Source organism: Paenibacillus taichungensis, assembly GCF_013359905.1.
In the GTDB taxonomy this organism is placed as follows: Bacteria; Bacillota; Bacilli; order Paenibacillales; family Paenibacillaceae; genus Paenibacillus; species Paenibacillus taichungensis.
Genome location: NZ_JABMCC010000083.1, coordinates 1 through 56094 on the forward strand (window position 1 = coordinate 1; position 56094 = coordinate 56094).

69 protein-coding genes, 1 rRNA gene and 1 other annotated feature (1 of these 71 only partly in view) are annotated in these 56094 nt (G+C 46.0%); of the genes, 69 read left to right on the plus strand and 1 reads right to left on the minus strand.

What is annotated here, in order from left to right:
* Window positions 1–21 precede the first annotated feature (21 nt).
* The 9 genes from rrf to pssA all read left to right on the plus strand — a co-directional run bounded on the left by rrf (window position 22) and on the right by pssA (window position 10308).
* A 5S ribosomal RNA gene (rrf, locus tag HP548_RS01315) occupies window positions 22–138 on the plus strand.
* Window positions 139–368: 230 nt separating this feature from the next.
* Window positions 369–1544: a GNAT family N-acetyltransferase gene (locus tag HP548_RS01320; RefSeq protein ID WP_175380691.1), complete on the plus strand. Its 1176-nt coding sequence runs from the start codon at window positions 369–371 to the stop codon at window positions 1542–1544.
* Between the two features lie 472 nt (window positions 1545–2016).
* Window positions 2017–2478, plus strand: coding sequence for a CtsR family transcriptional regulator (locus HP548_RS01325; protein ID WP_024633618.1), 462 nt, complete (start codon window positions 2017–2019; stop codon window positions 2476–2478).
* Between the two features lie 30 nt (window positions 2479–2508).
* The gene (locus tag HP548_RS01330) at window positions 2509–3033 is read left to right on the plus strand and encodes a UvrB/UvrC motif-containing protein (protein WP_076292148.1); all 525 of its coding nucleotides are present in this window, start codon (window positions 2509–2511) and stop codon (window positions 3031–3033) included.
* 28 nt (window positions 3034–3061) lie between these two features.
* Entirely contained in the window at window positions 3062–4132 is a 1071-nt protein-coding gene (locus HP548_RS01335; RefSeq protein ID WP_175380692.1) for a protein arginine kinase, read from the plus strand.
* A gap of 187 nt (window positions 4133–4319) precedes the next feature.
* Window positions 4320–6782 carry an ATP-dependent Clp protease ATP-binding subunit gene (locus tag HP548_RS01340; RefSeq protein ID WP_076292149.1) on the plus strand — a complete coding sequence of 821 codons (2463 nt, stop codon included), beginning with the start codon at window positions 4320–4322 and terminating at the stop codon, window positions 6780–6782.
* Between the two features lie 293 nt (window positions 6783–7075).
* Window positions 7076–8443: a DNA repair protein RadA gene (gene radA, locus HP548_RS01345; RefSeq protein ID WP_063567409.1), complete on the plus strand. Its 1368-nt coding sequence runs from the start codon at window positions 7076–7078 to the stop codon at window positions 8441–8443.
* Between the two features lie 13 nt (window positions 8444–8456).
* Window positions 8457–9533, plus strand: coding sequence for a DNA integrity scanning diadenylate cyclase DisA (disA, locus tag HP548_RS01350; RefSeq protein WP_076292150.1), 1077 nt, complete (start codon window positions 8457–8459; stop codon window positions 9531–9533).
* Between the two features lie 43 nt (window positions 9534–9576).
* The gene (pssA, locus tag HP548_RS01355) at window positions 9577–10308 is read left to right on the plus strand and encodes a CDP-diacylglycerol--serine O-phosphatidyltransferase (RefSeq protein WP_175380693.1); all 732 of its coding nucleotides are present in this window, start codon (window positions 9577–9579) and stop codon (window positions 10306–10308) included.
* A 122-nt stretch (window positions 10309–10430) separates the two neighbouring features.
* Here pssA and HP548_RS01360 read toward each other — a convergent pair whose 3' ends face one another.
* A complete protein-coding gene (locus HP548_RS01360; protein ID WP_024633611.1) occupies window positions 10431–10826 on the minus strand; it encodes a nucleoside triphosphate pyrophosphohydrolase family protein in 396 nt (131 codons plus the stop codon).
* A 174-nt stretch (window positions 10827–11000) separates the two neighbouring features.
* Here HP548_RS01360 and HP548_RS01365 point away from each other — a divergent pair, with 174 nt between their 5' ends.
* The 60 genes from HP548_RS01365 to HP548_RS01660 all read left to right on the plus strand — a co-directional run.
* Window positions 11001–12086 (plus strand): PIN/TRAM domain-containing protein, encoded by a 1086-nt coding sequence (locus HP548_RS01365; protein WP_076292152.1) that lies wholly within the window; start codon window positions 11001–11003, stop codon window positions 12084–12086.
* Window positions 12087–12179: 93 nt separating this feature from the next.
* Window positions 12180–12872, plus strand: a complete 693-nt coding sequence (gene ispD, locus HP548_RS01370) for a 2-C-methyl-D-erythritol 4-phosphate cytidylyltransferase (RefSeq protein WP_099859249.1) — start codon at window positions 12180–12182, stop codon at window positions 12870–12872.
* Entirely contained in the window at window positions 12869–13345 is a 477-nt protein-coding gene (ispF, locus tag HP548_RS01375) for a 2-C-methyl-D-erythritol 2,4-cyclodiphosphate synthase (RefSeq protein ID WP_053779226.1), read from the plus strand. Before ispD ends, ispF begins: the two co-directional genes overlap by 4 nt.
* Window positions 13346–13378: 33 nt before the next feature.
* Entirely contained in the window at window positions 13379–14842 is a 1464-nt protein-coding gene (gltX, locus tag HP548_RS01380; RefSeq protein ID WP_076292154.1) for a glutamate--tRNA ligase, read from the plus strand.
* A 594-nt stretch (window positions 14843–15436) separates the two neighbouring features.
* Window positions 15437–16102 carry a serine O-acetyltransferase gene (gene cysE, locus HP548_RS01385; protein ID WP_076292156.1) on the plus strand — a complete coding sequence of 222 codons (666 nt, stop codon included), beginning with the start codon at window positions 15437–15439 and terminating at the stop codon, window positions 16100–16102.
* Window positions 16103–16131: 29 nt separating this feature from the next.
* On the plus strand, window positions 16132–17532 hold the full coding sequence (gene cysS, locus HP548_RS01390) for a cysteine--tRNA ligase (RefSeq protein WP_099859247.1): 1401 nt from the start codon (window positions 16132–16134) through the stop codon (window positions 17530–17532).
* Window positions 17517–18053, plus strand: coding sequence for a Mini-ribonuclease 3 (locus tag HP548_RS01395; protein WP_409347641.1), 537 nt, complete (start codon window positions 17517–17519; stop codon window positions 18051–18053). Before cysS ends, HP548_RS01395 begins: the two co-directional genes overlap by 16 nt.
* Window positions 18054–18139: 86 nt before the next feature.
* Window positions 18140–18886 carry a 23S rRNA (guanosine(2251)-2'-O)-methyltransferase RlmB gene (gene rlmB / locus HP548_RS01400; protein ID WP_062329492.1) on the plus strand — a complete coding sequence of 249 codons (747 nt, stop codon included), beginning with the start codon at window positions 18140–18142 and terminating at the stop codon, window positions 18884–18886.
* Between the two features lie 5 nt (window positions 18887–18891).
* Window positions 18892–19413: an NYN domain-containing protein gene (locus HP548_RS01405; RefSeq protein WP_076292158.1), complete on the plus strand. Its 522-nt coding sequence runs from the start codon at window positions 18892–18894 to the stop codon at window positions 19411–19413.
* Between the two features lie 171 nt (window positions 19414–19584).
* Window positions 19585–20229: an RNA polymerase sporulation sigma factor SigH gene (gene sigH, locus HP548_RS01410; RefSeq protein WP_024633601.1), complete on the plus strand. Its 645-nt coding sequence runs from the start codon at window positions 19585–19587 to the stop codon at window positions 20227–20229.
* Window positions 20230–20533: 304 nt separating this feature from the next.
* The gene (gene rpmG / locus HP548_RS01415; protein WP_072735843.1) at window positions 20534–20683 is read left to right on the plus strand and encodes a 50S ribosomal protein L33; all 150 of its coding nucleotides are present in this window, start codon (window positions 20534–20536) and stop codon (window positions 20681–20683) included.
* Window positions 20684–20704: 21 nt separating this feature from the next.
* Entirely contained in the window at window positions 20705–20896 is a 192-nt protein-coding gene (secE, locus tag HP548_RS01420; protein ID WP_024633600.1) for a preprotein translocase subunit SecE, read from the plus strand.
* A gap of 22 nt (window positions 20897–20918) precedes the next feature.
* Window positions 20919–21452, plus strand: coding sequence for a transcription termination/antitermination protein NusG (nusG, locus tag HP548_RS01425; RefSeq protein ID WP_024633599.1), 534 nt, complete (start codon window positions 20919–20921; stop codon window positions 21450–21452).
* A gap of 68 nt (window positions 21453–21520) precedes the next feature.
* Window positions 21521–21946 (plus strand): 50S ribosomal protein L11, encoded by a 426-nt coding sequence (gene rplK / locus HP548_RS01430; protein WP_076292159.1) that lies wholly within the window; start codon window positions 21521–21523, stop codon window positions 21944–21946.
* Window positions 21947–22041: 95 nt separating this feature from the next.
* Window positions 22042–22734, plus strand: a complete 693-nt coding sequence (rplA, locus tag HP548_RS01435; RefSeq protein WP_024633597.1) for a 50S ribosomal protein L1 — start codon at window positions 22042–22044, stop codon at window positions 22732–22734.
* A 68-nt stretch (window positions 22735–22802) separates the two neighbouring features.
* Window positions 22803–22951: a sequence feature (ribosomal protein L10 leader region), on the plus strand.
* 23 nt (window positions 22952–22974) lie between these two features.
* Complete coding sequence (rplJ, locus tag HP548_RS01440; RefSeq protein WP_076292160.1) at window positions 22975–23478, plus strand: 50S ribosomal protein L10; 504 nt, start codon at window positions 22975–22977, stop codon at window positions 23476–23478.
* A gap of 72 nt (window positions 23479–23550) precedes the next feature.
* Window positions 23551–23913 carry a 50S ribosomal protein L7/L12 gene (rplL, locus tag HP548_RS01445; protein WP_076292161.1) on the plus strand — a complete coding sequence of 121 codons (363 nt, stop codon included), beginning with the start codon at window positions 23551–23553 and terminating at the stop codon, window positions 23911–23913.
* 96 nt (window positions 23914–24009) lie between these two features.
* On the plus strand, window positions 24010–24627 hold the full coding sequence (locus HP548_RS01450; RefSeq protein WP_175380694.1) for a class I SAM-dependent methyltransferase: 618 nt from the start codon (window positions 24010–24012) through the stop codon (window positions 24625–24627).
* A 392-nt stretch (window positions 24628–25019) separates the two neighbouring features.
* Complete coding sequence (gene rpoB / locus HP548_RS01455; protein ID WP_076292163.1) at window positions 25020–28565, plus strand: DNA-directed RNA polymerase subunit beta; 3546 nt, start codon at window positions 25020–25022, stop codon at window positions 28563–28565.
* Between the two features lie 112 nt (window positions 28566–28677).
* The gene (rpoC, locus tag HP548_RS01460) at window positions 28678–32292 is read left to right on the plus strand and encodes a DNA-directed RNA polymerase subunit beta' (protein ID WP_076292164.1); all 3615 of its coding nucleotides are present in this window, start codon (window positions 28678–28680) and stop codon (window positions 32290–32292) included.
* Window positions 32293–32508: 216 nt separating this feature from the next.
* Window positions 32509–32757, plus strand: coding sequence for a ribosomal L7Ae/L30e/S12e/Gadd45 family protein (locus HP548_RS01465; RefSeq protein WP_076292165.1), 249 nt, complete (start codon window positions 32509–32511; stop codon window positions 32755–32757).
* A gap of 153 nt (window positions 32758–32910) precedes the next feature.
* Window positions 32911–33333 carry a 30S ribosomal protein S12 gene (gene rpsL, locus HP548_RS01470; RefSeq protein WP_056697677.1) on the plus strand — a complete coding sequence of 141 codons (423 nt, stop codon included), beginning with the start codon at window positions 32911–32913 and terminating at the stop codon, window positions 33331–33333.
* 87 nt (window positions 33334–33420) lie between these two features.
* Window positions 33421–33891, plus strand: a complete 471-nt coding sequence (gene rpsG, locus HP548_RS01475) for a 30S ribosomal protein S7 (RefSeq protein WP_007432586.1) — start codon at window positions 33421–33423, stop codon at window positions 33889–33891.
* Window positions 33892–33938: 47 nt separating this feature from the next.
* Entirely contained in the window at window positions 33939–36017 is a 2079-nt protein-coding gene (fusA, locus tag HP548_RS01480; RefSeq protein ID WP_076292166.1) for an elongation factor G, read from the plus strand.
* A 98-nt stretch (window positions 36018–36115) separates the two neighbouring features.
* Complete coding sequence (gene tuf, locus HP548_RS01485; RefSeq protein WP_076292167.1) at window positions 36116–37306, plus strand: elongation factor Tu; 1191 nt, start codon at window positions 36116–36118, stop codon at window positions 37304–37306.
* Between the two features lie 434 nt (window positions 37307–37740).
* Window positions 37741–38049 carry a 30S ribosomal protein S10 gene (rpsJ, locus tag HP548_RS01490; protein WP_017692074.1) on the plus strand — a complete coding sequence of 103 codons (309 nt, stop codon included), beginning with the start codon at window positions 37741–37743 and terminating at the stop codon, window positions 38047–38049.
* Between the two features lie 46 nt (window positions 38050–38095).
* The gene (gene rplC / locus HP548_RS01495) at window positions 38096–38719 is read left to right on the plus strand and encodes a 50S ribosomal protein L3 (protein ID WP_053779208.1); all 624 of its coding nucleotides are present in this window, start codon (window positions 38096–38098) and stop codon (window positions 38717–38719) included.
* Window positions 38720–38744: 25 nt separating this feature from the next.
* Window positions 38745–39368, plus strand: a complete 624-nt coding sequence (gene rplD, locus HP548_RS01500; RefSeq protein WP_062329471.1) for a 50S ribosomal protein L4 — start codon at window positions 38745–38747, stop codon at window positions 39366–39368.
* Complete coding sequence (rplW, locus tag HP548_RS01505) at window positions 39368–39658, plus strand: 50S ribosomal protein L23 (RefSeq protein WP_024633586.1); 291 nt, start codon at window positions 39368–39370, stop codon at window positions 39656–39658. The genes rplD and rplW overlap by 1 nt, the downstream gene beginning before the upstream one ends.
* A 31-nt stretch (window positions 39659–39689) precedes the next feature.
* The gene (gene rplB / locus HP548_RS01510) at window positions 39690–40520 is read left to right on the plus strand and encodes a 50S ribosomal protein L2 (protein ID WP_076292169.1); all 831 of its coding nucleotides are present in this window, start codon (window positions 39690–39692) and stop codon (window positions 40518–40520) included.
* 71 nt (window positions 40521–40591) lie between these two features.
* Window positions 40592–40870 carry a 30S ribosomal protein S19 gene (rpsS, locus tag HP548_RS01515; protein ID WP_024633584.1) on the plus strand — a complete coding sequence of 93 codons (279 nt, stop codon included), beginning with the start codon at window positions 40592–40594 and terminating at the stop codon, window positions 40868–40870.
* Window positions 40871–40905: 35 nt separating this feature from the next.
* A complete protein-coding gene (rplV, locus tag HP548_RS01520; RefSeq protein WP_024633583.1) occupies window positions 40906–41238 on the plus strand; it encodes a 50S ribosomal protein L22 in 333 nt (110 codons plus the stop codon).
* Between the two features lie 15 nt (window positions 41239–41253).
* Window positions 41254–41919: a 30S ribosomal protein S3 gene (gene rpsC, locus HP548_RS01525; RefSeq protein ID WP_024633582.1), complete on the plus strand. Its 666-nt coding sequence runs from the start codon at window positions 41254–41256 to the stop codon at window positions 41917–41919.
* 2 nt (window positions 41920–41921) lie between these two features.
* On the plus strand, window positions 41922–42356 hold the full coding sequence (gene rplP, locus HP548_RS01530; protein WP_076292170.1) for a 50S ribosomal protein L16: 435 nt from the start codon (window positions 41922–41924) through the stop codon (window positions 42354–42356).
* Window positions 42346–42543, plus strand: coding sequence for a 50S ribosomal protein L29 (gene rpmC / locus HP548_RS01535; protein WP_017692083.1), 198 nt, complete (start codon window positions 42346–42348; stop codon window positions 42541–42543). Before rplP ends, rpmC begins: the two co-directional genes overlap by 11 nt.
* 48 nt (window positions 42544–42591) lie before the next feature.
* Window positions 42592–42858, plus strand: a complete 267-nt coding sequence (gene rpsQ / locus HP548_RS01540; RefSeq protein WP_024633580.1) for a 30S ribosomal protein S17 — start codon at window positions 42592–42594, stop codon at window positions 42856–42858.
* A gap of 35 nt (window positions 42859–42893) precedes the next feature.
* Window positions 42894–43262, plus strand: a complete 369-nt coding sequence (gene rplN, locus HP548_RS01545; protein ID WP_024633579.1) for a 50S ribosomal protein L14 — start codon at window positions 42894–42896, stop codon at window positions 43260–43262.
* Window positions 43263–43301: 39 nt separating this feature from the next.
* Window positions 43302–43655, plus strand: coding sequence for a 50S ribosomal protein L24 (gene rplX, locus HP548_RS01550; RefSeq protein WP_024633578.1), 354 nt, complete (start codon window positions 43302–43304; stop codon window positions 43653–43655).
* A gap of 32 nt (window positions 43656–43687) precedes the next feature.
* Window positions 43688–44230 (plus strand): 50S ribosomal protein L5, encoded by a 543-nt coding sequence (gene rplE / locus HP548_RS01555; RefSeq protein ID WP_062329467.1) that lies wholly within the window; start codon window positions 43688–43690, stop codon window positions 44228–44230.
* A gap of 73 nt (window positions 44231–44303) precedes the next feature.
* A complete protein-coding gene (locus tag HP548_RS01560) occupies window positions 44304–44489 on the plus strand; it encodes a type Z 30S ribosomal protein S14 (RefSeq protein WP_013312154.1) in 186 nt (61 codons plus the stop codon).
* Window positions 44490–44521: 32 nt separating this feature from the next.
* On the plus strand, window positions 44522–44920 hold the full coding sequence (rpsH, locus tag HP548_RS01565) for a 30S ribosomal protein S8 (protein WP_017692088.1): 399 nt from the start codon (window positions 44522–44524) through the stop codon (window positions 44918–44920).
* A gap of 30 nt (window positions 44921–44950) precedes the next feature.
* Window positions 44951–45493 (plus strand): 50S ribosomal protein L6, encoded by a 543-nt coding sequence (gene rplF / locus HP548_RS01570; RefSeq protein WP_024633576.1) that lies wholly within the window; start codon window positions 44951–44953, stop codon window positions 45491–45493.
* A gap of 117 nt (window positions 45494–45610) precedes the next feature.
* Window positions 45611–45979 (plus strand): 50S ribosomal protein L18, encoded by a 369-nt coding sequence (gene rplR / locus HP548_RS01575; RefSeq protein ID WP_062329465.1) that lies wholly within the window; start codon window positions 45611–45613, stop codon window positions 45977–45979.
* Window positions 45980–46006: 27 nt separating this feature from the next.
* The gene (gene rpsE / locus HP548_RS01580) at window positions 46007–46504 is read left to right on the plus strand and encodes a 30S ribosomal protein S5 (RefSeq protein ID WP_017692091.1); all 498 of its coding nucleotides are present in this window, start codon (window positions 46007–46009) and stop codon (window positions 46502–46504) included.
* A gap of 12 nt (window positions 46505–46516) precedes the next feature.
* Entirely contained in the window at window positions 46517–46702 is a 186-nt protein-coding gene (gene rpmD, locus HP548_RS01585; RefSeq protein WP_017692092.1) for a 50S ribosomal protein L30, read from the plus strand.
* Between the two features lie 43 nt (window positions 46703–46745).
* Entirely contained in the window at window positions 46746–47186 is a 441-nt protein-coding gene (gene rplO / locus HP548_RS01590) for a 50S ribosomal protein L15 (RefSeq protein ID WP_062836188.1), read from the plus strand.
* Window positions 47186–48484: a preprotein translocase subunit SecY gene (secY, locus tag HP548_RS01595; RefSeq protein ID WP_062329461.1), complete on the plus strand. Its 1299-nt coding sequence runs from the start codon at window positions 47186–47188 to the stop codon at window positions 48482–48484. Before rplO ends, secY begins: the two co-directional genes overlap by 1 nt.
* 90 nt (window positions 48485–48574) lie before the next feature.
* Window positions 48575–49219 (plus strand): adenylate kinase, encoded by a 645-nt coding sequence (locus HP548_RS01600; protein ID WP_024633570.1) that lies wholly within the window; start codon window positions 48575–48577, stop codon window positions 49217–49219.
* A gap of 4 nt (window positions 49220–49223) precedes the next feature.
* Window positions 49224–49976: a type I methionyl aminopeptidase gene (gene map / locus HP548_RS01605; protein ID WP_024633569.1), complete on the plus strand. Its 753-nt coding sequence runs from the start codon at window positions 49224–49226 to the stop codon at window positions 49974–49976.
* A 10-nt stretch (window positions 49977–49986) separates the two neighbouring features.
* Entirely contained in the window at window positions 49987–50295 is a 309-nt protein-coding gene (locus HP548_RS01610; protein WP_076292171.1) for a KOW domain-containing RNA-binding protein, read from the plus strand.
* 3 nt (window positions 50296–50298) lie between these two features.
* The gene (infA, locus tag HP548_RS01615) at window positions 50299–50514 is read left to right on the plus strand and encodes a translation initiation factor IF-1 (protein ID WP_017692098.1); all 216 of its coding nucleotides are present in this window, start codon (window positions 50299–50301) and stop codon (window positions 50512–50514) included.
* Window positions 50515–50666: 152 nt separating this feature from the next.
* Window positions 50667–50780 carry a 50S ribosomal protein L36 gene (gene rpmJ, locus HP548_RS01620; protein WP_003333770.1) on the plus strand — a complete coding sequence of 38 codons (114 nt, stop codon included), beginning with the start codon at window positions 50667–50669 and terminating at the stop codon, window positions 50778–50780.
* A gap of 20 nt (window positions 50781–50800) precedes the next feature.
* Entirely contained in the window at window positions 50801–51169 is a 369-nt protein-coding gene (rpsM, locus tag HP548_RS01625) for a 30S ribosomal protein S13 (protein ID WP_062329455.1), read from the plus strand.
* Between the two features lie 19 nt (window positions 51170–51188).
* A complete protein-coding gene (gene rpsK, locus HP548_RS01630; protein WP_017692100.1) occupies window positions 51189–51584 on the plus strand; it encodes a 30S ribosomal protein S11 in 396 nt (131 codons plus the stop codon).
* Between the two features lie 136 nt (window positions 51585–51720).
* Complete coding sequence (locus tag HP548_RS01635; protein ID WP_017692101.1) at window positions 51721–52665, plus strand: DNA-directed RNA polymerase subunit alpha; 945 nt, start codon at window positions 51721–51723, stop codon at window positions 52663–52665.
* 34 nt (window positions 52666–52699) lie between these two features.
* Window positions 52700–53065 carry a 50S ribosomal protein L17 gene (gene rplQ / locus HP548_RS01640; RefSeq protein ID WP_017692102.1) on the plus strand — a complete coding sequence of 122 codons (366 nt, stop codon included), beginning with the start codon at window positions 52700–52702 and terminating at the stop codon, window positions 53063–53065.
* 159 nt (window positions 53066–53224) lie between these two features.
* Window positions 53225–53998 carry a tRNA pseudouridine(38-40) synthase TruA gene (gene truA, locus HP548_RS01645; protein ID WP_076292172.1) on the plus strand — a complete coding sequence of 258 codons (774 nt, stop codon included), beginning with the start codon at window positions 53225–53227 and terminating at the stop codon, window positions 53996–53998.
* Between the two features lie 205 nt (window positions 53999–54203).
* Window positions 54204–54641 carry a 50S ribosomal protein L13 gene (rplM, locus tag HP548_RS01650; protein ID WP_024633564.1) on the plus strand — a complete coding sequence of 146 codons (438 nt, stop codon included), beginning with the start codon at window positions 54204–54206 and terminating at the stop codon, window positions 54639–54641.
* Between the two features lie 19 nt (window positions 54642–54660).
* Window positions 54661–55053, plus strand: a complete 393-nt coding sequence (gene rpsI, locus HP548_RS01655) for a 30S ribosomal protein S9 (RefSeq protein WP_024633563.1) — start codon at window positions 54661–54663, stop codon at window positions 55051–55053.
* 670 nt (window positions 55054–55723) lie between these two features.
* Window positions 55724–56094: the 5' portion of a phosphoadenylyl-sulfate reductase gene (locus tag HP548_RS01660; RefSeq protein WP_076292173.1), read on the plus strand. The gene runs 322 nt beyond the window's last position; 371 of the gene's 693 nt are visible here — the first part of the coding sequence; it begins with the start codon at window positions 55724–55726; its stop codon lies off the right edge, out of view.

The window sequence follows — 56094 nt, forward strand, 5'->3', positions numbered from 1 at the left end:
AGATGTAAGCTAAGCTATGCGTTTGGTGGCGATGGCGGAGGGGTTCCACACGTACCCATCCCGAACACGACCGTTAAGCCCTCTAGCGCCGATGGTACTTGGACCGCAGGGTCCTGGGAGAGTAGGACGCCGCCAAGCGAAGAACCACTGCCGATGTTATTCGGTGGTGGTTTTTATTTGCGTTTTTTACTATAGATCACAGGTGGAACAATTATAATACACGAAAAAAATATTCCCGGGAGATGCGCTGGCATCTCTTGTTTGACTTTGTCCCGTTCCTCTGACACACTCATAAATGGATACATACATCACGTATCAGGCCATGATTTGAAAGATATCATAACTTAGAGAACGGGGTGCAGGACGATATGGAAATTCAGAAATTAACCGTTGATGATTTTGAGCCAGCGATGGCACTCTCCGAGTATGCTTTTCAAGTGGTAATGAGTGAAGAACAAACGGAGAAGCGACGGAGTCAATTTGATTCTCAGGATATATGGGGTGTATTTGAGGAAGGACAATTGGGTGCCAAACTTCACATTATTCCTTTTCAAACCTATATTCATGGGAGATCGTTCGAGATGGGCGGTATTGCGGGAGTAGCGACATGGCCAGAATATAGACGTAAAGGCTGGGTAGCTGGATTGTTGAAGCATGCGCTGGAGGAAATGAACCGTAAGAAACAAAGTATATCGTTTTTGCATCCGTTCTCTTTTGCGTTTTATCGGAGATATGGATGGGAGACATATGTTGAGTTTAAACGATATAAAGTGTCTACAGCTCATCTGCCTGCGAAAAAGGCAACCTCTGGAACAATTCGACGTGGCGATCCGGGACTCAGCATATTAAAGGAAGTATACAGTGCGTATGCTGAGCGCTATAACGGAACTTTGATCCGGAATGATGCGAGATGGGAGAACTCAGTTCTCACTAATGGAGCCAGCCAGAAGGCTATATATTATGATGAAGCTGGTAAAGCACAAGGCTATCTTTTATATGAGGTTAAGGAAAGAAAGTTTACCATTAGAGAGATCATTTACTTGAATGAAGAGGCAAGACAAGGTTTATGGACCTTTATTGCGAACCATGATTCCATGATTGAGGAAGTAACTTTACAGGCACCAGCCAGTGATATGCTTGCTTTTCAATTAGACAATCCGCGGATTCAGCAGGAAGTTATACCATTCTTCATGGCACGTATTGTGAGTGTAGAACAATTTATTTCACAGTACCCTTTTGCGAGCCCAGACTCACCAGTACAGATTAATCTCCAGGTAGAGGATGCACACGCACCATGGAATGAAGGGGTATGGCAGTTGAATGTGGCGATGAACGGTACAGCTTCGATTTGGAAAACATCTGAGCCGGCTGATAAAGATCAGACTGTTAAAGTAGACATTCAGGCGCTCACCGCAATACTGATGGGCTATCGCAGGCCCGCAGAGATGGCTCAAATAGGTAGAATTGAAGGACCAAATGGAGCGATTAAGGCTCTGGAACAAGCGATTCCTAAACGGGAAACGTATTTACTTGATTTTTTCTGATCCTCATAGAGTAACGAATATTCTAGGATCAATTTTGTAGATTTAACTTGTATAGCATTACGTTGCTAGTGTGAGACAAATGGACTTCTCCAGCTATTTTGGAGAGGTTTTTTTGTGTCAGCCGAATATTTCGTGTAAAATCGTAAAAAATGAATAGTGCTCCCTCTTGGCAAAACCACAAAATATGCTATAATGTATATAAAGTCAAAGAAAGTCAAAGTCAACTAAAGGTTAAATACTTACGTAGCTTTCTTTCTGCAATCCGGTGGTGGGAGCCATTTTAAAGGTAGTGCACATCAGCGGATAAAAGCAATATTAAAGGACCTTCGAGCGTCCTTCGCTCTCCCGTTAAAGACCGTTGAAGATCAGTTTCGCTGTTTCCTTGATTGGTTAAATGGGTTGAGAAGGTGTACTCTGTAGGGGCGTGTGGGTCCTTATTGACTTAACGTTTCAGACAGTGGAGGATGAGTGGATGCGTAATATCTCTGATATTATCGAACAATATCTGAAGAGTATTTTGCATGAAAGTCCCGAAGGAATGGTCGAAATTCAACGTAATGATCTGGCTGACCAATTTTCATGTGTGCCTTCCCAGATCAATTATGTCATCAGCACCCGATTTACACTCGAAAAAGGTTACCTTGTAGAGAGTAAACGTGGCGGCGGCGGTTATGTTCGCATACAGCGGATTGAATTGCCGGCTCACTCGGCTCTGCATAACCATTTGCACCATAGTATTGGAGATGAGATCGGGCAGACAGCTGCCGAAGGTCTGATCTACCAACTGGAAGAAGCACGTTTCTTAAGCAAAAGGGAAGCCGGGTTGATGCGGGCAGCTGTATCGAGAGAGATTATATTGGTCAAACTTCCTTACCGGGATCAAATTCGTGCCAGAATGTTAAAGGCGATGTTAATATCTTTGCTCGGTAAATGAAAACTATCGGGATCAAGGGGGTACATCATTGTGCTGTGCCAAGAATGCAACAAACGTCCGGCAACACTCCATTTCACGAAAATCGTGAACGGAGAGAAAACGGAATTCCATATTTGTGAGTCATGCGCTCGTGAAAAAGGGGAAATGATTCCGGGAACATCCAACGGATTTTCCATTCATAACTTATTGTCCGGGTTGCTTGATTTTGAGCCTACAGGCAAAAATGGCAGTGCAGGAGCAACACCTGCGCAATCCCTTCGTTGTGAAGAATGCGGGATGACCTATTCACAGTTTAGCAAAATTGGCCGCTTTGGCTGTAGCTCATGTTATAAATATTTTGACAGTCGTTTGGATCCGCTATTCAAACGGGTTCATGGTAGCACTTCCCACGTGGGTAAAGTGCCTGCACGAGCTGGTGGTCGCATCAAGGTGAAACGACAGATTGCTGATCTGAAACGGGATCTTCAGGAGAGCATAACGCAAGAGGAGTTTGAAGAAGCTGCTCAAATTCGTGATCAGATCAGGGAACTTGAAAAAGAAATAGCTCAGGAGTAAAGTTTGTGATGAGTAGGAGGGATGCGTAATGCCTAATCTTCGTTTTACAGAGAAGGCGCTCAGCGACTGGATGCGCAGTGATGCGGCTGATTCCGAAATCGTCATTAGCAGCCGGGTCCGGATCGCGCGCAACCTGCAGCATTATCCGTTTCCGATGCTGGCTTCCAATGAGCAATCGGAAGAAGTGCTGAATAAGCTGAGCGAAGTACTTCAATACGATGACGTTCATGCCTTTGGAGATTTTCATACCTTGGATCTGATTGATATCGATGAACTTGACAAACGGGTGCTGGTAGAGAAACATCTGATCAGTCCTAGTCTTGCGAACGAATCCAGAAATGGTGCGGTTATTCTCAGTGAGGATGAATCTGTCAGTATTATGATTAATGAAGAGGATCATCTTCGTATCCAGTGCCTCTATCCGGGGTTCCAGGTGAAAGAAGCCTGGGAGAAAGCTTCCGCCATAGATGATGCTTTTGAAGCGCATGTGGATTATGCTTTTGATGACCGCAGAGGATATTTAACCAGCTGTCCTACGAATGTAGGTACAGGTGTAAGAGCATCTGTCATGATGCATTTGCCCGCTCTGGTTATGACACAGCAGATTGGCCGCATTTTAACGGCAGTCTCCCAAGTCGGACTGACTGTACGGGGAATTTACGGTGAAGGCAGTGAGGCGATGGGTAACCTGTTCCAGATCTCGAACCAGATCACACTGGGGCAGACGGAACAAGAAGTCATCGATAACCTGCATAGTGTTGTTTTACAGATGATTGGGCATGAGCGTACTGCTAGAGAACGGTTAATTACCGACTCTAGGCTGCGAATTACCGACAGGGTTATGCGTTCATACGGCATTCTGTCCCATGCAGCCATCGTCGATTCGAAGGAAGCTGCACAGCGTCTGTCTGATGTTCGACTTGGCGTAGATCTCGGCTTGTTGGACGGCTTGTCCATAACCGTGATGAACGAGTTGAATGTGATGACGCAGCCGGGCTTTTTGCAAAAAACTTTTGGGGAAGACATGCGGACAGATGAGCGTGACATATATCGGGCTCAGTTGATCCGTGATACGATCAGTGCAGCCAATCAATCTTAGGTTGATCAAGAGTTGTTTATAAAGGTTTCACGTCGCATTTGCGGCTTTTATATAATAGAGCATTTCTATAAATGAATGCTGAATGATTTTATTCGCAGCATGGCTGCAAACAAAAATGATATGAAGAATACGGGGGGATCCTTTTAACAGCCCCCGTTTTATCCAAAACCATGGAGGTGCAGGAGATATGATGTTTGGAAGATTTACGGAACGGGCCCAAAAGGTGCTCGCATTGGCGCAGGAAGAAGCTGTCCGTCTTGGTCATAATAACATCGGTACAGAGCACATTTTGCTCGGCCTCATTCGTGAAGGCGAAGGCATCGCAGCCAAAGCGCTGATCGGCCTGGGACTCGGATTGGAAAAAATTCAAGATGAAGTAGAAACGCTGATTGGCCGTGGCCAAGAGCAACCTACGAACATTGCATATACGCCTCGTGCGAAAAAAGTAATTGAACTGTCTATGGATGAAGCTCGCAAATTGGGCCATACCTATGTAGGCACAGAGCATATCCTGCTGGGATTGATCCGTGAAGGCGAAGGGGTTGCGGCACGTGTGCTGAACAACCTGGGTATTAGCTTGAACAAGGCACGTCAACAAGTACTGCAATTGCTTGGCAGCAGCGAAGCTGTATCCAGTCATAACGGTACACCTGCCAATGTCAGCACACCAACACTGGACAGTCTGGCACGTGACCTTACGGCGTATGCCAGAGAGAACAACCTGGACCCAGTGATTGGACGTAGTAAAGAAATCGAACGTGTTATTCAGGTTCTGAGCCGTCGTACCAAGAATAACCCGGTACTGATTGGTGAGCCAGGTGTAGGTAAAACAGCCATCGCTGAAGGACTTGCACAAAAAATTATCGCCAACGAAATTCCGGAGACTTTGCGTGACAAACGTGTCATGACCTTAGATATGGGTTCGGTTGTTGCAGGTACAAAATATCGTGGTGAATTCGAAGATCGTTTGAAAAAAATTATGGATGAAATTCGTCAAGCGGGTAACATTGTCCTGTTCATCGACGAATTGCATACCCTGATTGGTGCAGGCGGAGCGGAAGGTGCAATTGATGCTTCGAACATTTTGAAACCGGCTTTGGCCCGTGGAGAATTGCAGTGCATCGGTGCAACAACACTGGATGAATACCGCAAATATATCGAGAAAGATGCTGCCCTGGAGCGCCGTTTCCAACCGATCACGGTGGATCAGCCTTCTCCAGAAGAAGCAATTCAGATTTTACACGGCTTGCGTGATCGTTACGAAGCGCATCACCGGGTGAAAATTACGGATGAGGCGATTGTGCAGGCGGTTAAACTGTCTGATCGGTACATTACAGACCGTTTCCTACCGGATAAAGCGATTGACCTGATTGATGAGGCGGGCTCCAAAGTAAGATTGAACTCTTACACGATCCCACCAAACCTCAAACAATTGGAAAGCCGTCTCGAAGATATCCGTAAGGAAAAAGACGCAGCGGTTCAAAGCCAAGAATTCGAGAAAGCAGCAGCTCTGCGTGACACGGAACAAAAAATCCGTGAAGAGCTGGATGTAACGAAGAACCAATGGAAAGAAAAACAAGGTCGCACGGATTCTGAAGTAACGCCTGAGGATATCGCGCAAGTGGTAGCCAACTGGACTGGAATTCCGGTGAACAAGCTGAAAGAAGAAGAAACACAACGCTTGATGAACCTGGAGTCTATTCTTCATGAACGTGTCATTGGCCAAGATGAGGCTGTGAAGTCTGTCAGTCGTGCAGTTCGTCGTGCTCGGGCCGGATTGAAAGATCCGAAACGTCCGATGGGTTCATTTATCTTCCTAGGTCCTACCGGGGTAGGTAAAACCGAGCTCGCTCGTGCACTTGCAGAAGCCATGTTTGGCGATGAAAATGCAGTGATCCGGATCGATATGTCCGAGTATGGTGAGAAGCATTCGACTTCCCGACTCGTCGGAGCGCCTCCGGGATATGTGGGATATGAAGAAGGTGGACAACTGACAGAGAAAGTTCGTCGCAAACCTTACTCCGTCGTCCTGCTCGATGAGATCGAGAAAGCACATCCGGAAGTATTTAACATCTTGCTGCAAGTGCTTGAGGATGGTCGTCTGACGGATTCCAAAGGTCGCGTTGTTGACTTCCGAAATACATTGATTATTCTGACATCCAACGTGGGTGCTGAAGCGATCAAACGTAACTCTACACTCGGCTTCACAGCAGTTGTGGATGCAGGGGCGGATTATGATAACATGAAGGGTAAAGTCATGGATGAGCTGAAGAAAAGCTTCCGTCCAGAGTTCCTTAACCGGATTGATGAAATTATCGTGTTCCACTCTCTGGAACAGAAACACATTGCAGAGATTGTTACCCTCATGAGTGAGGAGCTTCGGAAACGGCTACGTGAATACGAGGTTGACTTCGAACTCACCGACAATGCCAAGGATTTCCTTGCTAAAGCCGGCTTCGATCCAGCTTATGGTGCTCGTCCGCTTCGTCGGGCGATCCAGAAGCATATCGAAGACAAATTGTCTGAAGAGTTGCTCACGGGTAATGTGACCAAAGGTGATTCGTTGCTCATCGATGAAGAGAACGGAGCATTGTCTGTAACGAAAAAAGACGTTGTTGTTCCTTCCACTGAGGAAATTGAAACGAAATAAGTGACACTTAACTAGTGACATAACTAATGAGTCTGATATATAAAACAAAAATCCTTTCTGACTTTAGTCGGGAAGGATTTTTGTTTTTTTGTGCCAGTCAGAGCCCCAAAGCTGTTGTTTATCAGAAAACAAACATTGAACTGGCTACGAACATGTGTAAAGTTTGCGATAATCCTTTACGAAAAATCTCAAACAATGGTAAACTTTTATTAACCCTGCACGTCAGGGAGTTTAGGCAAAATTCGTCGAAAAATGCAAAATGCTGTTATAAAATAAATCCTAGGAGTGCTGAAGTGGCCAAAGTTAAAACCAAGTTTCAGTGTACGGAATGCGGCTATGAAGCCCCCAAATGGTACGGCAAATGTCCTGGTTGTCAGTCTTGGAATTCAATGGTGGAAGAAACCGAAACGGTGGTCAAAACACAAGGAAGAAATTCCCCTCTTTTTGAGAGTAAAGATAAGCCACTTCCCATCATAGATATAGATAGCGGTCAGGAACCGCGTGTACAGACTGGAATTGAAGAGCTGAACCGGGTTTTGGGCGGCGGAATTGTTCCAGGATCTCTCGTTCTGGTGGGCGGAGACCCCGGAATCGGAAAATCAACGTTGATGTTGCAGACATCTCATGCATTGACTCATTCAGGTTTGCGCGTGTTATATGTCTCAGGCGAGGAATCAGTTAAGCAAACGAAATTGCGGGCTGACCGTCTAGGTGCGCTGTCTCCTGAGTTATATGTACTATGTGAGACCAATATGGAGCGGGTTGAGGAAGCGGTGGAGCAGATCCAGCCGCATTTTCTAGTCATCGACTCCATTCAGACCGTATATCTGCCAGAAGTCACCAGTGCTCCCGGCAGTGTAGCTCAGGTAAGGGAATGTACATCACGGTTCATGCGGATCGCCAAAGGGCGAGGCATTGCAACCGTACTTGTGGGGCATGTTACGAAAGAAGGTGCTATTGCAGGTCCACGTATGTTGGAGCATATGGTGGACTGTGTTCTTTATTTTGAGGGAGAGCGGCATCATACGTATCGCCTTTTACGTGCGGTGAAGAACCGTTTTGGTTCGACCAATGAAATCGGTATTTTTGAAATGGGTGAAGATGGACTTCGTGAAGTAGGTAACCCTTCTGAGCTCTTTTTGTCAGAACGTCCACTGGGTGTGGCTGGTTCTACCGTAGTTGCCAGCATGGAGGGCACACGTCCTCTGCTTGTGGAATTGCAGGCATTGATTTCAACCACACATTTCCCTTCTCCTCGACGTATGGCGACAGGGGTAGATCTCCATCGATTAAATTTGATTATTGCGGTACTGGAGAAACGGATGGGCATGTTCCTGCAAACACAGGATGCTTATCTGAACGTAGCTGGTGGCGTGAGATTAGATGAGCCGGCAGTGGATTTGGCGGTTGCTGTAAGTATCGCATCTAGCTTGAGAGATGTGCCGACCAAGCCAGATGACGTCATCTTTGGGGAAATCGGTTTGACGGGTGAAGTTCGGGCCGTTTCACGGGCTGAACAACGTGTGAAAGAAGCTCAAAAATTGGGCTTCAAGCGTGTCATTTTACCAGAAAAAAGCTTAAAGGGCTGGAAACATCCTCGCGGGATACAACTGATCGGTGTGAATACCGTGGCAGATGCACTAGCGGTTGCTTTAGATTAGGGGGCATAACAAGATGAAAGATTCGAGCCAACTGGATAATATGAACGAATTGTTAAGGCTGATCGCACCAGGTACACCTTTCCGCGAAGGTCTGGAGAACGTGCTGCGCGCCAAGACGGGTGCACTGCTGGTTGTAGGATACAGCCCTGAAGTGATGGAAGTAGTGGATGGAGGATTTTCGATTAACTGTGATTTCTCCCCGAACTATCTGTATGAACTCGCGAAGATGGACGGTGCCATTATCCTTAGTGAGGATTTAAAGCGTATCCTATACGCCAACACTCAGCTCATTCCTGACTCATCTATCTCTTCATCTGAGACGGGGATCCGTCACCGGACGGCTGAGCGAGTCGCGAAACAAACAGGCAAATTAGTTGTATCTATATCGCAGCGCCGGAATATTATCACCTTATACCAAGGAACACTACGGTATTCCCTCAAGGAAATCGGGGTTATTTTGACCAAGGCGAATCAAGCGATTCAAACCTTGGAGAAATACAAAGCTGTATTGACACAGTCCCTTACGAATCTGAGCGCCTCCGAGTTCGAGGAACTGGTGACGATTCCTGAGGTGGTCAATGTCATTCAGCGTACGGAAATGGTTATGCGTATCAAAACGGAAATTAAGCGTTACATTCATGAACTCGGCAACGAGGGACGTCTCATCTCCATGCAGATGGAGGAACTCGTCGGTACAACAGAAGAGGAAGCATGGCTACTGTATAAGGACTATGCCCGTGATGACAGTGATGACAAAATCCGTGAGATTATCGTTGGTCTGAAAAGATTGTCGGACGATGAATTGCTGGATGCACATCATATTGTACGTCTTCTGGGATACCCTTCGTCAGCTGCTACGTCCGAAGATTCGGTTGCACCTCGCGGATATCGGGTATTAAACAAGATACCCCGCCTGCCGAATGTCATCATCCATAACCTGGTGGATCAATTCGAACAATTGCCTCATGTCATTATGGCTACAATTGAAGAGCTGGACGAAGTGGACGGGATTGGAGAGGTGCGCGCCCGTACCATTAAGGAAGGTCTCAAGCGTTTGCAGGAGCAAATGTTTATTGACAGACAAATGTAAGGGTTTGCCTATAACGGCTTGAAAATAATGAGGTGAAACAACGATGTTAACCAGATTCATTCCGAATCTCTTTACCTTAGGTAATCTGTTTCTTGGAATGATGGCAATCCTGCTTGCAATTGATGGGAATTATAGTTTGGCTGCCATTTTGGTCATTATTGCGATGTTGTTGGATGGTCTGGATGGCCGTGTGGCACGTGCACTTAATGCCCAGAGTGAGTTTGGTAAAGAACTGGATTCTTTGTCTGACATGGTTTCATTTGGTGCAGCTCCAGCCCTAATTATATTTATGGTCTCGTTCCAGGACGCGACTCCGGTTCTCGCCTGGATCGCAACCGCAAGCTTTCCCATTTGTGGAGCTATCCGGCTTGCCCGGTTTAACGTTCGCCCCGGCATCCCCGGGTACTTCACAGGTTTGCCGATTCCAGCGGCCGGAGGAGTTCTGGCAACACTGTCCCTGTTTAATAAGGATATCGGTCCTGTGAGTATGATGATTGCGACTTTGCTGTTATCTTATCTGATGGTAAGTTCGCTGAAATACCCCAATTTCAAAAAGGTTGGTCTGCCGCGCAAAGCGATCTGGATTGCACCTTGGGTTATCGTCTTCGCAATCGTGGTGGCGGTCATGTTTCCAGAACAATTGTCCAAATTGATCTTTATTCCACTGGTGTTATACGCTCTATATGGGATGAAGCATAATATGCGGACAGTAGCCTCACGCAACCGGGCCAAAAAGCGTAAAGAAGAGAAGTCTTCCCGTCCTTCCGATCGCTAGGTATTCCATCATTTTGGAAAATACAAAGAAAGCACGTACGCTCCTGACAGGAGAATGCGTGCTTATTTTTGTTTTTCAAATCTATAAGGTAACTTAACCATTTGCAACGAAAAACGTATTGTTTACGACAAATTGAACATCCCTAACGTCGAACATTTCTGTGACTCGTGATTTACGACCTCTTCCATGTTGATGTCCAGCAGATTGCAGAGAGCCGACATATAAAACAGGTTCCGCCCCAGTTCAGAGCTGATAACCTCTTTGCAATTCTCGCACAATTCACCTTCCACATGCGTTTCCAGCAGGCCTTTAGATTGAGCAATATCGCTCTCTGGGGCATATTTCTGCTTGGTGGCGTGCAGCTCAATGCAGCCGCATTCGGTAATGGCCTTTGACACGGCACGGTTGACAGAGGCGCCGGCTTGTCCTGTTTTGGACAGTACATCAATCAGGCTGCGATGACGCAGCAACAGCTCGGAAACTTGATCCTGAAAAGCCTGTAAACTTAGCGTACTCATTTTGCTACTCACCTCGGGATATGAATTGAATTCATTATATGCCAATAATTTACCTTCTTTCAACTGACGATTGCAACATTTCCAAAAAGTTCTTCAAAATCGGGATTAGCAATCAGGGAATTGGATCATACTGGATATAAAGATGAAGATATATTGAAGGAGGTGCAGGGACTTATGTGGAAAAAAGGCATTTTAACTTTTACAGGATTGTGCGGTGCATGGTTCGGCTACACGGCATATCATCTGGCAGGAAAATCCGTCCCTTGGATGGCAGAATGGATTCAATCAGCAGGATTGTTGGGGGCTGGGGTATCAACCCTACTAGGTGCTGTATTGTTTATGTCCGTGTGTAACATCGGTGGGACATTAATGGCAACCAGACTGCATAATAGTATTGATTCTTTGGCCAAAGTACCGATGAATGAATTGGCTGCAGGTGCAGCGGGTACAGTTGCAGGACTGTTGGTGGCCTTGCTGTTATATCCTTGTGTGGCATGGCTCGGGACGGCCGGAGAGGTGCTTCAGGTGGCGCTGACGGTCGTAAGTAGCTATACAGGCTATATGCTTGCCATGGCGAAGAAAGATGATCTGGCGGCCTTCTGGATGTCAGGACGTTGGGGGCATCCCGAGGTGGATGAAGACAGACGACTGGAAGAGCACAAAATTTTGGATACCAGTGTAATTATCGATGGTCGCATCGCAGATATATGCAAAACTGGATTTATCGAGGGCACGATTGTAATCCCGGAATTTGTTCTGGAGGAATTGCAGCACATTGCCGATTCATCGGACTTGCTCAAGCGGAACAGAGGACGGCGCGGGCTTGATATCCTGAATAAAATTCAGAAGGAATTGGACGTCAAAGTTCTCATTTACGAAGGTGATTTCGAGGAAATTTCCGAAGTGGACAGCAAGCTGGTCAAGCTCGCCAAGGTTCTTCAGGGCAAAGTTGTCACCAACGACTTCAACTTGAACAAGGTCTGTGAATTGCAAGGTGTATCCGTGCTAAATATCAATGATCTCGCCAATGCGGTTAAGCCCGTGGTATTGCCAGGTGAGGAGATTATGGTGCAGATTATCAAAGATGGTAAGGAACACGGTCAAGGTGTTGCCTATCTGGATGATGGCACGATGATTGTTGTGGAAGGCGGACGCGAGTATATCGGCATGATGATGGAAGTGCTGGTGACCAGTGTGCTGCAGACGTCAGCAGGACGAATGATTTTTGCCAAGCCGAAACTGTTGGAAAAAGCCCAATAAAGCGGTATGATGGGTAGTGTATCGTTAGAGTTTATAATATAACTGTATTATATCTCCGAACGGTAAACTGACAGACAAGGCAGGGATTGCGGCATGGATAAAGGGTGGGGTGTTGTCATTGTGGCGGCAGGTCGGGGGACCCGGATGGGAACAACCGAGAGTAAGCAGTTTCTGCTGCTGCAGGACAAGCCCGTTTTCATACATACGCTTGAAGTGTTTGCGGCTATGGACGAGGTCAGCGAAATGGTGCTGGTCACGGGAGCTACCGATGTTGAACGCTGCCAGGAATGGGTAAAAGAATACCGACTGGAATCACATGTCCGTGTCATCCCCGGAGGGAAAGAGAGACAGCATTCGGTCCACGAAGGCCTTAAGGCACTAGGGACAGACTGGGTCCTCGTTCACGACGGGGTACGTCCTTTTATAAACCGTGAGCAGATTATGGGATGTATGAAGGCCGCCATGTCGGGTGGAGCAGCTGTATTGGCCGTTCCAGTGAAGGACACGATCAAACAAGTAAATGCGGATGGAATCGTTACGGCGACGCCGGACCGCAGCAGTCTGTGGAGCATTCAAACCCCGCAGGCTTTTCGTCTTTCTTCCCTGATACTTGCTTACGAATCGGCGGACCGGGACGGATTTCTAGGAACAGATGACGCAATGCTGGCTGAACGCCAGGGAATGTCGGTCAAGGTTGTGGAAGGCAGTTATACGAATATCAAATTAACGACGCCGGAAGATTTGGAATACGCCGCGTTTTTGCTCAAGGGAGAGAAGAAGCGATGATACGAGTAGGACAGGGATTCGATGTACATCAACTGGTAGAGGGACGTCCATGCATTATTGGCGGGGTCACGATCCCTTATGAAAAAGGACTGCTGGGTCACTCGGACGCAGACGTGCTGCTGCATGCCATCAGTGATGCCATTCTTGGTGCGCTTGCACTTGGGGATATTGGCAAACACTTCCCGGATACCGATCCGGAGTTCAAGGATGCGGATAGCCTGAAACTGCTGGAGCATGTGTGGCAGTTGGTGAAGGATCGTGGATACCGTCTGGGGAACATCGATTCAACCATTATTGCACAGAAACCGAAGATGGCACCTTACGTTCCGCAGATGGCCGAGGTTATTGCCAAGGCACTTGAAGCGGATGTAACTCAGGTGAATGTCAAAGCGACAACAACAGAGCAACTCGGATTCCCCGGACGGGGAGAGGGAATAGCTGCCCAATCGGTTGTTTGCCTTGTTCGCGTGTGATATCATCAACCAATTAGAGACGGAGGGGATATTATGAGCACCGAAGTTCGCGTGCGCTACGCGCCGAGTCCAACGGGACACCTGCATATCGGGAACGCCCGTACGGCGCTGTTTAACTATTTGTATGCCAAACATAATAACGGCAAATTCATTATTCGTATTGAGGATACGGACGTGAAACGCAACATTGCCGGTGGTGAGGAAAGTCAGCTGAAATACTTGAAATGGCTCGGAATCGAGTGGGACGAAAGTATTGATGTCGGCGGCGAGTACGGACCATACCGTCAGACGGAACGTTTGGATATCTATCGTAAGTATACCCAGGAGCTGTTGGATAAAGGTCTGGCTTACCGCTGTTACTGCACGGAAGAAGAGCTGGAACAGGAACGTGAGGAACAGACAGCACGTGGAGAAACTCCGCGTTATTCGGGTAAACACCGTGATCTGACACCGGAGCAACAGAGCGCATTTGAAGCAGAAGGTCGTGTGGCGAGTATTCGTTTCCGTGTACCGGAAGAACGCATCTATACGTTTGATGACATGGTCAAAGGAACAATCTCATTCAACAGCAAGGAATCCGGCGACTTCGTTATTGTGAAAAAAGACGGCATTCCCACGTACAACTATGCAGTTGCTGTGGATGATTACCTGATGAAGATCTCTCACGTCCTGCGTGGCGAAGATCACATCTCTAACACACCGCGTCAACTGATGATTTATGAAGCGCTTGGCTGGGAGCCGCCGCAATTCGGTCATATGACGTTGATCGTGAATGAAAACCACAAAAAGCTGAGCAAACGTGACGAGTCCGTTATTCAGTTTATTGAACAATATGATCAGCTTGGCTATCTGCCTGAAGCGATGTTTAACTTCATCTCCCTGCTTGGCTGGTCCCCTGAAGGCGAAGAAGAGATCTTCTCGCAGGAGCAGTTAATCTCCATTTTTGATACGAAGCGTCTGTCCAAGAGTCCGGCGGTATTTGATACCCACAAGCTGGCTCACTTGAACAACCATTACATCAAAAATGCGGACCCGGATCGCATTGCCGAAATGGCAATTCCACATCTGCAAAAGGCGGGACGTATTGCTGCTGAGCTCTCACCTGAACAGAAAGAATGGGCATATACGCTTGTTCATCTCTACCAGGAGCAAATGAATTCTGCCTCCGATATCGTGGAATTGTCGGAAGTGTTCTTCCGTTCCCACCTGGAGCTGGAAAGTGAAGGAGCTGCTGTACTGGCTGAGGAGCAGGTACCAACCGTTCTGAAGGCATTTGCTGATAAAGTACAGGCTAGCGACGAATTTACACCAAGCAAAATGGCTGCGCTGATCAAAGAAGTTCAGAAAGAGACCGGATTTAAGGGTAAACAGTTGTTTATGCCGATTCGTGTAGCTCTGACAGGACAGACTCATGGCCGTGATCTGAACCAAACGATTGTACTGCTTGGTCGTGATACGGTGATTGATCGATTGCATGCTCAGGTAAAAGGTGCATAAGAAACGCCCCTTTTAGAGTCTACTTTGGACTTATGGATAGAACTTCGTTTATACCGATATGAAGGAAGATTGTTGTCAGTCCATAACCTTTTCGCTATAATAGCAACACAAAGGTTAAATGGTATGATTTTATCATTCATCATAAAAACAGCAAAGACCGGGAGAAGTAGGCTGAACCGGACAGATTCAGAGAGGATGGCCCCGCAGTAAAGAACAGGATTCTTTGCTGCGGTGGCTGTGAGCCATCCGCTGTCCGTCAGTCGAAATGCACCCGTGAGCTGCATAGCCGAATCCGGCCCCGCCTCTCGTTATGTAGGAGAGAGGAAAACGTCAGGATAGGTTGTGACGGTTGGTTCCCGTTACGGAACTGTTGAGGGTTCATTCTTATGCAAGGATATGAGGAGGCTATAACAAACTTCCCAGTTCTTGTATGTTAAGGCATGAACCGAGCAGAGTGGGACCGCGATAAACGCCTCTGCAGCTTAATAGCTGCAGGGGCGTTTTCTATTTAGGTCGAGTCGGAAGTACACTACCATGAGGGCCGCGCCGTCCGGTAAGCCGGAGGACGAAGACCTGAACAAGAGGGGAACGAGCATGTTCAAGAAGATCAGATCAGATATCCAGGCGGTGTTTGAAAACGATCCGGCGGCCCGGGGATGGTTTGAAGTTGTATTTACCTACTCGGGGCTGCATGCGATATGGGCGCACCGTGTGGCACACTTTTTATACAAGCGGAAATGGTTTTCTTTCGCCCGGTTCATTTCACAGGTCAGCCGTTTTATGACAGGCATCGAAATCCATCCCGGCGCTACAATTGGCAATCGGTTGTTTATTGACCATGGCATGGGCGTCGTGATTGGGGAAACATGTGAAATTGGCGATGATGTTGTCATCTATCAGGGGGTCACACTTGGTGGAACGGGTAAAGAAAAAGGGAAGAGACATCCGACAATTGGCAATAATGTGGTTATCTCATCCGGGGCGAAGGTGCTAGGTTCCTTCAGCGTGGGGGATCAATGTAATATTGGTGCGAACTCTGTTGTACTGAAGGAAGTTCCTTCGAACAGCACCGTTGTAGGCATACCGGGCAGAATTGTGAAGCAGGATGGCCGCCGGGTGGACCGTCTGAATCAGCAGCTTCCCGATCCGGTCATCGATTCCCTGCGCACGATGCAGCAAGAAATCGAACGATTGCGTGAAGAAGTGCGTACTCTGCAGAGTACACGTGAAAGTGAGTATTCCCGTGGTACAATAGAATAATGATGGAAACGGATGAAAGGAAAGTGACTATGACGCTTCAAATTTACAATACGATGAGTCGTACCAAAGAGAATTTTGTTCCTCAAGAGCCGGGGAAAGTGAAAATGTATGTGTGCGGGCCGACAGTATATGATTACATTCATATCGGGAATGCACGTCCAGTTATCTTTTTCGACACGGTTCGCGGATACCTGGAACAGACAGGTCATGAAGTGAACTATGTCGTGAACTTCACGGATGTGGATGACAAACTCATTCGCAAGGCCGAGCAGCTTGGTACGGATGTTCCTCATGTCGCAGAAAAGTTTATTGCAGCTTACTACGAGGATCTCGAAGGGCTGGGTATTCCGAAGGCAAGCAGTAATCCAAGAGTGACGGAAAACATGCCGCTCATTATTGATTTTATCCGTGAATTGGTTGAAAAGGACTTCGCCTATGAAAATGGCGGTGACGTATATTATCGTACAGGCAAATTCGCGGAGTACGGCAAATTATCTAAGCAAAACCTTCAGGAATTACAGTTTGGAATCCGCATTGGTGTAGATGAGCGCAAAGAGCATCCGGAAGACTTCGTACTCTGGAAAGCTGCGAAGCCAGGTGAGATATTCTGGTCCAGTCCATGGGGGGATGGTCGTCCGGGCTGGCATATCGAGTGCTCTGCCATGGCACGGGAATACTTGGGGGATACGTTGGATATTCACGGCGGAGGACAGGATTTGCAGTTCCCTCACCATGAGTGCGAATGCGCTCAATCCGAGGTGTTGACTGGCAAACCACTGGCAAACTACTGGATGCATAACGGATTTATTCGTATTGATAACGAAAAAATGTCGAAATCACTCGGTAACGGAGTGCTTGTTAAAGACCTTCGCAATCAATATAAACGGGAAGCCATTCGTTATTTCATGTTGTCTACTCACTATCGCAATCCGTTGAACTTCACTGAAGATACGATGGAACAGGCACAGAATAGTGTGGACCGGATTGCCAATGCTGTAGGTAACCTTAATCATCGCTTGCAAGCTGTGAGCGTGGATCAGGCTGTGTCAGCAGAGTTTGCAACGAGACTGGAGCAGATTCGTCAGCAGTATCATGAGAAAATGCAGGACGACTTCAATACGCCTGATGCGATTACGGCACTGTTTGAATGGGCTGGGGAAGCTAACCAACTGTTGCAGCAAGATGTGGTAAACGCTGCGGACATTCGCGCCCTGCTGGAATTATTCAGTGAGCTGAATGCGGTGCTTCGCATCTATACCGAGGCTGAACCGGAGCTTTTGGACGAAGAAATCGAACGTCTAATTGAAGAACGTAACGAAGCGCGCAAGTCCAAAAACTGGGCGCGGGCTGATGAAATTCGGGATGAACTGTCTGCGCAGGGCATCTTGCTTGAGGATACAGCTCAAGGAATGAGATGGCGCCGCAAATGAGCGAAGAACAACTGAAAAAGTTGTCTGAAACCGTCGAACATGCCGAGCAACGGGAGGAACAACAGACAGATGAACAATCTCTGAGCGTTGACCAGGGAGGGTGGTTTCCTTATCCACCCTCTCGGCCTGCACGGTTAATTCCTCCCATCGCTCTCGCTTACATTGGTGATGCGGTATATGAGGTAGCCGTACGCCAGTATCTGTTGTCCAAAGCCAATATGCGTCCCAACCATCTACATCGTAGTGCGACGGGTTTGGTATCGGCGAAGGCACAGAGCCGTATTCTCACAGGTATTGAGGCTGAGCTGACCGAGGAAGAACGTGACATTGTCAGACAAGGTCGTAATGCCAAGTCTGGCAGTATTCCCAAAAACGCAGATGTTTTGGAATATAGACATGCCACAGCTTTGGAGTGTCTGATCGGTTACCTGTATAGCAGTGGTCGGCATGATCGCATGATTGAATTAATTCGCAAGGGCATCCAGCATGCGGAAGAACATTCGCATTCACCGACAAAATAATATAAATTACAACAAAGCCGCTTCTGTAAGATGTGCCGAATAGGGTGCAGTATATCACAGGGCGTTATAGAGAGGATCGAACAAAGATGGAAGAAGAATGGATCGCCGGTAAACACTCCGTGACGGAGGCGTTGCGTTCAGGCCGGACCATTAATAAAATATGGATTGCAGATACAGCGCAAAAACATTTGACGCAGCCCATTATTGCGGAAGCAAAAAAACTAGGGATTGTCATTCAACACGTGGACAAGCGTAAACTGGATCAAACGGTTCCGGGCATTCAACACCAGGGCGTGGTAGCACAAGCGGCTCCTTACGCTTATGTGGAGGTTGAGGACATTCTTGCTGCAGCGGCTGCAAAAAATGAACATCCATTTTTGATTTTGTTGGATGAAATTGAAGATCCACATAATCTTGGATCCATTTTGCGGACGGCTGACTGCACAGGTGCACATGGTGTCATTGTACCTAAACGGCGTTCAGCTGCAGTTACAGTGACCGTATCCAAAACATCAGCAGGTGCGGTGGAGTATGTGCCAGTGGCTCGTGTAAGCAATCTGGGTCAAACCATTGACCGTCTCAAGGAAGAGGGCGTGTGGGTCGTAGGTACCGATGTGGCTGCTCAGGAGAGCGTGTTTGGTAACGGAGTCTTTACAGGCCCGGTAGCCCTCGTGATCGGAAACGAAAACAAGGGAATGGGACGACTCATTCGTGAGAAATGCGATGTGCTGATCAAATTGCCGATGCAAGGTCAGATTAATTCCCTGAATGCTTCCGTGGCAGCGGGTGTTGTCATGTATGAAGTGCTCCGCTCGCGCCAAGCGCAGGACTAGAAGATATGGCTGATTCCCGTGATGTGCTTCTTGTAGACGGGTACAACATGATTGGTGACTGGCCGGAGCTATCCAGATTGGCGGAGAGTGGATTGGAGGAGGCCCGCAACAGGCTTCTCTCTCGACTAGCCGACTATCAGGCATTCTCTGGCCGGAGAGTCATTGTTGTTTTTGACGCCTACCTCGTGCCTGGACTCGGTAAATCCTTTACACAGAGCAAAGTGCAGATCTTTTTTACAAAGGAAAAAGAGACGGCAGACGAATGCATTGAGAGACTCGTTCGGGAACTAAGCACGCGAAGACGCCAAATCTATGTGGCTACAAGCGATATGGTAGAGCAGCATGTCATTTTTGGACAAGGAGCTCTGCGTGTATCCGCAAGGGAATTGCTGATCGAAGTAGAGCAGAACGAAAAAGAGTTACAGAAACGACTGGAAGAAGATCAAGCTAAAGCAACGCGAAATACACTCGGCGGCAAGTTAAGTCCGGATGTTTTGAAGCAATTTGAGCGATGGCGCCGGGAATAACAGCAGGCTTTTACAAAAATTAGAATTTTGAAACTCTTGACAATTATGTTATTGATGTTCTTTTTTAGGCAGAGCGTGGTTGACGGTGTGAGGTACCATCATATATACTGATCCTATATTTCATAGAGTAGAGTAACGGGGTACCTTGCGTTGCAGCCGGAGGGATTGTCTGTGAGTGTCGACCTCAAAGATATCATGTTATCCAAGTATGATTACCAAAGTGACGAAGACATTGTCGAAGCGGTCCGTGAAGGTGAAAGCGAAGCGCTGGAGTTTTTGATTAACAAATATCGTAACTTTGTACGCGCCAAGGCAAGATCTTATTTTCTGATTGGGGCTGACCGGGAAGATATCATTCAAGAAGGAATGATTGGACTCTATAAATCTATTAGAGATTTTAAAGGGGACAAGCTCGCTTCTTTCAAAGCCTTCGCCGAGTTGTGTATTACACGACAGATTATTACGGCAATCAAGACAGCAACACGTCAGAAGCATATTCCGCTTAATTCTTATGTATCACTGGACAAACCTATTTATGACGAAGAGTCCGATCGTACGTTACTCGATGTGATTTGTGGAACACAGGTCAGCGATCCGGAAGAACTTATCATCAATCAGGAAGAGTTTGTGGGCCTGGAAGATAAGATGTCTGAGATTCTGAGTGATCTGGAACGTAAAGTATTGATGTTGTATCTGGACGGGAGATCTTATCAAGAGATTGCAGTAGATTTGGACAGGCATGTAAAGTCCATTGATAATGCACTTCAGCGCGTCAAGCGTAAACTTGAAAAGTACCTGGAAGTTCGAGATAATTGAACACATGTTGTCGTTGAAGGAAAAGGCTCGGGGTTTGAGTCTTTTTTTGCTGCCTCAAGTTTATAAAGTTAAAGAATGATTATACTAGTAATCGCTTGGTCCATGCAGGAGAAGAGAAAAACAGAGAAGAGAAACTGAATGTGTTTGATAGGAACTTTTTACCCATTGATGAAAGGCTATTCTTTCATTGACATGGTTATACCCTTATGATAAAGTGTTTTAGGTAGGCCTAAATTCGCGGCTTTTTTTTAGGATCAATTTAGAGACTCCGCTTGAATGTGGAAGTCTTCGGGAGGTGTACATCATGCGGGTAATTATTACTTTGGCTTGTACAAACTGCAAACAAAGAAATTACACTACGACAAAAAACAAGCGTAATCACCCCGACCGCATGGAGATGAAGAAATTTTGCAAGTTTTGTAACGAGCAGACTTCTCATCGCGAAACCAGATAGTTTTTTGGAGGTGTAGTCGGCGTGAAACGTAGTTTCAAATCTCTGATTTCCTTTTTCTCTGAAAGCTGGGCTGAACTTAAAAAAGTTCGCTGGCCTAATCGTAAAGAGCTGACCAACTACACATTGATCGTTCTTGGTACTGTTGTGGTTATGACGCTGTTTTTTTGGGTCGTTGATATCGGCATCTCCGCTGTGATCGAAGCGATTATTTAAGAAGGGTCCCAGGTGGCTTGATATGGAAAAAAGATGGTACGTCGTTCATACCTATTCAGGGTATGAGAATAAGGTCAAAGCCAATTTGGAAAAACGCGTAGAGTCCATGGGCATGGAAGACAAGATTTTCCGCGTTCTTGTTCCTATGGAAGAAGAAGTGGTAAACAAAGACGGTAAGAAAAAAACCGTTATGCGTAAAGTTTACCCCGGATATGTCTTGGTGGAAATGGTCCAGACGGATGACTCTTGGTATGTTGTTCGCAACACGCCAGGTGTTACGGGATTTGTCGGTTCGACAGGTTCCGGGTCCAAACCAACAGCCTTGCTGCCTGAAGAAGTGGAACAAATTCTGAAGCACATGGGCATGGTTGAGCCGAAGCCTAAAATTGAATTCGATATTAAGGAATCCGTACGTATTAAAGTTGGTCCTTTTGCGAATTTTGTGGGCTCCGTGGAAGAAATCTTGGTAGACAAAAGCAAGTTGAAAGTGCACGTGAACATGTTTGGACGGGAAACACCGCTTGAGTTGGAATACACGCAAGTGGAGAAGATATAGTCTCTTCAAGTTTCTTGTGGGAGGGCTGTGAGGCCCGTTAACCACTATTTTGCAAGGAGGTGTCAATCATGGCAAAAAAGGTAATCAAAATGGTAAAACTGCAAATTCCAGCAGGTAAAGCGAATCCAGCGCCTCCGGTAGGTCCAGCTTTGGGTCAAGCAGGTGTCAACATCATGGCATTCTGTAAAGAGTTCAACGCTCGTACAGCCGATCAAGCGGGATTGATTATTCCTGTTGAAATCACAGTATTTGAAGACCGTTCCTTTACTTTCATTACTAAAACTCCACCAGCAGCAGTTCTGTTGAAAGTGGCAGCTAAAGTAGAAAAAGGATCCGGCGAACCGAACAAGAAAAAAGTCGCTACCGTTAAACGTGATGCGGTACGTCAAATCGCGGAAACAAAAATGCCTGACCTGAATGCTGCTGACGTTGAGTCTGCAATGCGTATGGTCGAAGGTACTGCCCGCAGCATGGGTATCACCATCGAAGACTAATTTTTCATCTGAAACATGGCTTCGTAAAGCCGGCCGATTCGCGGCCGGTTGATGTGGGAGGTATATCCGCTAACACCACAAAGGAGGAATATAACATGGCTAAACACGGTAAAAAATACCTGGAAGCTGCTAAGCTGATTGACAGCGAAGCAACTTACGAGCCTTCAGAAGCTGTAGAGCTTGTGAAAAAGGCAGCCACTGCAAAATTCGATGAAACTATCGAAGCGGCAGTACGCTTGGGCGTTGACCCACGTAAACAAGACCAGGCAGTACGTGGTGTTGTTGTCTTGCCACACGGCACAGGTAAAACACAACGCGTATTGGTATTTGCAAAAGGTGACAAAGCGAAAGAAGCGGAAGCGGCTGGCGCGGACTATGTTGGTGATGCAGACATGATCAACAAAATCCAACAAGGCTGGTTCGAATTCGACGTCTGCGTAGCGACACCGGACATGATGAGTGAAGTAGGTAAATTGGGCCGACTGCTCGGCGGTAAAGGTCTGATGCCTAACCCTAAAGCCGGAACGGTAACTTTCGATGTATCCAAGGCTGTTCAAGAAATTAAAGCCGGTAAAATCGAATATCGTCTGGATCGTGCAGGTCAAATTCATGCACCGATCGGTAAAGCTTCTTTCTCAGCAGAGCAATTGAATGAGAACCTTAAAGCTCTCATGGATGCTTTGACTCGTGCTAAACCGGCGGCAGCAAAAGGTGTTTATCTGAAGAATGTAAGTCTTTCTTCAACGATGGGCCCTGGAGCACGCGTGAACGCAGCATCTTTTAGATAAATATCACTTGACAGGCTTGTCCTGTTCTGATAATCTATAAAAGTTGTGAGTCCGAGTGACTGACCGTTGACATTTGAATATGCTTACCGTAGACAGTAGGTGCCTTTATGGCTTAATTTCCTGCCGAGGTGTGATTATAGAACTTAGAACGATGAAAATCGGTTATGAGTATATATCAAGCCTTCGTGATTCTACGGAGGCTTTTCTTAATGGGATAAATTTGATCAGGAGGTGTACAGTTTGGCAAACGCAAAAGTGATTCAAGCAAAACAAGAGTCCGTTGATGCAGTAACAGCAAAATTGCGCGAGAGCGCTACTAGCGTTGTTGTTGACTATCGCGGTTTGAACGTTGCCCAAGTAACTGAGCTGCGTAAGCAGCTTCGTGAAGCCGGAATCGAATTCCAAGTGCTGAAAAACTCGTTGCTTCGCCGCGCAGCAGCTGCAGCAGAACTGACAGAACTTAACGAAGTACTGACAGGTCCTAGTGCAATTGCATTCAGCGTAGACGACGTAGTGGCTCCAGCCAAAATTCTGAACGACTTCGCGAAAAAGAACGATGCACTGGAATTGAAAGGTGCAGTTGTAGAAGGTCGCGTAATTGGAGTACAAGAAGTCAAAGCGTTGGCAGAATTGCCATCCCGCGAAGGTCTCCTTTCCATGCTCCTCAGCGTGCTTCAAGCGCCAGTGCGCAACTTCGCGCTTGCGGTTAAAGCTGTTGCTGAAAAAGAAGAACAAGGCGCGTAAGCAACTTGATCTGAATGCTGCTTAAGCAGTGATGAAATACAAAAAAATAATATTATATATGGAGGTTCAATCATGAGTAAAGAGCAAATCTTGGAAGCAATTAAAGGCATGACTGTACTGGAATTGAATGATCTCGTTAAAGCAATCGAAGAAGAATTCGGCGTAACTGCTGCAGCTCCAGTAGCTGTTGCAGGTGGCGGAGCTGCTGCAGCTGAAGCTGAGCAATCCGAGTTCGACGTAATCTTGACTAGCGCTGGTGCTTCCAAAATCAACGTTATCAAAGCAGTTCGTGAAATCACAGGTCTTGGCCTGAAAGAAGCAAAAGAAGTGGTTGACAACGCTCCAAAACCACTGAAAGAAAAAGTAAGCAAAGAAGAAGCAGAAGCGGTTAAAGCTAAGCTTGAAGAAGCAGGCGCTTCAATCGAAGTTAAATAATTTAGCTTTCATTAGCTAGATGAACAAAACAACAAACCCCTTGACTTATATCAAGGGGTTTGTTGCTGTAATTGTATAAGGAAAGTGAGTGAGGACATGTCCAATCATTATTATTCGGACAAACCGCAAGTGGCACATGACAGACGGGCTACAGAAGCGGAGCTACGCGGATGGAAATTACGACTCGTTACGGATGCAGGGGTATTTTCCAAAAACGGAATCGATTACGGCAGCAGAGTTTTGATTGATGCTATAGAGTTGCCTGCTGGAGCTCATGTACTGGATGTGGGCTGCGGATATGGACCCATTGGTCTTACAGCAGCTAAACTTGTACCGGATGGACATGTCACCATGATCGATATCAATGAGAGAGCGGTTGAGCTTTCCAAGGAAAATGCAAAAGCGAACGACATAACGAATGTAACAGTTATGCAAAGCAATCTTCTGGCTGAAGTTAAAAAGGAAGACTTTGACGCGATTCTAACCAATCCTCCGATCCGTGCGGGTAAGGATACCGTACACACGATCTTTGAACAGGCTTATGGTCATTTGAAGATGGGCGGAGCGTTATGGATTGTCATTCAGAAAAAGCAGGGGGCACCTTCGGCAAAAGCGAAGCTGGAATCTCTCTTTGGACGAGTGGAGGAAGTAACGAAGGATAAAGGCTACCGAATTTTCAAAGCGGTAAAATTGGAAGAGGCGCCTTTAGGCTAAATCCTAATTTGTAAAGTAAGCAGGGCAGCATTTTTTTTGCAATAGGACTATTGACTTGAAATTCAGGCCGTGGTATTATTGTAAAATGTCAGTATTAAGATGCCCTATTTGGCTTTAGCTAACTAAAAATGTCAACCTTTTTTACGCCGAACGGGCTTATTATGCCTACGTTTGGCGTATAATATGTACATTTTGGGCAAACTGGGGATAAGTATGATTTGGAAAGACATCCGCCGATCAAAGTTGCTCTTTTTTCGAACGACATTCGAGTAAGGGCTTTTCTTTATTTGTGGATGCATTGCTTTGCTCTGTATGTGTACCATTATAAGGTTACAAACAGAGGTTCGCAACGAAATTTTTAAAGTGAGTAGACATTGAGGGGTGAGTTTAAGTTGGCAGGACATCTTGTTCAATATGGTCGACGCACTCGGCGCAGTTATGCACGAATTAACGAGATACTCGAAGTTCCGAACCTGATTGAGATCCAACAAAAATCTTACGATTGGTTTTTGGAGGAAGGGTTGCGCGAAATGTTCCAGGATATCTCGCCGATCCAGGATTTTACAGGTAACTTGATTTTGGAATTTATCGATTACAGTCTCGGTGAACCGAAGTATACAGTAGACGACGCGAAAGAGCGTGACGTTACTTATGCAGCACCGCTTCGGGTCAAAGTCCGGCTCATTAATAAGGAAACCGGCGAAGTCAAAGAGCAGGAAGTATTCATGGGAGATTTCCCGCTGATGACCGACACCGGCACATTTATTATTAATGGTGCGGAACGGGTTATTGTCAGCCAGTTGGTTCGCTCTCCTAGCGTTTACTTCAGTACTAAAGTAGATAAAAACGCCAAAAAAACGTATACCGCTACAGTTATTCCTAACCGCGGCGCTTGGCTCGAACTGGAGATGGACGCGAAGGATGTTGTTTACGTCCGGATCGACCGTACACGTAAAATACCGGTGACGGTTCTCCTGCGTGCACTTGGTTTTGGCACAGACGCTGAGATTCTGGATCTGCTCGGTAATGACGAATATATCCGCAATACACTGGACAAAGACAATACGGATTCAACGGAGAAAGCGCTGATTGAGATTTATGAGCGTCTTCGTCCGGGCGAGCCACCAACGCTTGATAATGCGAAAAGCTTGCTTGTAGCTCGTTTCTTTGATCCAAAACGTTATGACCTGGCTAATGTAGGTCGTTACAAAATTAACAAAAAGCTGCACATCAAGAACCGTTTGTTCAACCAACGTTTGGCTGAGTCTCTTGTAGATACCGAAACTGGCGAAATTATCGCTGAAGCAGGTCAAATGATAGACCGTCGTCTGTTGGATGAAATCATGCCGCAACTAGAGAAGAGTGTTGGTTTCCGCACATATCACGTTGCTAACGGCGTTTTGGATGCCAATGATATCCCGATGCAAACAATTGATGTGTTTTCACCAATTGAGGATGGTAAGGTCGTTAAACTGATTGCCAATGCTAACATTGATAAATCAGTGAAGAACGTTACACCGGCTGATATCATTTCCTCAATCAGTTACTTCATTAACCTTCTGCATGGCATCGGAAGCACAGATGATATCGATCACCTGGGTAACCGTCGTCTCCGCTCGGTTGGTGAACTCTTGCAAAACCAATTCCGTATCGGTTTATCCCGTATGGAACGTGTAGTTCGTGAGAGAATGTCCATCCAGGATGCTAACGTAATCACGCCTCAGGCTTTGATTAACATACGTCCTGTTATCGCATCCATTAAAGAGTTCTTCGGTAGCTCGCAATTGTCACAGTTTATGGATCAAACGAACCCACTGGGTGAGTTGACGCATAAACGCCGTCTGTCCGCACTCGGACCGGGTGGTTTGACACGTGAGCGTGCCGGCATGGAAGTCCGTGACGTGCATCCATCCCACTATGGCCGGATGTGTCCAATCGAGACACCAGAGGGACCAAACATTGGTTTGATCAACTCCTTGTCGACATTTGCCCGTGTGAACGAATATGGATTCATCGAAGCTCCTTATCGCTGGGTCGATCCGAAGACTGGTGTCGTAACCGAGCAAATCGATTATCTGACAGCAGACGAAGAGGACAACTATGTAATTGCTCAAGCGAATGCGAAGCTGAATGAAGACAGTACTTTTGCTGAAGAAGCGATCATTGTACGTTACAACAAGCAGTCGGATAACATCCTTACGATGCCGAGTGAACGTGTTGACTACATGGACGTATCTCCTAAGCAAGTTGTATCTGTCGCTACAGCGCTCATTCCGTTCCTTGAGAACGATGACTCCAACCGTGCGCTCATGGGATCGAACATGCAGCGGCAAGCCGTTCCACTCTTGATTCCTAAAGCTCCGCTGGTCGGAACAGGTATGGAACATAAAGCCGCGAAAGATTCCGGTGTATGTATTGTCTCCAAATATGACGGGATTATTGAACGTTCTTCTGCGAATGAGATTTGGTTGCGTCGTGTTGAAGAAGTTGACGGTCAAGAAGTCAAAGGCGATATCGTTAAATATAAATTACACAAATTTATGCGTTCGAACCAAGGAACATGCATTAACCAACGTCCGATTGTCAAAAGAGGTGCTGTTGTCAAAGCTGGCGACATCCTTGCAGACGGTCCTTCGACGGAAATGGGTGAATTGGCACTTGGACGTAACGTAGTTGTTGCTTTCATGACTTGGGAAGGTTACAACTACGAGGATGCGATCTTGCTCAGCGAAAAACTCGTTAAAGAAGATGTGTATACATCCATTCATATCGAGGAATATGAGTCAGAAGCACGTGATACTAAGCTCGGACCTGAAGAGATCACGCGTGATATCCCGAACGTAGGGGAAGAAGCGCTTCGTAATCTGGATGAGCGCGGTATTATCCGTATCGGTGCTGAAATCAGTGCTGGCGACATTCTGGTTGGTAAAGTAACACCAAAAGGTGTAACGGAACTGACTGCAGAAGAACGTCTCCTGCATGCGATCTTCGGTGAGAAAGCACGTGAAGTACGTGATACTTCCCTGCGTGTACCTCACGGTACTGACGGTATCGTAGTTGATGTAAAAGTCTTTACCCGTGAAAACGGTGATGAACTGCCTCCAGGTGTTAACCAACTCGTTCGTGTCTATATCGCTCAAAAACGGAAAATTTCCGAGGGTGATAAAATGGCCGGACGTCACGGTAACAAAGGGGTCGTGGCCCGTATCCTGCCGGAAGAAGATATGCCTTTCCTGCCGGACGGTACACCAGTTCAAATCGTTCTTAACCCGCTGGGCGTACCTTCCCGGATGAACATTGGTCAAGTACTTGAAGTTCACTTGGGTATGGCAGCCATGCAGCTCGGTATTCACGTAGCTACTCCTGTATTCGACGGAGCGAAGGAGTATGACGTCTTCGATACGATGGAAGAAGCAGGTATGCAGCGAAATGGTAAAACCGTTCTGTACGACGGTCGTACGGGAGAAGAGTTCGAACGTGAAGTTACTGTCGGCGTCATGCATATGATCAAGCTGGCGCACATGGTTGACGATAAAATCCATGCTCGTTCCACAGGTCCTTACTCACTCGTTACGCAACAGCCTCTGGGTGGTAAAGCCCAGTTCGGTGGACAACGTTTCGGGGAGATGGAAGTATGGGCGCTTGAGGCTTATGGTGCGGCCTATACACTGCAAGAAATCTTGACTGTTAAGTCCGATGATGTTGTAGGTCGGGTGAAAACGTATGAGTCCATCGTCAAAGGTGAGAATGTTCCTGAACCAGGTGTTCCTGAATCATTCAAAGTATTGATCAAAGAGCTGCAAAGCTTGGGTATGGACGTTAAGATTTTGAGCGAAGATGAGCAAGAGATTGAAATGAAAGAAATGGACGATGAAGATGACGCTGCGAGCGATAAGCTCAGCCTCAACCTTGAGGGTACAGAGGTCGGAGCGGAATAACCGCTTCGGGCGCATGATGACCGGCGTTTTTCATCAGGCTCGCGTCTTGCTCCGGCTTCGGCCGGAGGGGGCGTAACCTAGAATACAGGACTTGGTTAAGGAGGGTTGCTCCTTGTTGGACGTCAACAATTTCGAATACATGAAGATCGGGCTTGCTTCCCCAGAAAAAATTCGTTCTTGGTCCCGCGGAGAAGTGAAAAAACCGGAAACGATCAACTATCGTACGTTGAAACCGGAAAAAGAAGGGCTGTTCTGCGAAAAGATTTTTGGCCCTACAAAAGACTGGGAATGTCATTGCGGTAAATACAAACGCGTCCGTTATAAAGGCGTTGTCTGTGATCGTTGTGGCGTTGAAGTGACACGTGCGAAAGTACGCCGCGAACGGATGGGCCATATTGAGCTCGCTGCTCCGGTATCGCATATCTGGTACTTCAAAGGTATTCCGAGCCGCATGGGTCTCGCTTTGGATATGTCTCCAAGATCTCTCGAGGAGATTATTTATTTTGCATCATATGTAGTAACTGATCCAGGAGAAACTCCACTGGAGAAAAAACAGCTGTTGTCCGAGAAAGAATACCGCAGCTACCGTGAGAAATACGGATATGGATTCCAAGCTGGCATGGGTGCAGAAGCGGTTAAAAAACTGCTTCAAGACCTTGATGTGGATAAAGAGCTTGAATTCCTGAAGGAAGAGCTCCGCACTGCACAAGGACAACGTCGTAACCGTGCGATTAAACGTTTGGAAGTTATCGAAGCATTCCGCAACTCGGGTAATAAACCTGAGTGGATGATCATGGATGTACTTCCTGTTATCCCACCGGAACTTCGTCCGATGGTACAGCTGGACGGTGGCCGTTTTGCAACGTCTGACCTGAATGACCTGTATCGCCGTGTAATCAACCGGAACAATCGTCTGAAACGTTTGCTTGACCTGGGCGCGCCAGACATTATCGTACAAAATGAAAAACGGATGCTGCAGGAAGCTGTTGACGCATTGATCGACAACGGCCGTCGTGGACGCCCTGTAACGGGTCCTGGTAACCGTCCATTGAAATCCCTCAGCCACATGCTGAAAGGTAAACAAGGACGTTTCCGTCAGAACTTGCTCGGTAAACGGGTTGACTATTCGGGTCGTTCCGTTATCGTAGTTGGACCTTACCTGAAAATGTATCAGTGTGGTCTGCCTAAGGATATGGCACTTGAACTGTTCAAGCCTTTCGTTATGAAAGAGCTTGTAAATAAAGGGCTTGCCCACAACATCAAGAGCGCTAAACGTAAAGTTGAGCGTGTAAGTCCTGAAGTATGGGATGTTCTTGAAGAAGTAATTAAGGAGCACCCGGTTCTGTTGAACCGTGCCCCTACGCTTCACAGACTCGGTATTCAAGCATTTGAACCGATTCTCGTTGAAGGTAAAGCCATCCGTCTTCACCCGCTCGTATGTACGGCATACAATGCCGACTTTGACGGTGACCAAATGGCCGTGCACGTTCCATTGTCTGCTGAAGCTCAAGCAGAAGCACGTATCCTGATGCTTGCATCAGGTAACATTTTGAACCCGAAAGACGGTAAACCGGTTGTTACCCCTTCCCAGGATATGGTGCTTGGTTCTTACTACCTGACCATGGACAACAAGGAAGAAAAAGGAACAGGTATGATTTTGCGCACGGTAAACGAAGCTGTATCCGCGTACCAACGTGGAACTGCTGGTTTGCATGCACGTGTAGCGATCCCGGTTAGAGCGCTTGGCAAAACAAGCTTTACCGATGAACAACAAGATGCAATGTTGCTGACTACTGTCGGTAAAATCATCTTCAATGAAATCTTCCCGGCAAGCTTTCCTTACATCAATGATGCAACTCGTGCGAACCTTTACCAGGGTACAGCTGAGCATTCATTTGTTTATGAGAAGGGCGCTGACCTTAGAGAAGCGATTATGAACGCTCCTTTGGCTGGTGGTGTCGGTAAAGAATATCTCGGTTCGATCATCGCACGTTGTTTTGAAATTTATCATACAACGGAAACAGCCGTTATTTTGGATAAAATCAAACAACTCGGATTCACATACTCCACTCGCGCTGGTATTACGGTTGCGGTATCGGATGTTATCGTTCCGGAAGAGAAAACCGAAATTCTTAGACAGTCGGAAGAAAAAGCACAAATCGTTACGAACCAGTACCGTCGTGGTCTGATTACGAACGAAGAGCGCTATGACCGCATCATTGATATCTGGTCGAAATCGAAAGATGATATCACCGAGATTCTGATGAAATCGATGGATCGTTATAACTCCATCATGATGATGGTTGACTCCAAAGCACGGGGTAACAAATCGCAAATCACCCAACTGGGCGGTATGCGTGGTCTGATGGCCAACCCATCCGGTCGAATCATTGAACTCCCAATCAAATCGAACTTCCGTGAAGGTCTGACGGTACTCGAGTACTTCATCTCGACTCACGGTGCCCGTAAAGGTTTGGCCGATACGGCCTTGCGTACAGCGGATTCAGGTTACCTGACTCGTCGTCTCGTAGACGTGGCACAAGACGTGATTGTGCGTGAAGATGATTGTGGTACAGATAAAGGCTTTACGGTAAGTCGTATCCAGGATGGTAAAGAGGTTATCGAGGATCTCTACGACCGTATTGAAGGCAGATACTGCTTCGAAACTGTTCGTCATCCGGAAACAAAAGAAGTTATTGCACATCGCAATGAGCTGATTGATTCTGATAAAGCAGAGGCGATCATCAAAGCTGGCGTAACCAAATTGCAAATCCGTTCCGTACTCAGCTGCCGTGCTCGTCACGGTGTCTGCAAGAAGTGTTATGGTCGTAACTTGGCGACTGGTAAACACGTGGAAATCGGTGAAGCAGTTGGTATTATCGCAGCACAATCCATTGGTGAGCCAGGAACACAGTTGACAATGCGTACGTTCCACACCGGTGGTGTAGCTGGAGACGATATTACGCAAGGTTTGCCGCGTATCCAGGAGTTGTTTGAGGCTCGTAATCCTAAGGGTCAAGCAACAATCAGTGAGATTGATGGTGTTGTCAAAGAGATTCGCGAGGCGAAAGATCGTCGTGAAATCGAAATTCAAGGTGAAGCAGAATCCAAAGTTTACTCTGTTACCTATGGTTCCCGTGTACGCGTAAGCGAAGGCATGGAAATTGAAGCTGGTGACGAGTTGACAGACGGTTCTATCGATCCAAAAGAAATGCTGCGCATTAAAGGCGTACGTGGCGTACAGAACTACATTTTGCAGGAAGTACAGCGCGTATATCGTAACCAAGGCGTAGAAATCAATGACAAACACGTTGAAGTTATGATCCGTCAAATGTTGCGTAAAATCCGTATCGTCGATGCAGGGGACACTACGTTGTTGCCAGGATCGTTCGTGGATACGCATGAGTACGAAAGAGCTAACAAAACAGCGATTCTGAGTGATAAAGAGCCAGCGGTTGCGAAACCAATCCTGCTCGGTATTACGAAAGCATCCCTGGAAACTGACTCCTTCCTCTCAGCGGCATCGTTCCAAGAAACTACACGTGTCCTGACAGATGCAGCGATCAAAGGTAAAGTCGATCAGTTGCTCGGTCTGAAAGAAAATGTAATCATCGGTAAATTGATTCCTGCAGGTACGGGCATGAACCGTTACCGTAGCATCAAATTTGCTGAGCCAGAAGATGGCCAATCTTCAGTAGAAGAACTTGAGCCAGTTTCGGTTGATTAAATAGATTTGCTAACTTTATTCTGATGAATAGGATAAGTTAAGGTTTTGTATGCCAGGGGGCGGACGACTGTTTTATGCAGACGGACGTTTCCCGGTATAGCAAAACTTGCAAATAAATGTTTTAGGATTAGCATTGACATTGCTTGCGCTAGATGCTAATATATCAAAGGTGCGTGGGCAGCTGATTGTATATGGTCTTATTCGGAGGAATGAACAATGTCTAATGAAAAAGGTCTGCAAGATGCTCATGTCAAAATTGGTACCAAACAGACCATGCGGATGGTCCAGTCAGGAATGGCTGCTGAAGTCTATGTGGCTGAAGATAGTGATCCGCAGCTCACTTCCAAAATCATTGCCTTGTGTGAACAACACAATGTGAAGTACACGAAAGTGGACACAATGAAAAATCTCGGCAAAGCTTGCGGGATTGGAGTGGGAGCAGCAATGGCTGCTGTCGCAAAATGATAGAGTAAGGAACGTTTTTGTCCGAGAACTTTTAGGGATTCTCCAAGGCAAAAACTTTTCATTTGTCTTTTTATGAACCGCCTGGGTCTGTGGACTTAGCGTAAAGAGGTTTATAAAGAAACATGAACAATTGAGGAAGGGGGTGGCAATCACATGCCAACTATTAACCAACTGGTTCGTAAAGGACGTCAAGCTAAAGTTGATAAGTCCAAATCGCCAGCTTTGCAAAAAGGGTTCAACGCTTTGAAACGTGAATCTACTAACATCAGTGCCCCACAAAAACGTGGTGTCTGCACTCGTGTAGGTACAATGACTCCACGTAAACCAAACTCTGCACTTCGTAAGTATGCCCGTGTTCGTTTGACGAACCGTCTCGAGGTAACTGCTTATATCCCGGGAATCGGACATAACCTTCAAGAGCACAGCGTTGTGTTGATCCGCGGAGGTAAAGTTAAAGACCTTGCAGGGGTTCGTTATCACATCGTTCGTGGAGCTCTTGATACTGCAGGCGTAAACAACCGTATGCAAGCTCGTTCGAAATACGGTGCTAAACGTCCAAAAGCTAAAAAAGCCTAAAACATTATAAGTAGCCATCCTATATACCTTTTGGATTAATATCTGAAAGTGTTGGATCGGCTCAACAAGAAAGAAAGGGGGATATCCATGCCACGCAAAGGTCCAGTTACGAAAAGAGACGTGTTGCCAGATCCGGTATACAACTCCAAGTTGGTTACTCGTTTGATCAACCGCATCATGCTCGACGGAAAACGCGGTGTTGCTCAAAGCATTCTGTATAATGCGTTCAAGTTGATTCAAGAACGTACGGGTAATGACCCGATGGAAGTATTTGAAGCAGCAATCAAGAATATCATGCCAGTCCTGGAAGTTAAAGCTCGCCGTGTCGGCGGTGCCAACTACCAAGTACCAATCGAGGTAAAACCAGAGAGACGTACTTCTTTGGGATTACGTTGGCTCGTGAACTACTCCCGCAACCGCGGTGAGAAAACAATGGAAGAGCGTTTGGCTGCTGAGATCATCGACGCTTCCAACAACACAGGCGCTTCCGTTAAGAAACGCGAAGACACGCACAAAATGGCTGAAGCGAACAAAGCGTTTGCTCACTACCGTTGGTAGGATTCAGTTCACAATAATAACTTCAATTTTGAAGGGAGACCCAATTCATGGCAAGAGAGTTCTCCTTGAAAAATACACGTAATATCGGGATCATGGCTCATATTGACGCGGGTAAAACCACTACAACTGAGCGGATCTTGTTCTACACAGGCCGTACGCACAAAATCGGTGAAGTTCACGAAGGCGCTGCGACAATGGACTGGATGGAACAGGAACAGGAGCGGGGAATTACGATTACTTCTGCTGCTACTACCGCTGCTTGGAAGGGCCACCGCGTTAATATCATTGATACCCCGGGACACGTTGACTTCACTGTTGAAGTTGAACGTTCCCTTCGTGTATTGGACGGAGCAGTTGGTGTATTCAGTGCGAAAGAAGGCGTTGAGCCTCAGTCCGAAACCGTATGGAGACAGGCTGACAAGTACGGCGTACCTCGTATCGCTTACGTAAACAAAATGGATATCATCGGTGCTGACTTCCTGAACGTTGTATCTGACATGCGTGATCGCCTTCAAGCGAACGCTGTTGCGATTCAACTTCCAATCGGCGCTGAAAATGATTTCATCGGTATTATCGATATCGTTGAACAAAAGGCTCATATGTACAAAGATGACCTTGGTCAAAATATCGAAGAAACAGAAATTCCTGCGGAATTCAAAGAGCAAGTTGAGGAACTCCGTAACGAATTGATCGAGCGTGTCGCAGAACTGGACGAAGATTTGACAATGAAATACCTGGAAGGCGAAGAAATCTCTATTGAAGAGATCAAAGGCGCTCTCCGTAAAGGTGTTGTAGATGTTAAGATCTTCCCTGTTATCTGTGGTTCCTCATATCGTAACAAAGGTGTTCAACTGATGTTGGATGCTGTAATCGACTACTTGCCAGCTCCAATCGATGTACCAGCTATCACTGGTCACCTCGAAGATGGAACTGAAGCTATTCGCAAGTCTTCCGATGAAGAGCCATTCTCTGCATTGGCCTTCAAAATTATGACTGACCCTTACGTTGGTAAATTGACATTCTTCCGCGTATACTCCGGTGTTCTTCAATCCGGTTCTTATGTATTGAATGCCACTAAAGGCAAACGTGAGCGTATCGGTCGTATCCTTCAAATGCATGCGAACAGCCGTCAAGAGATCACTGAAGTTTACTCCGGTGACATTGCAGCTGCCGTAGGTTTGAAAGATACTGGTACAGGTGATACACTGTGTGATGAGAAAAATCCGGTTATCCTGGAGTCAATGAACTTCCCTGATCCGGTTATCGAAATCGCCGTTGAACCTAAAACCAAAGCTGACCAAGATAAAATGGGTGTTGCTCTCGGTAAGTTGACTGAAGAGGATCCTACTCTTCGTGCTCATACTGACGAAGAAACAGGCCAAACAATCTTGGCAGGTATGGGTGAGCTTCACCTTGATATCATCATTGACCGTATGCGTCGTGAGTTCAAGGTTGAAACTACTGTGGGTAAACCACAAGTAGCTTACCGTGAAACATTCCGTGCACCAGCGCGCGTTGAAGGTAAATTCGTTCGTCAATCCGGTGGTCGTGGTCAATACGGTCACGTATGGGTTGAGTTCGAACCTCTCGAGCCGGGTACAGGCAGCCAGTTCGAAAGTAAGGTTGTCGGTGGTTCCGTTCCAAGAGAATACATTCAACCAGCTCTTGCAGGTATCGAAGAGCAAATGAAAAACGGCGTTATCGCAGGCTTCCCGCTTGTTGACGTTAAGGCTACAATCGTAGACGGATCTTACCATGATGTCGATTCCAACGAGATGGCATTTAAAATTGCCGGATCAATGGCGCTGAAAGCTGCGAAAGACAAATGTAGTCCAGTTCTGCTTGAGCCAATCATGAAAGTAGAAGTAACCGTTCCAGAAGAGTACATGGGTGACGTTATGGGTATGCTTAACTCCCGTCGTGGCCGCATCGAAGGTATGGATTCCCGTAGTGGAGCTCAAATCATCCGTGCTAAAGTACCTTTGTCTGAAATGTTCGGATACTCTACAACTCTTCGTTCCGGTACTCAAGGACGCGGCGTATTCTCCATGGAGCTTTCTCACTATGAAGAAGTTCCTAAGAGCATCGCTGAAGAGATTGTTGCCAAAACAAAAGGAACCGAGTAGTTTTCTCTCATTGAATGAATGTGCATAAGAGTCATGAATTCTTTGCACTTCATTTAGTGAAAAACATAAAATTATAATTTTAAGGAGGCCACGTTCAAATGGCAAAGGCTAAATACGAACGTAATAAACCCCACGTTAACATTGGTACTATCGGTCACGTCGACCATGGTAAAACAACTCTGACTGCTGCAATCACAACTGTATTGTCTAAAACTTACGGTGGTGCTGCTGTAGCATTCGACCAAATCGACAAAGCTCCAGAAGAGCGCGAGCGCGGTATCACAATCTCCACAGCTCACGTTGAGTACGAAACTGACACTCGTCACTACGCTCACGTAGACTGCCCAGGTCACGCCGACTATGTTAAAAACATGATCACTGGCGCGGCACAAATGGACGGAGCTATCTTGGTAGTATCCGCAGCTGACGGCCCAATGCCACAAACTCGTGAGCACATCTTGCTCTCCCGTCAAGTAGGCGTACCTTACATTGTTGTATTCTTGAACAAATGTGACATGGTTGAAGACGAAGAGTTGTTGGAATTGGTTGAGATGGAAGTTCGCGACCTTCTTAACGAATATGAGTTCCCAGGTGATGATACTCCAATCACTCGTGGATCCGCTCGTGAAGCTCTGCAAAACCCTGATGGTGAGTGGGCTCAAAAAATCGTTGAGATGTTCAAAGAAATCGATACTTACATCCCACTGCCTGAGCGTCAAACTGACAAACCTTTCTTGATGCCTGTCGAGGACGTATTCTCCATCACTGGTCGTGGTACTGTTGCTACAGGTCGTGTAGAGCGTGGTACTGTTAAAGTCGGCGAAGAGATCGAAATCGTTGGTATCACTGAAGAAACTAAAAAATCCGTAGTTACGGGCGTTGAAATGTTCCGTAAATTGCTGGATTCCGCTCAAGCGGGTGACAACATCGGCGCATTGCTGCGTGGTGTTGACCGTACTCAAATCGAGCGTGGACAAGTTTTGGCAAAACCGGGTTCTGTTAAGCCACACACAGAATTCTCTGCACAAATCTATGTTTTGACTAAAGAAGAGGGTGGCCGTCATAAGCCTTTCTTCACTGGATACCGTCCACAGTTCTACTTCCGTACAACTGACGTAACTGGTATCATCAACTTGCCAGAAGGTACTGAAATGGTAATGCCTGGTGACAACATCACGGTTACTGTTCAACTGATCTCCCCAATCGCGATTGAAGAAGGAACTAAGTTCTCCATTCGTGAAGGTGGCCGTACAGTAGGTGCAGGTTCCGTAGCAACTATCCAAAAATAATTCAGCTTATTGCTGAATAAGTATATGCAACAGTGTGCTGGAACGAGTAACATTGTACTGTAACGAAGCTTCGGAAGAGTTCTTTATCCGACATCGGATAAAGAACTCTTTTATTATGTAATAGTTTCGGAACCTGCGTCATACGAAATGAACATCATTTACGAATGTAGAAGGATTGGTAAGGCAACATGGATATTGGAGATAACACTGCATTAAGCGAAGTCATTTCATGAGAAAAGATTAGTTTAAATGTTTTTCTTAAATATGCTTGCAATATGCCCATCTTTTCTATATAATAATGAATGTTGTTCTGTGACGTTGCGATGATGTGAGAGGTTACTGGCACACCCGGCCCCTTTGCCATGGGACAGTGGCCAGAAAATTTTCACGGAGTATGTCCGATAAAAAATTGGGCGATAGAAGGAGGGACTAAAATGGCAAAGCAAAAAATTCGTATTCGTTTGAAAGCTTACGACCACAGAATTCTTGATCAATCCGCGGAGAAAATTGTTGAAACAGCAAAACGTTCGGGTGCAGGTGTATCCGGTCCGATTCCGCTTCCTACTGAAAAACAAATCATTACTATTCTTCGTGCGGTGCACAAGTACAAGGATTCTCGGGAACAATTCGAACAACGCACACATAAGCGTTTGATCGACATCGTTAACCCGACTCCACAAACTGTGGATGCCTTGATGCGCTTGGATCTGCCGTCCGGTGTAGATATCGAAATTAAATTGTAATACAAGCTGCAACAAAGACCATGTATAAAGGAAAAGAGGTGTCAACATGAAAGCAATCTTAGGAAAAAAACTCGGAATGACTCAAGTATTTACACCTGAGGGTAACGTTGTACCAGTAACGGTTATCGAAGCAGGCCCTTGTGTTGTTTTGCAAAAGAAAGACATTGAGAATGATGGCTACGAAGCAATTCAAATCGGTTACTCCGATAAGAAAGAGAAAAATGCTAACAAGCCAGAAGCAGGTCACGCTAAAAAAGCGAACACTGCCCCTAAGCGCTACGTTCGTGAAGTTCGCGGTATCAACATCGCAGAATATGAAGTTGGCCAAGAACTGAAAGCTGACATTTTCGCTGAAGGCGAATTCGTTGACGTAACGGGTGTTTCTAAAGGTAAAGGTTTTGCCGGCGTTATCAAACGTTGGGGACAAAGCACTGGACCTATGTCTCACGGTTCGCGTTACCACCGTGGCCCTGGTTCAATGGGTTCGATCCAAGCTAACCGCGTTCCTAAAGGCAAACGCCTGCCAGGACACATGGGACATGATACTGTTACAATCCAACGTCTTGAAGTAGTTAAAGTAGACGCTGAGCGTAACGTGTTGCTCGTGAAAGGTTCCATTCCTGGACCGAAAAACAGTCTCATTAAAGTTAAAGAAACGGTGAAAAAATAACCACTGAAGAAAGGAGGAACACAAAATGCCAAAAGTATCAGTTTACAATGTAGATGGTAGCCAAGTAGGCGAAGTTGAATTGAACGATGCGGTTTTCGGAATTGAGCCGAACCAACACGTTCTATACGATGCAGTTCTTATGCAACGCGCTTCCCTTCGTCAAGGTACCCACAAAGTAAAAGGACGTTCTGAAGTACGTGGCGGTGGACGTAAACCTTGGAAACAAAAAGGTACAGGTCGCGCTCGTCAAGGTTCGATTCGTTCTCCACAATGGAAAGGCGGCGGTATCGTATTTGGTCCGACACCACGGAGCTATGCATACAAACTGCCTAAGAAAGTTCGCCGTTTGGCGATTAAATCAGCTCTTTCATCCAAAGTGATCGACAATGACATTATCGTTCTGGATGCTCTCACGCTGAGCACACCTAAAACAAAAGAATTTGCTGCCATCTTGAACAACTTGAAAGTTGGACGCAAAGCTTTGATCGTAGCTCCTAGCTATGATGATAATGTGGCTCTTTCCGCACGGAATATTCCTGGCGTGAAATTCGTAGCTGCTGACGGCATTAATGTTCTTGACGTGCTTTCGCACGACAAATTGATCATTACGAAAGAAGCAGTTCAGAAGGTAGAGGAGGTGCTCGCGTAATGAAGGATCCTCGTGATATTGTAAAACGTCCGATTATTACGGAACGTACTGCTGACATGATGAATGACTTGAAATATGTATTTGAAGTCGATATCCGTGCAAACAAAACCGAGATCAAAAAAGCCGTAGAAGCTATTTTCAACGTAAAAGTGAAAAACGTGAACACTCTGCGTGTTCCAGCTAAGCCTAAACGGTACGGACGTTATTCCGGATATACAAGCGAATGGAAAAAAGCGTTTGTAACGCTGACACAAGACAGCAAAACGCTTGAGTTCTTTGAAACTGTATAATTGAAATTTTTGAAGTAAGGAGGGAAACCTAGTGCCAATCAAAAAGTATAAACCAACATCCCCGGCAAGAAGGAACATGTCCGTTTCTACATTTGAGGAAATCACCACAGATAAGCCGGAGAAATCGTTGTTGGCCCCGTTGAGCAAACAAGCAGGCCGCAACAACCAAGGTAAAATTACAGTTCGTCACCACGGTGGTGGACACAAACGTAAATACCGTATCATTGACTTCAAACGTACTAAAGATGGAATACCGGGCCGCGTTGCTACGATTGAGTATGACCCGAACCGTACATCCAACATCGCTTTGATTCACTACGCTGATGGTGAGAAACGTTACATCATCGCTCCTAAAGGTCTGAAAGTTGGCGATCAAGTATTCTCCGGTCCTGACGCAGACATCAAAATCGGTAACGCACTGCCACTTGAAAACATTCCAGTAGGTACCGTTATCCACAACATCGAGTTGAAACCAGGTAAAGGCGGACAATTGGTTCGTGCTGCTGGTACAGAAGCTCAATTGCTTGGTAAAGAAGAAAAATACGTATCCGTTCGTCTCTCTTCCGGAGAAGTTCGTCGTATTCTGAAAGTTTGCCGTGCAACAATCGGATCTGTTGGTAACCAAGACCACGAGCTCATCAAAATCGGTAAAGCCGGTCGTAGCCGTTGGTTGGGACAACGTCCTGAAGTTCGTGGTGTAGTAATGAACCCTAACGATCACCCACACGGTGGTGGTGAAGGTCGTGCTCCAATCGGACGTAAATCGCCAATGTCACCATGGGGTAAACCTACTCTTGGTTACAAAACGCGTAAGAAAAATAAAGCTTCTGATAAATACATCATTCGCCGCCGCACGAAGTAATACACACTGTGCATAACTTCGTGAGGCATCTGCGGATGCATAATAGCTACGTTTGAAGGGAGGATCTCCACATGGGTCGCAGTTTGAAAAAAGGGCCATTCATTGATGGCTACATGCTGAAAAAGGTAGAAGAGATGGAAGCATCCGGTAAAAAGCTTGTTATTAAAACCTGGTCCCGTCGTTCTACAATTTTCCCGCAATTCATCGGACACACATTTGGCGTATATGACGGTCGTAAACACGTACCAGTATACGTAACTGAGGACATGGTCGGACACAAACTGGGTGAGTTCGCTCCAACCCGTACGTACAAAGGCCATACTGATGATGATAAGAAAACAAGAAGATAAATGAACATCTTTAATGTTTGAGAGGAGGTTACACAATGGAAGCAAAAGCACATGCTAAGTTTATCCGGATTGCTCCTCGTAAAGTTCAACTCGTTGTTGACTTGATTCGCGGCAAGCAAGTTGGTGAGGCGGTTGCCATTCTCCGTCACACTCCGAAATCCGCTTCTCCGATTGTTGAGAAGTTGCTTAACTCCGCGATTGCAAATGCGGAACATAACTATTCTTTGGATGTTAATAACTTGGTCATTTCGCAAGCTTACGTGAACCAAGGACCGACAATGAAACGTTTCCGCCCTCGTGCAATGGGACGTGCAAGTCGTATTAACAAACGTACTAGCCACATCACTTTGGTGGTATCTGAAAAGTAGAAGGAGGGGAAATGTGTGGGCCAAAAGGTAAATCCAGTCGGACTCCGTGTCGGAATTATCCGTGACTGGGAATCTAAGTGGTATGCAGGTAAAGACTTCGGCGATCTTTTGATGGAAGACGTGAAAATTCGTGAATTCCTGAAAAATAAATTGAAAGACTCCGCTATGTCTCGTGTTGAAATCGAGAGAGCGGCTAACCGCGTAAACGTAACGATTCACACTGCGAAACCAGGTATGGTTATCGGTAAGGGTGGTTCTGAAGTTGAAAATCTGCGTAATCAAATTACGAAAATCGCAGGCGGTAAAAAAGTACACATCAACATCTCTGAAATTAAGAACCAAGACCTGGACGCAATCCTGGTAGCTGAAAGCATTGCACAACAATTGGAACGTCGCGTTTCTTTCCGTCGTGCTCTGAAACAAGCTATTCAAAGAACTATGCGTTCTGGTGCAAAAGGTATTAAAACTCAAGTGGGCGGACGTCTTGGCGGTGCTGAGATTGCTCGTTCGGAAGGCTACAGCGAAGGAACTGTTCCACTGCACACGCTTCGTGCCGACATCGACTACGGTACAGCAGAGGCTCATACAACTTACGGCCGTATCGGCGTAAAAGTATGGATCTATCGTGGAGAGGTTCTTCCTACGGCTAAGAAACAAGCTGCTAAGGAAGGAGGCAACTAATCATGTTGGTACCAAAACGTGTAAAACACCGTAAGCAACAACGTGGACATATGAAGGGCCAAGCTAAAGGCGGAACTACGCTGAACTTCGGCGAATACGGTCTGCAAGCTACGGAACCGGCTTGGATTACGAACCGTCAAATCGAAGCGGCTCGTATTGCGATGACTCGTTACATCAAACGTGGTGGTAAAGTTTGGATCAAAATCTTCCCAGACAAACCAATCACTCAAAAGCCTCTCGAGGTTCGGATGGGTAGCGGTAAAGGTAACGTAGAAAAATGGGTTGCAGTTGTGAAACCAGGTAAGATCATGTTTGAACTTGCTGGTGTACCGGAGGATATTGCACGCGAAGCAATGCGTCTTGCCGCTCACAAACTGCCAATCAAAACGAAGTTTGTGAAACGTGAAGAATTGGGTGGTGAAGCAAATGAAAGCTAGTGAATTTCGCAACCTAACCTCTGCTGAAATCGAGCAAAAGATTGCCGGATTTAAAGAAGAACTCTTTAACCTCCGCTTTCAACTCGCTACCGGTCAGCTGGATAACCCGACTCGAATCCGTGATGTGCGGAAAGAAATAGCTCGTGCTAAAACCATTATCCGTGAAAGAGAATTGGGAATCGGTTAATTAGGGATCGGATGTCTAATCCGTCCGTAATCAGGAAGGAGGCCAACAATGAGCGAAGAACGTAACGCACGTAAAGTGCAAACAGGTAAAGTAGTCAGTGATAAAATGGATAAAACGATCGTTGTTGCTGTAGAAACTTACAAAAAACACGACTTGTACCATAAACGTATCAAGGTTACTAAAAAATTCAAAGCGCATGACGAAGAAAACACTGCGAAAATCGGTGACACGGTGAAAATCATGGAGACTCGTCCGCTTTCGAAAGATAAACGCTGGAGACTTACTGAAGTCGTAGAAAAAGCGATTATCATCTAATGCATCAGCAGCATAGCTGAAAGGAGGAATACTAAATGATTCAACCATTTACACGTTTGACTGTGGCCGACAACTCCGGTGCGAAGGAACTGATGTGTATCCGCGTACTCGGCGGTACGGGACGTCGTACAGCTCAAATCGGTGATCTGATCGTTTGTTCGGTAAAACAAGCAACACCAGGCGGCGTTGTCAAAAAAGGTGATGTAGTTAGAGCGGTTGTCGTTCGTACTAAACGTTCTGTACGTCGTAAAGACGGTTCCTACATCGGTTTTGATGAAAATGCAGCGGTTGTTGTAAAAGACGACAGAAGCCCACGTGGAACACGTATTTTCGGACCTGTTGCTCGTGAACTCCGCGAGAAAGACTTCATGAAAATCGTTTCCTTGGCCCCAGAAGTTATCTAAAGCTTAATCTCGTGATGTTAGAAACAGGAGGTGTACGAAATGCCAAGAGTGAAAAAAGTTCTGGAATCCCATAACAATAAACTTCATGTTAAAAAAGAAGATACAGTTATGGTGATCAGCGGTAAAGACAAAGGTAAAAAAGGCCGTGTCATCGCTGCTTATCCTCGTGAGAACCGCGTCCTTGTGGAAGGTGTTAACATGATTAAAAAACACCAGAAGCCTAACCAGCAAAATCCGCAAGGCGGCATTATCGAGAAGGAAGCTCCGATTCACGTTTCCAACGTAATGCACATCGATCCGAAGAGCGGAAAAGTAACCCGTGTAGGTTACAAAGTGTTGGATAACGGAAAGAAAGTGCGCGTTGCAAAACGTTCCGGAGAAATTATCGACTAATTGAACCGAATGAGAAAGGAGGTCTATGATTCATGGCAGCAAGAATGAAAGAACGTTACCTGAACGAAATTGCTCCTGCTTTGATGCAGAAGTTTAACTATACAACGGTAATGCAAGTGCCGAAAATCGAGAAAATCGTTATCAACATGGGTGTGGGCGACGCAGTTCAAAACTCCAAAGTGTTGGATTCCGCAGTAAACGATTTGCAACTGATCGCAGGTCAAAAACCTGTAATCACTCGTGCTAAAAAATCTATCGCAGGTTTCAAACTGCGTGAGAACATGCCTATCGGTGTGAAAGTAACATTGCGCGGCGAGCGTATGTACTTCTTCCTCGATAAACTGTTCAACGTTACGCTTCCTCGTGTCCGCGACTTCCGCGGTGTATCGAGCAAAGCTTTCGACGGACGTGGTAACTACACACTGGGTCTGAAAGAACAATTGATCTTCCCAGAGATCGAGTATGATAAAGTAGACAAAGTCCGCGGTATGGATATTGTCATCGTAACAACGGCGAAAACAGACGAAGAATCCCGTGAATTGCTCACGCAACTCGGAATGCCTTTCGTAAAATAATGTTGCTATAACGTTTCCGGGTGTCTGGAAAGACTCCCTTTTCTCCGAAATTATTTAGGAGGTGTCAGGCTAAGTGGCAAAAACTTCGATGAAAGTTAAACAACAACGTACACCAAAGTTTAAAGTACGTGCTTATACACGCTGTGAGCGTTGCGGACGTCCACATTCGGTACTGCAGAAGTTCAAAATTTGCAGAATTTGCTTCCGTGAATTAGCTTATAAAGGCCAGATCCCTGGCGTGAAAAAAGCAAGCTGGTAAAAAGTCCTGAACGGGAAGGAGGTTAACTCACAATGACTATGTCTGATCCAATTGCAGATATGCTTACTCGTATTCGTAACGCGAACACAGTTCGTCACGAAACGGTAGAAATGCCTGCTTCGACAATGAAAAAACAAATCGCCGACATCTTGAAGCGTGAAGGTTTTATCCGTGACGCTGAAGTTATCGATGATAACAAACAAGGGATTATCCGTGTTTTCCTGAAATACGGTCAAAATAACGAGCGTGTTATTACTGGTCTGAAAAGAATCAGTAAACCTGGTCTTCGTGTTTACACGAAAAGCAACGAAGTACCTCGTGTACTTGGTGGTCTGGGTATCGCTATTATCTCGACATCCAAAGGTATCATGACGGACAAAGAAGCTCGTCAATCAAAATCCGGCGGAGAAGTCGTCTGCTACGTTTGGTAATATAACGTCACAAGATAGGAGGTGCAACATATGTCTCGTATTGGTCGCAAACCAATTACAGTACCAAGTGGTGTGGACATCACACTGGACAACACCGTTATTACGGTAAAAGGACCAAAAGGATCTTTGACTCGTGAACTTCATAAAGACATGAAGGTTACAGTTGAAAACAACGAAATTACAGTTGTGCGTCCTTCCGATAACAAAACTCACCGTTCTTTGCACGGCACAACGCGTAGCGTTGTAAACAACATGGTGAGTGGTGTTACTGAAGGATTCGCAAAATCTCTGGAGCTGGTTGGGGTCGGATATCGTGCAAGCAAATCCGGAGATAAAATCGTTCTGAACGTTGGCTACTCTCACCCGGTTGAAATTACACCGGAAGCGGGAATCGAATTCGAAGTTCCTTCGAACACGAAAATCATCGTTCGCGGAATCGATAAAGAGCGTGTAGGTGCTTACGCTGCTAAAATCCGTTCCGTTCGTGAACCTGAGCCGTACAAAGGTAAAGGTATTAAATATGAAGGCGAGCGTATCATCCGTAAGGAAGGTAAAGCCGGTAAGAAGAAATAAGATTTTTCTTACCGCCTTTGCGCGGTTTTCGGCTTGCTTGCTTCTTGTGTTTCTAATATACCCCGTGGCTTCCGGTTTGAAGCCAGCGAGGTAACCTGAAAGGAGTGAATCCCTGAGATGATTACGAAACAAGATAAAAACAAGGCTCGTCTGAAAAGACACCTGCGTGTTCGTAAGAAAATCCAAGGAACGGCAGCACGTCCTCGTTTGAACGTATTCCGTTCTGGTAAACATATGTATGCTCAAATCATCGATGACGTAGCTGGTGTTACGATCGCTTCCGCGTCTACTGTAGACAAAGAATTGAGCGGCGACATCAAAAACGGCGCATCTGTTGAATCTGCTCGTAAAGTTGGCGAACTCGTTGCTAAACGTGCAAAAGACAAAGGCGTTTCTAACATCGTATTTGACCGTAGCGGTTATCTGTACCATGGTCGTATCGCAGCATTGGCTGCAGCGGCTCGTGAAGCAGGACTTGAGTTTTAAGATATTTTTCAAAAGGAGGTTAACGACTTGCGTGTAGATCCGAATACTTTGGAACTGACTGAAAGAGTTGTAAATATTAATCGCGTAGCTAAAGTAGTAAAAGGCGGACGCCGTTTCAGCTTTAGCGCACTGGTTGTAGTCGGCGACGGCAACGGCTGGGTTGGAGCTGGTATCGGTAAAGCGGGCGAAGTACCTGATGCAATTCGCAAAGGTATTGAAGACGCTAAGAAAAACCTTGTACACGTTCCACTCGTAGGAACTTCGATTCCTCACTTGGTAACAGGTAAGTTCGGCGCAGGACGCGTGCTGTTGAAACCAGCATCTGAAGGTACTGGTGTTATCGCTGGTGGTCCTGTACGTGCGGTTCTCGAACTTGCTGGTGTGGGTGACATTTTGACAAAATCTCTGGGTTCTTCGAATTCCATGAACATGGTCAATGCGACTTTGGAAGGTTTGTCCCGTTTGAAGCGTGCTGAAGACGTGGCAAAACTGCGCGGCAAATCCGTCGAAGAGCTTCTGGGTTAAGGAGGGAATCTCATGGCTAAATTAGAAATTACCCTCGTCCGCAGCTTGATCGGACGTCCGGAGACGCAAAGAACAACTGTGAAAACATTGGGCTTGCGCAAAATCAACAGTAAAGTGGTTCAAAACGACAATCCTGCCATTCGTGGTATGATTAACAAAGTAAGCCACTTGGTCGCTGTTAAAGAAGTAGAAGCTTAAAAAAGGGTTAATCCCACAAATCTTTAAGGAGGTGCAACGAACGATGAAGTTACATGAGCTTTCACCATCTCCTGGATCCCGCAAAGAACGTAAACGTCTTGGTCGCGGTCCAAGTAGTGGTACAGGTAAAACATCAGGTCGCGGTCACAAAGGACAAAACGCTCGTTCTGGCGGTGGAGTACGTCCAGGCTTCGAAGGTGGACAAAATCCATTGTATCGTCGCTTGCCAAAACGTGGTTTTGTAAACCCAACTCGCAAAGAATATGCAGTTGTGAATACTGAAGACCTGAACAGTTTTGCTGCGGGTACTGAAGTAACTCCAGAATTCTTGATGACGAACGGCGTAGTTAAAAACGCTAAATCCGGAATCAAAATCCTGGGTAACGGTGATGTCACTGTGAAGCTGACTGTTAAAGCTAACAAGTTTTCTCAATCTGCTATTGAGAAAATTGAAGCTGCCGGCGGTACAACTGAGGTGATTTAATGTTCAAGACCCTAAAGAATATCTGGCGGGTTGAAGATCTGCGCAAAAGGGTATTATTTACCCTTTTTGTACTGATCATTTACCGCATCGGCTCCTTTGTCCCCGTACCGGGAGTTAACAAAGATGTGTTCGAAGCGACAAATTCTGCGGGTAAAGAAGTTTTTGGACTTCTCAATACGTTCTCGGGCGGAGCGCTCTTTCAGTTCTCGATATTTGCGCTCGGGATCGTGCCTTACATCACTGCGTCTATCATAGTACAGTTGCTTTCCATGGACGTTATTCCTAAATTAGCGGAGTGGGCTAAGCAGGGTGAACAAGGTAAGAAAAAATCTGCACAACTGACCCGTTATTTAACGGTAGGTCTGGCATTGATTCAAGCGTTTGGTACGTCGATCGGATTCAACCGCTTGTACAATACAGAAATGGTGCCTAATGCAACATTTGCAGATTATATCTTGATCGCCATTGTACTTACGGCCGGTACTTCATTCCTAATGTGGCTTGGTGAGCAGATCACCGAGAAGGGCATAGGAAACGGGATTTCGATTTTGATCTTTGCGGGTATCCTATCAACGGTGCCTAACATTATCAAACAAACGATCGAGTCCGACTTCATCCAAGCTGACCAATTGTTCATGAACATTCTTAAAGGGGTAATCGTTGCAATTGTTATTGTACTGATTATCATAGGTGTCATTTACATCCAGCAGGCGATTCGGAAAATTCCGGTACAGTACGCTAAACGCGTCGTAGGTAACAAAATGTACGGTGGACAGAACACACATATCCCGCTGAAGATTAATGCAGCAGGTGTTATCCCTGTCATCTTTGCTTCATCTCTGTTGATGTTCCCATCGATCATCGCAAACTTCTGGGCTGATCGTGCATGGGCACAGTGGATCGGAGCCAATCTCACTACACATAAACCTTTGGGTATGTTACTGTATGTAGTGATGATTTTCGGATTCACATTCTTCTATACTTTTGTACAGATGAATCCACAGCAGATGGCTGACAATATGAAAAAGAACGGCGGTTACATCCCAGGCATTCGTCCGGGTAAAGCAACCGAGAAATATCTGACCCGTGTCATGACTCGTTTGACAACGGCAGGTGCCATCTTCTTGGCAGTAATTTCCGTTCTGCCTGTAATCTTGGGGGCACTTTCTGGTTTGCCTCAATCTGCGCAAATTGGAGGAACATCTCTCCTGATCGTTATCGGTGTTGCGCTGGATACGATGAAGCAAATCGAAAGCCAATTGATCAAACGCCACTACAAAGGTTTTATCAATAAATAGGCAATAGGTACCGGTCAAGCTAAGATTTACTTGCCGGCACCTATTGTGCTGTTTGTTGATGTAGGGTAGTCTTGGAGGGAGTGACATAACGTGAACATCCTATTCATGGGCCCTCCGGGGGCAGGAAAAGGAACGCAAGCAGACGTCATTGTGAAAGAGTTCGGTATTCCCCACATTTCAACAGGCGATGCATTTCGTCTTGCGATTAAGCAGGGAACTCCCATTGGCCTGAAAGCCAAGGAATATATGGATCAAGGATTGCTCGTACCAGATGATGTAACTATCGGCATCGTTGAAGAACGTTTGCAGCAGCCTGATTGCAGAGAAGGTTTCCTCTTGGATGGTTTTCCAAGAACCCTGTCTCAAGCAGAAGCGCTCGATGGTATTCTGGATCGACTGAACTCAGGTCTCGATCATGTAATCAACCTGAAAGTGGACCGCAACAAATTGCTCGCCCGTTTGACGGGTCGTCGTATTTGTAAGAACTGTGGCGCCACCTATCATGTCGTGTTCAATCCGCCCAAGCAGGAAGGTATTTGTGATAAATGCGGCGGTGACTTGTACCAGCGCTCTGATGATAATGAAGAGAGCGTAGGCACACGTCTCGACGAATATATCAACAAAACAGCACCACTCCTCACATTTTATGAGAACAAAGGCCTTCTTCGTCAAATGGACGGAGAGCAGGATATCGATCAAGTTTCTCATGAAATTGTGTCCCTGCTGCGAGGTTAATTGAATGATCATTGGTAAGTCCGAAACGGAACTGGGCTTGATGAGGGAAGCGGGGAGAATTGTTGCGGAAACGCATCGTCTCTTGGCAGAGCATATCGCTCCCGGTATTACGACTGGAGAACTTGACCATATGGCCGATCAATACATCCGCAGTCAAGGAGCTGTGCCGTCTTTCAAAGGTTATAACGGTTTCCCTGCCAGTGTGTGCGCTTCAGTGAATGAAGAGTTGGTGCATGGATTTCCCGGCAAACGAAAGTTGAACGAGGGCGATATCGTTACGTTTGACATTGGCGCGCAGTACCAGGGTTATCACGGAGACTCCGCCTGGACTTATCCAGTCGGCCGTATTTCCGAAGAAGCCCGTCGTCTTCTGGACGTTACCGAGGCTTCGTTATACGCAGGTCTGGCGCTGGTTAAACCGGACGTTCGCTTGTTTACAATATCTCATGCGATTCAGAAATATATTGAAGATGAAGGGTTCTCAGTAGTACGTGAATATGTCGGTCACGGCATAGGAGCGGATCTGCACGAGGAACCACAGATTCCGAACTATGGTCTTCCTGATCGGGGACCACGGCTTAAAGCGGGCATGGTGCTGGCCATAGAGCCGATGGTTAACGCAGGCAGACGGTATGTGAAAACGTTGGAAGATAACTGGACTGTCGTCACTGTTGATGGATCGTTATGCGCCCACTTTGAACACACCGTAGCAGTTACACCAGAAGGCATGGAAATTTTCACAAAACTGAATGCGTAGGTGATAAGGCATGAACAATCAGTCTAATCCGCAGCTCGGTCAACTTGTGAAGATCCGTAAAGGCCGCAATGCGGACCAAGCCGCAGTAATTGTTGCTATAGCGGACAGCAGGTTCGTATATATTGCGGATGGAGACAAACGTAAGTTTGATCAACCCAAGAAGAAGAATATTCTTCATCTTGAACTCCAGCCGATGATTAGCAGCGAGGTCGTAAACAGTTTAAACGAGAGTGGTCGGGTGACAAACGGAAAGCTCCGCTTCGCGGTTCATTCGTTTCTGGAATCCACCAACATTCAAGCTGAAGAGAAAGGAGACTGACTAATGGCCAAGGAAGATGTCATTGAAGTGGAAGGTACGGTTCTCGAACCGCTACCGAATGCAACGTTCAAGGTTGAGCTTGAGAACGGTCATCAAATTCTCGCTCACGTTTCCGGCAAGTTGCGGATGCACTTTATCCGTATCCTGACTGGAGACAAAGTGGTTGTTCAGTTATCGCCTTATGATTTGACAAAAGGTCGTATAACTTACCGTAAATAGTAGTAGACAGTTGCAATGAACTGTGAAGCTTATGAAGCGGGTTTTGCCCGGCAAAACTTGCGAAAGCTTCGAAGCCGGTTTTACAATAGTAGAACAAGGTCAATGCTTACGAAGAGAGTTTTGCTAAGCAAAACTTTGAGGAGGTAATTCACATGAAGGTAAGACCTTCGGTCAAGCCGATTTGCGAAAAATGCAAAGTCATTCGCCGCAAAGGGAATGTTATGGTTATCTGTGAAAATCCGAAACACAAACAAAAACAAGGTTAAAGAAGGGGGTGTAGCGTAAAATGGCACGTATAGCTGGTGTGGATTTGCCACGTGATAAGCGCGTTGAGATCGCCTTGACTTATATTTTCGGAATCGGTAAAACGACTTCCCAGAAAATTCTGAGCACAACAGGCATCAATCCGGACACTCGTGTTCGTGATTTGACGGAAGATGAAGTCAGCAAATTGCGTGAAAGTATCGACAAAGAGGTCAAAGTAGAAGGTGACCTGCGTCGTGAAATCTCTTTGAATATTAAGCGTTTGACGGAGATCGGTTGTTACCGTGGAGTTCGTCATCGTCGTGGTCTGCCTGTTCGTGGACAACGTACGAAAACGAATGCTCGTACTCGTAAAGGTCCTCGTCGTACTGTAGCGAACAAGAAGAAATAATAAGGGGGGATAAGAGAAAATGGCTAAACCGAAAAAAGTCGTACGTACTAAACGTCGTGACCGTAAGAATATTGAATCTGGCGTGGCGCATATCCGTTCCACTTTCAATAACACTATCGTTACTATTACGGATCCTCACGGAAATGCAATTTCGTGGGCAAGCTCCGGCGGCCTCGGATTCAGAGGTTCCCGTAAATCGACTCCGTTTGCTGCACAAATGGCTGCTGAGACTGCTGCCAAAGCTGCAATGGAACATGGGATGAAAGCCGTTGAGGTTATGGTTAAAGGACCAGGCGCAGGCCGTGAAGCAGCGATCCGCTCTTTGCAAGCTGCAGGTCTTGAAGTTAACCTGATCAAAGACGTAACTCCAGTCCCGCATAACGGATGCCGTCCTCCAAAACGTCGTCGTGTCTAATGAGATTTGCCCCTGCGTGTGGTATATTTCCGGCACAATCTGCTAATAATGGTTGTTTAGGCATACTACTACATGTTTTCGCAAGAGAAGGTAAATGTTTCATAGAGGACCGACGTTTTGAAGGAGGGGTATTGCAGTGATTGAAATCGAAAAGCCGAAAATTGAGACGGTAGACGTCAACGATGATGGCACCTATGGGAAATTCGTAGTAGAACCGCTTGAGCGCGGATACGGTACGACGCTTGGAAACTCGCTTCGCCGAATCTTGCTCTCGTCACTGCCGGGTGCGGCAGTGTCTTCGGTTCAAATCGATGGCGTTCTGCATGAATTTGCTACAGTTCCTGGCGTAATGGAAGATGTTACGGAGGTCATTCTTAACCTGAAAGCTTTATCGCTTAAAATTCATTCTGATGAGGAGAAAGTGCTCGAGATTGATGCTGAAGGCGAAGGAGCAATTACGGCTGGAGATATCCGTGCTGACTCTGATGTGGAAATCCTTAACCCGGATCTGCACATCGCTACGCTCGGACCAGGTTCGAGACTTCACATGCGTATTTTTGCCAATCGCGGTCGCGGCTACGTCCAGGCAGATCGGAATAAACGCGATGACCAGCCGATCGGCGTCATCCCAGTCGATTCCATCTTCACCCCGATCAGCCGCGTTAACTACGCTGTGGAAAATACGCGTGTTGGCCAAGTAACCAACTATGACAAGCTCACGTTGGAAGTTTGGACTGACGGAAGTATTCGTCCTGAAGAGGCTGTAAGCCTTGGCGCTAAAATTTTGACCGAGCATCTGATGCTCTTCGTGGGTCTTACAGACGAAGCGAAAGATGCAGAGATTATGGTCGAAAAAGAAGAAGACAAAAAAGAAAAAGTACTCGAAATGACGATCGAAGAGCTGGATCTCTCTGTTCGTTCCTATAACTGCCTCAAACGTGCTGGTATTAATACCGTACAAGAGCTGACTACGAAAACAGAAGAAGACATGATGAAAGTCCGTAACCTCGGACGTAAGTCTTTGGAAGAAGTTCAAGAGAAGCTTGAGGAACTTGGTTTGGGACTCCGTACAGAAGAATAGACAGCCGAGTGCTTGAAGTGAAGGAGGGAAAACAATGGCATACCAAAAGTTGGGCCGTAATTCCAGCGCACGTAAAGCTTTGTTCCGTGACCTGGTAACCGACCTGTTCTTATACGAACGCATTCAGACAACTGAAGCGAAAGCAAAAGAGGTTCGCTCTATTGCTGAAAAACTGATCACTAAAGCGAAAAAGGGAGATCTTCATGCCCGTCGCCAAGTGGCAGCTTATGTTCGCCGCGAAACAATCGATGGTGAGCAAGATGCAATCCAAAAACTGTTTAGCGAATTGTCCGGTCGTTACGCTGAGCGTCCAGGTGGATACACTCGTATCCTGAAACTGGGACCTCGTCGTGGTGACGCTGCGCCTATGGTTTACTTGGAACTGGTTGACCGCGCGTAGAACAGATGAGATGAGGAAAGGGGACAGAATCGTTGATTCTGGTTTAACCCTTTTTTTCTCTTCATTTCGGATTTCGTGCTGTAATAGAAGCTCCGAAAGGGGCTTCTTTTGCTGTTCGGGATAGGCACATGTATAGTATGGAACAAAGGTGTGGTATTGATGCGCAACTTGTGTATGACGTTAACTTATGATGGCACTGCCTATTACGGCTTTCAGGTTCAGCCAGGAGGGAATACCATTCAGGACCATCTTGAAGATGCCATTCGTGCTTTAACCGGTGAGAAGGTTAAAATCACGGGTTCAGGCAGAACGGATGCAGGCGTTCACGCACGCAGACAGATCTTCAATTTCCCTACGGAATCCCAGATCCCGATTGAACGATGGTGTATGGCGCTCAACTCCAGATTACCATCCGATATTATCGTTATTGATGCGGTTGAAGTACCAAACGATTTTCATTCTCGCTATGCTGCGAAAAAGAAAACGTACCGGTATACCGTCAATGCGAATCAATTCCCGGATGTATTTAACCGGAGACTGCAGTATCATCACCATGCCAAGCTGGACATTGCGGCAATGCAGGAGGGGTTGCGTCATTTTATTGGTACGTATGATTTCACCTCCTTTGCTTCACGCAAGTCTCAGAAAGAAAATCATGTACGTTCGGTATACGAAGCATGGATAGAAGTGGACCGTTCAATGTGTAGGGACCATCCGCGCGATCAGGGTGTCATTCACATCTATGTGAGTGGTAACGGCTTTTTGCAGCATATGGTTCGTATTATTGTAGGTACACTACTGGAGGTCGGAGAGGGCAAACGGAAAGCCTCTGACGTACCGAATATGATTGCTGCTTGTAATCGTTCTGCTGCAGGACCTACTGCAGTTAGCTGCGGTTTAATGCTCTGGGACCTTGAATACAAAAAAGATTAAATTTGCAAAGTGAAATGCTTAATTAACACTTGCGATTTAAGCTCCTATCATGTAATATAAAAGTTGTGTTTTCTTAATGGCTTTCCCACAGCCCCAATTAAGAGGGTCACAACGAAAGAACTATCCATCAACACCTAAAGTTATCACTTAATGAATGAAGATAAATGAATATAATGATGTTGAACATTTTAAGGAGGAACTTTTCATGCGTACCACGTACATGGCGAAGCCTAACGAAGTTGAGCGCCAATGGCACATCATTGATGCCGAAGGCAAAACGCTCGGACGTTTGGCGAGCGAAGCAGCTGCTTTGATCCGCGGCAAACATAAGCCACAATTCACTCCACATGTGGACACTGGCGATTTCGTTGTTATCATCAATGCAGAGAAAATTGTATTGACTGGTAAAAAAATGCAAGGTAAAAAATACTACCGTCACTCGATGCACCCAGGTGGTTTGAAAGTAACTACTGCTGAAGAGATGGTTAAAAACAAACCGGAACGTATGTTGGAATTGGCTGTTCGCGGTATGCTTCCAAAAACTCGCATGGGCGAGAAAATGAAGTTGAGACTTAAAGCGTACAGAGGCACTGAGCATCCACATGCAGCACAAAAACCAGAAGTTTATGAACTTCGCGGTTAATTAAAAGGAGGACAGTTTCATGGCACAAGTACAATACTATGGGACAGGTCGTCGTAAACATTCGGTAGCTCGTGTTCGCCTTGTACCGGGTGAAGGACGCATTGTCATCAATAAACGTGATATTAATGAATACTTCGGTTTGGAAACACTCAAACTGATTGTAAAACAACCACTGAACCTGACAGAAACACTCAGCAACTATGATGTTCTTGTTATCGCTCATGGTGGCGGAATCTCCGGTCAAGCCGGCGCAATCCGTCATGGTATCTCCCGCGCTCTGTTGAAAGCAGATCCGGAATACCGTGCTTCCCTGAAAAAAGCAGGATTCCTGACTCGTGACCCACGGATGAAAGAGCGTAAAAAATACGGTCTCAAAGCCGCACGTCGCGCACCTCAGTTCTCCAAACGTTAATATGCATTACAAGCCTTTGGCCTCGGTCAAAGGCTTTTTTGTATTCTACAGACCAATAGATATATTAAATGCTCTTTACTTCAGAAGATGCACTAAAGTAGCTTCAGTTTCCTCTGTAACGGTTAAAGTTTTTTCCTCCATCGAATACTCCAGTAAATGCGACCCACCTATAACCATTAATCAAATTTGCAGTTTTAGAACTTTATAATGGTTAATCATTCATTTTTCATTCTCAATTTTCATCAGTTTTTCTTATGGTTTTGATAAAGGTCACTTACTATTGAAGAATAGGATTCACGCATTTATCTCATTATTAAATCCTTCTCGTTCTTCTATATTCGTTTGAATTTATAGAGTTATTCTATACTTCGTTTTATCAAATGTGCACCATAAACCCAGTAGGGGCAAAGGTTTTCATTGATTAGGAGATAAGGATAAGGTTGAAATGGATGATGCTAAACATGGATGATTTCATCCATAATTCTATTAATTGCATAATGAACACCAAATTATATTCGAAATGAACAACAAAAAAAATGGGCCAAAACAGATGTATTTTACCATATGGCAGGCATTGACATCCCTCATGAAAGATTTATACTATACATAATTCATATTAGATTAGTCGGCTTTAGTGATTGTTGAAATGCAGAATGGGGGAAATGCAGACATGAACTTGTTGGAGAAAGAAGAACTTGCACGGACGAAGGCTGAAGAATTGGAAAACGCAAGTCCAGAGGATATTATTCGTTATGCTATTGAGACGTTTCCAAATATCACTTTTGCATGCAGCTTCGGTGCAGAGGATGTTGTACTTGTAGATATGCTTCAGAAGATCAGCCCATCCACGGATATATTTTATTTAGATACTGATTTTCATTTTAAGGAGACTTACGAAACTCGCGACAAAATGAAGGAGAAATACAATCTAGATTTTGTACGTGTTGCTCCGAAAATTACACCTGAGGAACAGGCAGCTCAACATGGGGAACAATTGTGGAAGTCGGATCCTAATGCATGCTGTAATATTCGGAAGGTTGA

Excerpts from the sequence above, each read along its gene's own strand:
- HP548_RS01320 (WP_175380691.1), top strand. The coding sequence starts at position 369 with ATGGAAATTCAGAAATTAACCGTTGATGATTTTGAGCCAGCGATGGCA.
- HP548_RS01325 (WP_024633618.1), top strand. The coding sequence starts at position 2,017 with ATGCGTAATATCTCTGATATTATCGAACAATATCTGAAGAGTATTTTG.
- HP548_RS01335 (WP_175380692.1), top strand. The coding sequence starts at position 3,062 with ATGCCTAATCTTCGTTTTACAGAGAAGGCGCTCAGCGACTGGATGCGC.
- HP548_RS01340 (WP_076292149.1), top strand. The coding sequence starts at position 4,320 with ATGATGTTTGGAAGATTTACGGAACGGGCCCAAAAGGTGCTCGCATTG.
- disA (WP_076292150.1), top strand. The coding sequence starts at position 8,457 with ATGAAAGATTCGAGCCAACTGGATAATATGAACGAATTGTTAAGGCTG.
- pssA (WP_175380693.1), top strand. The coding sequence starts at position 9,577 with ATGTTAACCAGATTCATTCCGAATCTCTTTACCTTAGGTAATCTGTTT.
- HP548_RS01360 (WP_024633611.1), bottom strand. The coding sequence starts at position 10,826 with ATGAGTACGCTAAGTTTACAGGCTTTTCAGGATCAAGTTTCCGAGCTG.
- HP548_RS01365 (WP_076292152.1), top strand. The coding sequence starts at position 11,001 with ATGTGGAAAAAAGGCATTTTAACTTTTACAGGATTGTGCGGTGCATGG.
- ispD (WP_099859249.1), top strand. The coding sequence starts at position 12,180 with ATGGATAAAGGGTGGGGTGTTGTCATTGTGGCGGCAGGTCGGGGGACC.
- ispF (WP_053779226.1), top strand. The coding sequence starts at position 12,869 with ATGATACGAGTAGGACAGGGATTCGATGTACATCAACTGGTAGAGGGA.
- gltX (WP_076292154.1), top strand. The coding sequence starts at position 13,379 with ATGAGCACCGAAGTTCGCGTGCGCTACGCGCCGAGTCCAACGGGACAC.
- cysE (WP_076292156.1), top strand. The coding sequence starts at position 15,437 with ATGTTCAAGAAGATCAGATCAGATATCCAGGCGGTGTTTGAAAACGAT.
- cysS (WP_099859247.1), top strand. The coding sequence starts at position 16,132 with ATGACGCTTCAAATTTACAATACGATGAGTCGTACCAAAGAGAATTTT.
- HP548_RS01395 (WP_409347641.1), top strand. The coding sequence starts at position 17,517 with ATGGCGCCGCAAATGAGCGAAGAACAACTGAAAAAGTTGTCTGAAACC.
- rlmB (WP_062329492.1), top strand. The coding sequence starts at position 18,140 with ATGGAAGAAGAATGGATCGCCGGTAAACACTCCGTGACGGAGGCGTTG.
- HP548_RS01405 (WP_076292158.1), top strand. The coding sequence starts at position 18,892 with ATGGCTGATTCCCGTGATGTGCTTCTTGTAGACGGGTACAACATGATT.
- rpmG (WP_072735843.1), top strand. The coding sequence starts at position 20,534 with ATGCGGGTAATTATTACTTTGGCTTGTACAAACTGCAAACAAAGAAAT.
- nusG (WP_024633599.1), top strand. The coding sequence starts at position 20,919 with ATGGAAAAAAGATGGTACGTCGTTCATACCTATTCAGGGTATGAGAAT.
- rplK (WP_076292159.1), top strand. The coding sequence starts at position 21,521 with ATGGCAAAAAAGGTAATCAAAATGGTAAAACTGCAAATTCCAGCAGGT.
- rplA (WP_024633597.1), top strand. The coding sequence starts at position 22,042 with ATGGCTAAACACGGTAAAAAATACCTGGAAGCTGCTAAGCTGATTGAC.
- rplL (WP_076292161.1), top strand. The coding sequence starts at position 23,551 with ATGAGTAAAGAGCAAATCTTGGAAGCAATTAAAGGCATGACTGTACTG.
- HP548_RS01450 (WP_175380694.1), top strand. The coding sequence starts at position 24,010 with ATGTCCAATCATTATTATTCGGACAAACCGCAAGTGGCACATGACAGA.
- HP548_RS01465 (WP_076292165.1), top strand. The coding sequence starts at position 32,509 with ATGTCTAATGAAAAAGGTCTGCAAGATGCTCATGTCAAAATTGGTACC.
- rpsL (WP_056697677.1), top strand. The coding sequence starts at position 32,911 with ATGCCAACTATTAACCAACTGGTTCGTAAAGGACGTCAAGCTAAAGTT.
- rpsG (WP_007432586.1), top strand. The coding sequence starts at position 33,421 with ATGCCACGCAAAGGTCCAGTTACGAAAAGAGACGTGTTGCCAGATCCG.
- fusA (WP_076292166.1), top strand. The coding sequence starts at position 33,939 with ATGGCAAGAGAGTTCTCCTTGAAAAATACACGTAATATCGGGATCATG.
- tuf (WP_076292167.1), top strand. The coding sequence starts at position 36,116 with ATGGCAAAGGCTAAATACGAACGTAATAAACCCCACGTTAACATTGGT.
- rpsJ (WP_017692074.1), top strand. The coding sequence starts at position 37,741 with ATGGCAAAGCAAAAAATTCGTATTCGTTTGAAAGCTTACGACCACAGA.
- rplC (WP_053779208.1), top strand. The coding sequence starts at position 38,096 with ATGAAAGCAATCTTAGGAAAAAAACTCGGAATGACTCAAGTATTTACA.
- rplD (WP_062329471.1), top strand. The coding sequence starts at position 38,745 with ATGCCAAAAGTATCAGTTTACAATGTAGATGGTAGCCAAGTAGGCGAA.
- rplW (WP_024633586.1), top strand. The coding sequence starts at position 39,368 with ATGAAGGATCCTCGTGATATTGTAAAACGTCCGATTATTACGGAACGT.
- rpsS (WP_024633584.1), top strand. The coding sequence starts at position 40,592 with ATGGGTCGCAGTTTGAAAAAAGGGCCATTCATTGATGGCTACATGCTG.
- rplV (WP_024633583.1), top strand. The coding sequence starts at position 40,906 with ATGGAAGCAAAAGCACATGCTAAGTTTATCCGGATTGCTCCTCGTAAA.
- rplP (WP_076292170.1), top strand. The coding sequence starts at position 41,922 with ATGTTGGTACCAAAACGTGTAAAACACCGTAAGCAACAACGTGGACAT.
- rpmC (WP_017692083.1), top strand. The coding sequence starts at position 42,346 with ATGAAAGCTAGTGAATTTCGCAACCTAACCTCTGCTGAAATCGAGCAA.
- rpsQ (WP_024633580.1), top strand. The coding sequence starts at position 42,592 with ATGAGCGAAGAACGTAACGCACGTAAAGTGCAAACAGGTAAAGTAGTC.
- rplN (WP_024633579.1), top strand. The coding sequence starts at position 42,894 with ATGATTCAACCATTTACACGTTTGACTGTGGCCGACAACTCCGGTGCG.
- rplX (WP_024633578.1), top strand. The coding sequence starts at position 43,302 with ATGCCAAGAGTGAAAAAAGTTCTGGAATCCCATAACAATAAACTTCAT.
- rplE (WP_062329467.1), top strand. The coding sequence starts at position 43,688 with ATGGCAGCAAGAATGAAAGAACGTTACCTGAACGAAATTGCTCCTGCT.
- rpsH (WP_017692088.1), top strand. The coding sequence starts at position 44,522 with ATGACTATGTCTGATCCAATTGCAGATATGCTTACTCGTATTCGTAAC.
- rplF (WP_024633576.1), top strand. The coding sequence starts at position 44,951 with ATGTCTCGTATTGGTCGCAAACCAATTACAGTACCAAGTGGTGTGGAC.
- rplR (WP_062329465.1), top strand. The coding sequence starts at position 45,611 with ATGATTACGAAACAAGATAAAAACAAGGCTCGTCTGAAAAGACACCTG.
- rpmD (WP_017692092.1), top strand. The coding sequence starts at position 46,517 with ATGGCTAAATTAGAAATTACCCTCGTCCGCAGCTTGATCGGACGTCCG.
- rplO (WP_062836188.1), top strand. The coding sequence starts at position 46,746 with ATGAAGTTACATGAGCTTTCACCATCTCCTGGATCCCGCAAAGAACGT.
- secY (WP_062329461.1), top strand. The coding sequence starts at position 47,186 with ATGTTCAAGACCCTAAAGAATATCTGGCGGGTTGAAGATCTGCGCAAA.
- map (WP_024633569.1), top strand. The coding sequence starts at position 49,224 with ATGATCATTGGTAAGTCCGAAACGGAACTGGGCTTGATGAGGGAAGCG.
- HP548_RS01610 (WP_076292171.1), top strand. The coding sequence starts at position 49,987 with ATGAACAATCAGTCTAATCCGCAGCTCGGTCAACTTGTGAAGATCCGT.
- infA (WP_017692098.1), top strand. The coding sequence starts at position 50,299 with ATGGCCAAGGAAGATGTCATTGAAGTGGAAGGTACGGTTCTCGAACCG.
- rpmJ (WP_003333770.1), top strand. The coding sequence starts at position 50,667 with ATGAAGGTAAGACCTTCGGTCAAGCCGATTTGCGAAAAATGCAAAGTC.
- rpsM (WP_062329455.1), top strand. The coding sequence starts at position 50,801 with ATGGCACGTATAGCTGGTGTGGATTTGCCACGTGATAAGCGCGTTGAG.
- rpsK (WP_017692100.1), top strand. The coding sequence starts at position 51,189 with ATGGCTAAACCGAAAAAAGTCGTACGTACTAAACGTCGTGACCGTAAG.
- rplQ (WP_017692102.1), top strand. The coding sequence starts at position 52,700 with ATGGCATACCAAAAGTTGGGCCGTAATTCCAGCGCACGTAAAGCTTTG.
- truA (WP_076292172.1), top strand. The coding sequence starts at position 53,225 with ATGCGCAACTTGTGTATGACGTTAACTTATGATGGCACTGCCTATTAC.
- rplM (WP_024633564.1), top strand. The coding sequence starts at position 54,204 with ATGCGTACCACGTACATGGCGAAGCCTAACGAAGTTGAGCGCCAATGG.
- rpsI (WP_024633563.1), top strand. The coding sequence starts at position 54,661 with ATGGCACAAGTACAATACTATGGGACAGGTCGTCGTAAACATTCGGTA.